Source organism: Pseudomonas sp. GD03903, assembly GCF_029840045.1.
Lineage (GTDB): Bacteria > Pseudomonadota > Gammaproteobacteria > Pseudomonadales > Pseudomonadaceae > Pseudomonas > Pseudomonas pseudonitroreducens.
Window position 1 is genome coordinate 57,672 of record NZ_JAOCBT010000025.1, and the last position, 42,074, is coordinate 99,745.

Sequence of the window (42,074 nt, forward strand, 5' to 3'; positions counted from 1 at the left end):
TTCTTACAATAACTTCAAATACTTACCTGGCTTCCGTCGTTATAGCCGCCACACCGGCCGATCGCTTCCAGGGAAGGACCGCAGCAGGGAATCCATCGATGAACCAGAAAGTCGTCGCCGACGAAAGCGCCTTCCGCCGCATCCTCGCGCGCAACATGGCACTGCCGTTGGGCATCTGTTTGCTGGGAGCGGTGCTGTTCATCGGCCTGATTCTCTACATGCTCGACGTGCTGGGCTGGGTCGAGCACACCGATCGGGTGATCTCCAGCGCCAACGAGATGCAGCGCCTGAGCGTCGACCAGGAGAGTGGCCTGCGCGGCTTCCTGATCACCGGCGATGCGCGCTTCCTCGAACCGCTGGAACAGGCGCGGCCACGCATCAACGCAGGGCTCAAGAGCCTGTCGGAGCTGGTCGCCGACAACCCGCCGCAGGTGGAGCGGGTTTCGCGCCTGACCTCGATGCAGGACGAGTGGATGACCTTCGCCCAGCAGATGATCGAGCTGCGCCGCCAGGGCCAGGACACCTCCGACGCCATCAAGGCCGGGCGCGGCAAGAGCATGATGGATGCGATCCGTGCGCAGTACGCCTCGCTGATCAACACCGAGCAGCAACTGCGCCATGACCGCAACCAGTTCGCCTCCAGCCTTTCCACCGGTGTGGTCATCCTCTACCTGGTCTTCAGCATCGTGGTCGGCACGTTGCTGGCGTATTTCGGCCGCCGGCAACTGGTCAGCCTGTCCGAGTCGTATGCCGAGTCCCTGCGTCGCCAGGTGCTGCATAACGAACAGCTGCAGCAGCAGGCGTGGCTGCGTGATGGTCAGAGCCGCCTGGGCGACCAGTTGATCGGCCAGCAATCGCTGCCGTTGCTGGGGCGCAGCCTGATGGAGTTCCTCGGTGAATTCGTCGGCTCGCCCATCGGAGCACTGTACGTGCGTGACGACCATGGCGGCCTGCTGCGCGGTGCCACCTTCGGCTTCGCCCGCCAAGTGGATGGCGTGGAGTACTTCGCCGCCGACGAAAGCCTGATCGCCCAGGCTGCCCGGCAACGCAAGCTGCGGGTGATGGAGGGCTTGCCGGCCGACTACCTGAAGGTCAACTCGGCGCTGGGCAACGGCTCGCCGGTGAGTGTGGCGCTGCTGCCGCTGCTCAACGAGGGTGGTGTGGTCGGGGTGCTGGAGCTGGGCTTCCTGCGGGTGCTGAGCGAGCGCGAGCAGGCGTTCCTCCAGGGCGTCGCCGAAACGCTTGGCAGCGCGGTCGCCGCCGCGCTGCATCGCCAGCGCCTGCAGGACCTGCTGGCGGAGACCCAGCAGCTCAACGAAGAGCTGCAGGTGCAGCAGGAAGAGCTGAAGACGGCGAACGAGGAGCTGGAAGAACAGTCACGGGTGCTCAAGGAGTCCCAGGCGCACCTGGAGGCCCAGCAGGCCGAGCTGGAGCAGACCAACGAACGCCTCGCCGAGCAGACCCAGGAACTGGCCGCCCAGCGTGATGACCTCGACACCAAGAACACCGAGCTGAACCAGGCGCGCCTGGACCTGCAGGGCCGCGCCGACGAACTGCAGCGGGCCAGCCGCTACAAGTCGGAGTTCCTCGCCAACATGTCCCACGAACTGCGGACGCCGCTCAACAGCTCGCTGATCCTGGCGCGCCTGCTGGCGGACAACGAACAGGGCAATCTCGATGAGGAACAGGTGAAGTTCGCCGAGTCGATCTACGGCGCCGGCAACGACCTGCTCAACCTGATCAACGATATCCTCGACATCTCCAAGGTGGAGGCCGGCAAGCTGGAGGTGCGCCCGGAAAATGCCAGCGTGCGGCGTCTGGTGGAGGCAGTGGAAAGCATGTTCCGCCCGCAGGCCGACGACAAGCGCCTGCGCTTCGTTGCCGAAGTTGCCGAAGACGCGCCGGCGCTGCTGTTCAGTGATCGCCAGCGAGTCGAGCAGATCCTCAAGAACCTGCTGTCCAATGCCCTCAAGTTCACCGATGCCGGCGAAGTTTCCCTGCACGTGAGTGCGGCGCCCGAGGGCCTGCGCTTCGACGTGCGCGATAGCGGTATCGGCATCGCCGAGGACCAGCTGCAGCGCATCTTCGAAGCCTTCCAGCAGGCCGATGGCGCCACCAATCGCCGTTACGGCGGTACCGGCCTGGGCCTGTCGATTTCCCGCGATCTGGCGCATCTGCTGGGCGGCAGCATCATCGTCAGCAGCGAGCCGGGCAAAGGCAGCGTCTTCAGTCTGCTGTTGCCGCTGAACTACCAGGCACCGGTCGAAGACACTGCGGTCAGCACGCCTGCGCCGATCGTCGCCAGCGCTGCTCCGGTTGCTCCGCCGGTGGTGCGGGCGCCAGCCGCCGCGACCTTCGCCGACGACCGCGAGCAGGCCAGTGTCGGCCAGCGCTGCGTGCTGGTGGTGGAGGACGAGCCGAAATTCGCCCGCATCCTCTACGACCTGGCCCGCGAACTGGGCTATCGCTGCCTGGTGGCCATGGGCGCCGAGGAAGGCCTGCGCCTGGCCGACGAGCACGCTCCCGACGCCATCCTGCTGGACATGCACCTGCCCGATGAGTCCGGCCTCGCCGTGCTGCAGCGCCTGAAGGCCAATCCGCGCACCCGCCATGTCCCGGTGCACGTGGTGTCGGTGGAGGACCGCAGCGAAGCGGCCCTGCATCTGGGGGCAATCGGCTATGCATTGAAACCAACCACCCGCGAGCAACTGCGCGAAGTCTTCGGCAAGCTGGAGGCCAAGCTGACCCAGGAGGTCAAGCGCATCCTCCTGGTGGAAGACGACCCGCTGCAGCGCGACAGTGTCTCGCGCCTGATCGGTGACGACGACATCGAGATCACGGCGGTGGAGCAGGGCGAGCAGGCCCTGGAGCTGCTGCGCCGGAACATCTACGACTGCATGATCATCGACCTCAAGCTGCCGGACATGCAGGGCAACGAGCTGCTGCGGCGCATGGGCGAGGAAGACATCTGCTCGTTCCCGCCGGTGATCGTCTACACCGGGCGCAACCTGACCCGCGACGAAGAGGCCGAGCTGCTCAAGTACTCGCGCTCGATCATCATCAAGGGCGCGCGTTCGCCGGAGCGCCTGCTGGACGAGGTGACGCTGTTCCTGCACAAGGTCGAGTCGCAGCTTTCCAGCGAGCGCCAGCGCATGCTGCGCACCTCGCGCAACCGCGACCGGGCCTTCGAGGAGCGACGCATCCTGCTGGTGGACGACGACGTGCGCAACATCTTTGCCCTCACCAGCGCCCTGGAGCACAAGGGCGCGCGGGTGGAAGTGGCGCGCAACGGCCGTGAGGCCATCGAGAAACTCGACGCGGTCGGCGACATTGATCTGGTGCTGATGGACGTGATGATGCCGGAGATGGATGGCTACGAGGCGACCCGCCTGATCCGCCAGGACGCGCGCTGGAAGAAGCTGCCGATCCTGGCGGTCACCGCCAAGGCGATGAAGGACGACCACGAGCTGTGCCTGCGCGCCGGCGCCAACGACTACCTGGCCAAGCCCATCGACCTGGACCGCCTGTTCTCCCTGATCCGTGTCTGGTTACCGAAGCTGGAGCGCATCTGACATGCCTGATCGCAGCCAGGATATCGAGCTGCGCCTCCTGATCGAGGCGATCTACCTGAAGTACAGCTACGACTTCCGCGACTACTCCGGCACCTCGCTGAAGCGTCGCGTATTGCATGCCACCAAACTGTTCGAGTGCCGCAGCATCTCCGCCTTGCAGGAGCGCATCCTGCACGACCCGCATGCCTTCCATGAGCTGCTGCAGTACCTCACCATCTCGGTGAGCGAGCTGTTTCGCGATCCCAGCTACTTCCTTGCGCTGCGCCAGGAAGTGGTGCCGGTGCTGCGTACCTACCCGTCGCTGCGTCTGTGGGTGGCGGGGTGCAGCACCGGTGAAGAGGTGCATTCGCTGGCCATTCTGCTGCACGAGGAAGGTCTGCTGGAGCGCACGCTGATCTATGCCACCGACATCAATCCGCGCTCGCTGGAACAGGCGCAGCGCGGCATCTATGCGGTCGACGATCTGGCCCAGGCCAGCGAGAACTACCGTGCCGCCGGCGGCAAGGGCTCGCTCTCGGACTATTACACGGCCGCCTACGACGGCGCGCTGTTCGACAAACTGCTGCGTGCCAACGTGACCTTCGCCGATCACAGCCTGGCCACCGACAGCGTGTTTTCCGAGACGCACCTGATCTCCTGCCGCAACGTGCTGATCTATTTCAACCGGCAGTTGCAGAACCGCGCCATCGGCCTGTTCCACGAATCGCTGTGCCACCGGGGCTTCCTCGGCCTGGGCAGCAAGGAAAGCCTCGATTTCACCGACTTCGCCGCGGAGTTCGAGGTGGTGAACCGCCGCGAACGGGTGTTTCGCAAGCGATGAGTACGCAGCGGGATGTGCAGGGAAAGGTGCAGGGAACGGTGCAGGCCGTGGTCATTGGTGCCTCGGCGGGTGGCGTGGATGCGCTGTTCCAGCTGTTCGGCGGGTTGCCGGCGGACTTCGGCCTGCCCATGGTGGCCGTGCTGCATCTGCCGGAAAACCACGAGAGCCAGCTGGTGGACCTGTTCGCCAGGCGCCTGGCGATCCCGGTGAAAGAGGCCCGCGACAAGGCGCCGGTGGAGGCGGGCACGCTGTACTTCGCCGCCGCCGGGTACCACCTGTCCATCGAGCAGGAGCGCACCTTTGCCCTGAGCCGCGAGGCGCCGAGGAACTTCTCCCGGCCCTCGATCGACATTCTGTTCGACTCGGCCTCCGACGCGTACCGCGAGGCCCTGGTCGGCATCCTGCTGACCGGCGCCAACCAGGATGGTGCCGAGGGCCTGGCGCGCATCCAGCGCCAGGGCGGGCTGAGTATCGTCCAGGACCCGGCCGAAGCCGCCGTGTCCACCATGCCGGAGGCGGCCATTGCACTCCACGCCCCGGACCACATTCTTCGGCTGCGTGAAATTCACGCGCTCCTGACCCGAATGGGCACCCAACATGTTGCGTAACCAGGGAAGCAAACTGCTGATCGTCGACGACCTGCCGGAGAACCTCCTGGCGCTGGAAGCGTTGATCAAGGGCGAGGGCCGCGAAGTGTTCAAGGCCTCCTCGGCGGACGAGGCGCTGTCGCTGCTGCTGGAACACGAGTTCGCCCTGGCCATCCTCGACGTGCAGATGCCGGGCATGGATGGTTTTGCCCTGGCCGAGCTGATGCGCGGCACCGAGCGCACCAAGAACATCCCCATCGTCTTCGTCACCGCCGCCGGGCGCGAGCTGAACTACGCCTTCAAGGGCTACGAGAGCGGCGCGGTGGACTTCCTCTACAAGCCGCTGGACAACCATGCGGTGCGCAGCAAGGTCAACGTCTTCGTCGACCTCTACCGCCAGCGGAAGGTGCTCGACCGCCAACTGGAGGCGCTGGAGCAGGCACGTACCGAGCAGGACGCGTTGCTCGCCGAGTTGCGCGAAACCCAGGTGGAGCTGCAGCGCGCGGTGAAGATGCGCGACGACTTCATGTCGATCGTTTCCCACGAGCTGCGCACGCCGCTCAATGGGCTGATGCTGGATACCCAACTGCGCCGGTTGCACCTGGCCAAGGGCAAGCTGGAGCACTTCGCCGAGGAGCGCCTTGGCGTGCTGTTCGAGCGTGACGAGCGCCAGCTCACCGGGCTGACCCGGCTGATCGAGGACATGCTCGACGTGTCGCGCATCCGCACCGGCAAGCTGTCCATTCGCCCGGAGGTGGCCAACCTCGCGGAAATCGCCCGGCGTGTCCTCGGCAATTTCTCGGTGCAGGCCCAGGCCGCGGGCTGCGAGGTGAGCCTCGAGGCGCCGGAGGTGGTGGAAGGGGTGTGGGACGCCTACCGCGTGGAACAGGTGATCAGCAACCTGGTCAGCAATGCCCTGCGCTACGGTCCCGGCCGGCCAGTGCAAGTGAGCGTTGCGTTGCAGCAGGGCCAGGCGCAGCTCTGCGTGCGCGACCATGGCGACGGTATTGGCGCCGACGAGCAGCGGCGCATCTTCCAGCAGTTCGAACGCGGCGCCGGCGCGGCCCGCGTCGCCGGGCTGGGATTGGGGCTGTATATCTCCGAGCAGATCGTCCAGGCACACGGCGGCCGCATCGAGGTGCGCAGTGAGCCGGGGCAGGGCGCGGAGTTCTGCATCTACCTGCCGCTGGAGTGAGTCGTTTCGGCTCTGACGTTTCCCTGTAGGAGCAACTGTCTTTCTCGGGAAGCCCGTGCCGATGCTTTCCCCTCACCCCAGCCCTCTCCCAGAGGGAGAGGGAGCCGTCCGTGCCGGCTGTTGCCGGCGTTTCATCCTGCACCGAACGGTCCCCTCTCCCCTTGGGAGAGGGCTAGGGTGAGGGATGGCCCAAGCGCAGAGGTATCTCGTAGGAGCGGACTCTGTCCGCGATGTCGAATCGGCAGCTTCGATGCCTGGCGCCGCGATGAAACGATCGCGGACAAAGCCCGCTACTACGTCCAGCCGGCTTTCCCATCGCGCGGGTTGCACCTTTTCCTCCTGCTGGCATGAACACTGCTTTCTTCCTGATGCCCGTCCGGCCTTCAAGGGTTGCGGCGGGCCCAGCCTCTGGCCGTGCTCCGTTTGGTAGCGCCCTGTGTGGGAAATGTCACCGGTTGCACCGGATTCGCGCGTACGACCAAAGGCTTGTTTTTATTGGGTTGCACCTGGTTGCACCTTGCGATTCGGCGGTATAACCTTTCGCCGATTTTCAGGCACACCTTCTAACAACAGGAAGCCCCATGGCCACCACCACCCTTGGCGTGAAGCTCGACGACGCCACCCGCGAGCGCCTCAAGCTGGCTGCCCAGCAACTCGACCGTACCCCGCACTGGCTGATCAAGCAGGCCATCTTCTCCTACCTGGAGCAGGTGGAAGGCGGTCTCACGCCGGCTGAACAGTCCGGTCTGGCCGCGGCTGCGGGCGAAGAGTCGCTGGATGCGCTGAACGAACAAGGGTTGCAGGTGTTCCTCGATTTCGCCGAAAGCATCCTCCCGCAATCCGTGCTGCGCGCGGCCATCACCGCCGCCTATCGCCGCCCGGAAACCGAAGCGCTGCCGATGCTGCTGGACTTGGCCCGCTTGCCGAAAGAGCAGGCCGGCGCCGCCAGCAAGATGGCCCTGGGTATCGCCGAGAAGCTGCGCAACCAGAAGAACGCCGGCGGCCGCCAGGGCCTGGTGCAGGGCCTGCTGCAGGAGTTCTCGCTGTCCTCCCAGGAAGGTGTGGCGCTGATGTGCCTGGCCGAGGCGCTGCTGCGCATCCCGGACAAGGCCACCCGTGACGCGCTGATCCGCGACAAGATCAGTAACGGCAACTGGAGCCAGCACCTCGGCCAGAGCCCGTCGATGTTCGTCAACGCCGCTTCCTGGGGCCTGCTGATCACCGGCAAGCTGGTCTCGACCCACACCGAAGCGGGCATGTCCTCGGCGCTCAACCGCATCATCGGCAAGTCCGGCGAGCCGCTGATCCGCAAGGGCGTGGACATGGCCATGCGCCTGATGGGCGAGCAGTTCGTCACCGGCGAGACCATCGCCGAAGCCCTGGCCAATGCGGCCAACATGGAATCCCGCGGCTTCCGCTACTCCTACGACATGCTCGGCGAAGCCGCGCTGACCGACGAGGACGCCAAGCGCTACCTGGCCTCCTACGAGCAGGCGATTCATGCCATCGGCAAGGCTTCCCACGGCCGCGGCATCTACGAAGGCCCGGGCATCTCGATCAAACTTTCCGCGCTGCACCCGCGCTACAGCCGCGCCCAGTACGACCGCGTGATGGACGAGCTGTACCCGACCGTGCTCGGCCTGGTGAAGATGGCCCGCGACTACGACATCGGCATCAACATCGACGCCGAGGAAGCCGACCGCCTGGAAATCTCCCTCGACCTGCTCGAGCGCCTGTGCTTCGAGCCGAGCCTCGCCGGCTGGAACGGCATCGGCTTCGTCATCCAGGCCTACCAGAAGCGCTGCCCATACGTGATCGACTACGTCATCGACCTGGCCAAGCGCAGCCGCCACCGCCTGATGATCCGCCTGGTGAAGGGCGCCTACTGGGACAGCGAGATCAAGCTGGCCCAGGTCAACGGCCTGGAAGGCTACCCGGTCTACACCCGCAAGCCTTACACCGACGTCTCCTACCTGGCCTGCGCGCGCAAGCTGCTGGCCGTGCCGGAAGCCATCTACCCGCAGTTCGCCACCCACAACGCCCACTCGCTGTCGGCCATCTACCAGCTCGCCGGGCAGAACTACTACCCGGGCCAGTACGAGTTCCAGTGCCTGCACGGCATGGGCGAGCCGCTGTACGAGCAGGTGGTGGGCAAGGTTGCCGACGGCAAGTTCAACCGCCCGTGCCGCATCTATGCACCGGTGGGCAGCCACGAAACCCTGCTGGCCTACCTGGTGCGCCGCCTGCTGGAAAACGGCGCCAACACCTCCTTCGTCAACCGCATTGCCGACCACAGCATCTCCCTGCAGGACCTGGTGCTGGACCCGGTCCTGCAGGTCGAGCAGATGGCCGCGCAGGAAGGCACCCTGGGCCTGCCGCACCCGCGCATTGCGCTGCCGCGCGACCTCTATGGCGATGCCCGGCTGAACTCCGCCGGCATCGACCTGGCCAACGAACACCGCCTGGGTTCGCTGTCCTCGGCGCTGCTGTCGAGCACCAACCAGGCCTATGTCGCCGAGCCAATGCTGGGCCTGGCCGATGCCGCGCCGGGCGAGGCGCAGCCGGTGCGCAACCCGGCCGACCTGCGCGATGTGGTCGGCCACGTGCGTGAGGCCAGCGAGGCCGACGTGAACAACGCCATCCTCGGCGCGCTGTCCAGTGCGCAGATCTGGCAATCGACCCAGCCGTCCGAGCGCGGTGCCATCCTGATGCGCGCCGCAGACCTGATGGAAGCCGAGATCCAGTCGCTGATGGGCGTGCTGGTGCGCGAATCGGGCAAGACCTTCGCCAACGCCATCGCCGAAGTGCGCGAGGCGGTGGACTTCCTGCGCTACTACGGCGCCCAGGCCAGCACCCACTTCGCCAACGACAGTCACCGCCCGCTGGGCCCGGTGGTGTGCATCAGCCCGTGGAACTTCCCGCTGGCGATCTTCAGCGGCCAGGTGGCCGCCGCCCTGGCCGCCGGCAACACCGTGCTGGCCAAGCCCGCCGAGCAGACCCCGCTGATCGCCGCGCAAGCCGTGCGCATCCTGCTGGAAGCCGGCGTACCCGCAGGGGCCGTGCAACTGCTGCCGGGCCGTGGCGAAACCGTCGGCGCCCGTCTGGTCGGTGACGAGCGCGTGCGTGGCGTGATGTTCACCGGTTCCACCGAGGTGGCCGGCATCCTCCAGCGCAACATCGCCGGGCGCCTCGACGCCCAGGGCCGCACCATCCCGCTGATCGCCGAAACCGGCGGCCTCAACGCGATGATCGTCGACTCCTCGGCGCTGGCCGAGCAGGTGGTGGTGGACGTGGTCAACTCCGCCTTCGACAGTGCCGGCCAGCGCTGCTCCGCGCTGCGCGTGCTGTGTGTCCAGGAAGACGCTGCCGACCGCGTGATACAGATGCTCAAGGGCGCCATGGCGGAGTACCGCGTCGGTGCGCCGGAGCGCCTGCACACCGATATCGGCCCGGTGATCGACGAGGAAGCCAAGGGCAACATCGACAAGCACATCCAGGTAATGCGCGACAAAGGCCGCAAGGTATTCCAGAGCGCCCGAGTGGATGCCGAGGAAATCAAGCGCGGCACCTTCGTCGTGCCGACCCTGATCGAGCTGGAGAGCTTCAGCGAGCTCAAGCGCGAAATCTTCGGCCCGGTGCTGCACGTGGTGCGTTACCAGCGTGCCGAACTGGACCAGTTGCTCGCGCAGATCAACGAATCCGGCTACGGCCTGACCCTCGGCGTGCATACCCGCATCGACGAGACCATCGCCCAGGTCGTTGGTACTGCCCATGTCGGCAACCTCTACGTCAACCGCAACGTGGTCGGCGCCGTGGTCGGCGTGCAGCCGTTCGGTGGTGAAGGCCTGTCCGGCACCGGTCCCAAGGCCGGCGGCCCGCTGTACCTGTACCGCCTGCTCTCGACCCGTCCGCAGGAGGCGGTGGCCAACCAGCTCAAGGGCGACGGCGCGCAAGCACTGCCGCGTCCGAAGGATGCCGAGAAGGCCGTGGAAGCACTCGCCCAGTGGGCGCAGAAGGACACCGTCCTGGCAGCGCAGCTGGCCGGCTACGTCGCGCTGTCGCAGAGCTTCACCCAGCAGTTGCTGACCGGCCCGACCGGCGAGCGCAACAGCTACACCCTGTTGCCGCGTGAGCACGTGCTGTGCCTGGCCGAAGACCGCGCCGACCTGCTCGCGCAGCTGGCCGCCGTGCTCGCGGTAGGCAGCCGTGCGCTGGTTGCCGAGTCCAACGCGGCGGTGGTGAAGGAACTGCCGAAGGAAGTCGCCCAGCGCATCGAGCTGGTCGCCGACTGGAGCAGCACCGACAAAGTGTTCGACGCGATCCTGCACCACGGCGATTCCGATCAGCTGCGTGCAGTCTGCGAGCTGGCCAGCCAGCGCAAGGGCGCCATCGTCGGCGTCACCGGGCTGAACCGCGGGGAAACCGATATCCCGCTGGAGCGCCTGCTGATCGAGCGTGCCCTGAGCGTCAACACCGCTGCCGCCGGCGGCAACGCCAGCCTGATGACCATCGGCTGACGTCGATGCCGCAAGCGCCTGTCCGGGCGCTTGCGGCAAGCATTCGGCCGCTCCTGCGGCCATCCGGCCTGCCAGCCTTCGGGTGGGGCTACCCGCTCCCGGCAGGCCGTTCCCCTCGCGCGTTCTGCGCAATCCGTTTCGGGCACCACGCCCGGCACAACGGCGGAGCTACCCGCTCCGCCGCTTCCCCTTCCTCCAGGTTCAGGCCGGCGCCGCGGTACGGGTCAGCTGCTCCAGCAGTTCCAGGTCGGTACTCATGCCCGAGGTCTCGCGGATGCGCGCGAGGATCTGCTTCTTCAGCGCGATGAATTCCGCAGCCATCTTCATGTCCTGATTGCGCTCGGCGGGCAGCGGCACCTCGTAGACGCTGTCGATGCGTCCGGGGCGCGGGGCCATCAGCACCACGCGGCCGCCCAGGTAGATGGCCTCGTCGACGTCATGGGTGACGAACAGAATGGTGCTGTTCTCCAGCCGGTGCACGTGGCGGATCAGGTCGTGCATCACCTCGCGGGTCTGCGCGTCCAGCGCGCCGAAGGGCTCGTCCATCAGCAGGATCTGCGGCTTGGGCATCAGCGCGCGGGCTATCGCCACGCGCTGCTGCATGCCGCCGGAAAGCTGGCTGGGGTAGGCCTGGGCGAAGGCCGACAGGCCCATCAGGTTGAGCAGCGCATCGGCGCGGCCGCTGGCGACCTCCACGTCGGCGTCGCCGCGCACGGTGTCGGAGACCACCTTGAGCCGCCGGCAGAACTTGATGTTGTCCATTACCCGCAGCCACGGGTAGAGGCTGTAGTGCTGGAAGACCATGGCGCGGTCGATGCCGGGGCCGTCCACGGCGCGGCCGTCGACGAGGATTTCGCCGCCACTGTGGCGCTCCAGCCCGCCGATGCTGCGCAGCAGGGTGGACTTGCCGCAGCCCGAGGCGCCGACGAAGGTGACGAACTCGTTGGCGCGGATGTCCAGGCTCACGTCCTGCAGCGCCTGCACCTGGCGGCCCTGGCTGCTGAAGACCTTGTCGACGTGGCGAATGGCGATCTTGTTCTGGCTCATCAGGCTTACCTCTTCATCCAGGGAAAGGCCACTCGGCCGAGCCAGCGGAACGCCTGGTCGGTGAGCAGGCCGATGACGCCGATCAGCAGGATGCCGGCGAAGATCTTGTCGGTCTGCATGTAGCGCTGCGCCTTGAGGATGGCGTAGCCGAGGCCCGAGTTGGCGGCCACCAGTTCGGCTACCACCAGGTAGGTCCAGGCCCAGCCGCAGGTGATGCGCAGGGTGTCCAGCAGCGCCGGGCGCGCCGAGGGCAGCACCACCAGCTTGATGATTTCCGCGCGGTTGGCGCCCATGGTCTGCGCCGCCTCGATCTGCGCCATGGGTACGCGGCGCACGTCCTCGGCGACCATCAGCACCATCTGGAAGAAGGTGCCGATGAAGATGATCAGCACCTTGGAGCCTTCGTCGATGCCGACCCAGAGCATCACCAGGGGGATGAATGCCACCGCCGGCATGTAGCGGATGAAGTCGGTGAGCGGTTCGAGGAACGCCTGCACCGGGCGATAGGTGCCGATGTACAGGCCGATGGGCAGGGCGATGACTGCCGAGGCGAGGAAGCCGCCCATGACCCGATAGACGCTGATGGCGATATCGCCGACCAGGCCTTCGTCGCTCCACCAGTGGCCCAGGCGTGCGAGTACGGCGTCGGGGCTGGGGAAGAACATCGGGTTGGTCAGCCCCAAGGCGCCGCAGGCCCACCAGAGCACCACGGGCAGCAGCAGGCCTGCGCCGGCCAGTGCCCAGAAGGCGCCGCGCGGCAGGTCGCCGCGAATCACCCACCAGCGCTGGCGGGCAGGTTGCGTCACTGGGCGCGGCAGGGGTTGGTGGGCGGTCATGGCGTCACCTCCTCATCAGGGAACAGCGGTAGCTCGCAGGGTTGCCAGCCACCGGCGGGCGGTGTGGCGCCGAGGCTGTTGATCCAGCTGGCGTCGCGCAGCAGCTCGGGGTGGTCGGGGCCGGCCGTGGCGGGCAGCAGCGCGGCGCCGATGCGCGCGGGCAGGGTGGAGAGTTCGATCTTCCAGGGCGTTTCGCCACCGTGGTGGCGCCCGAAGGACAGCTCGAAATCCAGCAACTCCGGGTGGTCACCGTCCAACAGGGCGGCCAGTGAGTCGGCCATCGGCAATGCCTGGCGACGTCCGGCGGCGAACAGGAAGCAGTCACCGGCCAGCAGCAGGCAACCCTGCCTGCCGTCGGCGGCGCTCAACCACACGCCGCGATTGCGCCCGATGGATTCCGGCAGGCGCTCCCAGACTTCGTGGTAACTGCCATCCAGGCCGTCTTCCAGCACTTTCTCGCTGTTTACGAAGTGCATGCGGCCGATGTCCTCGCCGCCATTGGGCGGCTGGAAGTCGATTGCCCGGTGCCATTGGCAAATGTCGCCGGTGATCTCGGTGATGCCGGCGAATCCCGCCTGGGCGGCCAGTTCGCCGGGAGTCTGTGGCGCCGGCAGGGGAATGCGCAGGTCGGCGAACAGGCGCCCGGTCTGCAGCCAGTAGACGCGGGTGCTGGTGTCGTGGGTGCCGCCGGTGGTGGTCAGCAGGGTGCGTTGCCAGACGCCGAGGTAAGCGGGTGGCACAGCGGGAATGTTATTCAGGCGGGACATGCGGACTCCTCCCATTCGGCGAGTACGGCCTGGCTGCCTTGCACGCGACCGAACAGGCCGCCTTCCACCTCGACCATCGCCAGGGCGGCGGCATGCAGTTCGGCGCTGGGCGAGCCGCAGGCATCGCTCACCAGAGTACAGGCATAGCCCAGTTCCACCGCCGCGCGCAGGGTGGAGGAAACGCACACTTCGGTGGTCACCCCGCACAGCACCAGGTGGCCGATGCCGCGGCTGCGCAGTAGCAGGTCCAGGTCGGTGTAGGCGAAGGCGCTGTAGCCGGGCTTGTCCACCACCGGTTCGCCGGGCAGCGGGCACAGTTCGTCAATCAGGTCGTGGCCGTACTCGCCGCGCACCAGCAGGCGGCCCAGCGGGCCCAGGTGGCCGATCGGCGCACCGGCGAATTCGGCGCGGTGGCGCTTGCTGGCGTGCAGGTCGCTGAGGTCGGCGCGATGGCCTTCGCGGGTATGCACCACCAGCAGACCAAGACTGCGGGCGCTGTCCAGCAGCCGGGAGATGGCCGGAATCGGCGCGCGCAGGCGGTCGATGTCCAGCCCGGCTTGGTCGGCGTAGCCGCCGGGGGCGCAGAAGTCGCGCTGCATGTCGATGACGATCAGCGCAGTGCTCACAGGCGGAACTCCTTGCGCACGGCCTGGGCGATGCCGCCGACGATGTCGCGGGCCATGCGCAGGCCCTTGTCGGCGCTGGAGCCGCGCGCCGAGGAGAGCACGCCAGACGGCGGCACCCACTCGGTGCGGCTGGGGTACATGTCGTAGGGCGGGAAGTCGGCGGGGCCGTCGTCGGGGATCAGGTCCAGGCGCACGAGGTTGGGCAGGTAGTGCAGCATCAGCGAGGTTTCGATCACCGCCGCGTGCTCCAGGGCGAAGCCGGGGAAGCCGTCGGGGAAAACCTCGCTGAGCGTGGACTCACTGCAGAAGTCCCAATGCTCCAGGCGCATCACTTCCAGCGGGCTGGTCGAGCCCCGTTCGTGCAAGGAGAGCTCGCGCAGGGCGAGCTGGATGCCTTCGGTGACGAACCACTGGTTTTCGTAATGGCCGTCCACCAGTACCAGGCGGGTCACGCCGTGGCGGGCGAACTCGCGCACGGCGTCGCGCACCAGCGCAATCAGCGTATGCCCGTCGAGGCTGGTGGTGCCGCAGAAATGCTGGCCGCCGCCGCACTTGGGCTGCGACTTGTAGCCATAGGAGAGCGCGGGCGCGACCAGCCCGTCGACCTGCCGGGCGACGTCCTCGCACAGCGCGCTGGCCAGCAGCGCGTCGGTGCCCAGCGGCAGGTGCGGGCCGTGCTGCTCGGTGGCGCCGCAGGGCAGGAAGACCACGGGGGATTGCTCGCGCACCCGGCGCGCGTACTCGACCCAGCTGAGCTGGTCCATCCGGACAGTCATGATTCGGCCTCGCAGAGAGTGGGGGAAGGTTCGGGAGAAGGGCGCGCGGCGATCAGTGCCGCGGCCAGTACCAACGAGCCGCCGAGCCATTCGCGCAGGCCCAGCTCGCGCTCGCCGATCCAGGCGGCAGTGAGCACCGCCACCAGCAGTTCGATCACCACCAGCACTGCGGCGCGGCTCGCCTCGACATGGCTGAAACCGTATTGCGCCGCGCCCATGGCGGCCAGCCAGAACAGTCCGAAGCCCGCCAGTTGCAGCCACTGGTGTGCATTGACGGCCGGTAGAGGTGTGCTCTGCAGCCAGCAGAACAGGCCGCCCAGCACGGCGCTGCCGATGAAGCCGACTACCGCCTTGCTGGTCAGCGGCACCTGCTCGGCGGCGCGGGTGGCGAGGTTGTTCAGGGCGAAGGCAAAGCCGGCGGAGAGCGCCAGCCAGTCGCTGGCGCCCAGCGGGCGGAAGTTCTCGCGGCTGACACCCAGGGTCAGCGCGATGCCTCCCATGGCCAGTAGTAGCGCGCCGAGGCGTGGCGGGGTGAGGCGTTCGCCGAACAGCACGCGGCCGCCGATCAGGCCCCACACCGGTGCCAGGTAGAACAGCAGCATTGCCCGCACCACATCGCCCTCGGACAACGCGCCCACCAGCCCCGCGGTGGCCCAGCCACCGAACACGCCGATCGCCAGCAGCGCGCCACGCTGCGGCCACCACTGGCGGCGCTGGCGCAGTACCAGCGGAACGGCGACGAGGCTGAGCAGCCCGTAGGTGCAGAGCACCACCGGCATGCCGGACAGGCCCTGGCCGGCGAAGTGCGCCAGGGGTATCCAGCCCAGGCCCCAGAGGCTGGCGCCGAGCAGCAGGACGACTTCCGCGCGCATCACGCGCCCATCCAGGCGCCGCCATTGGCGCCGAGTATCTGTCCGTGGAAGAAACTGGCCTCGGGCGAGACGAGGAACAGCACGGCCGCTGCGATTTCCTCGGGCTTGCCCAGGCGCCCGGCGGGGATGGCGGTTTCGCGGGCGATCATCGCCTCGCTCATGTGTTCTACCGAGACCATCGGCGTGTCCACCGGCCCCGGCGCCACGCCGTTGATGCGGATGTGCGGGGCGAACTCGCGGGCCAGCGCCTTGGTCAGGCCGATCACCCCGGCCTTGGCCGCGCAATAGGCGGCGTAATGCTCGCGGCCGAGCTGGCCAAGTTCCGAGGCGATATTGACCACACAGCCATCCCCGCGCGCCTGCATGTGCGCCAGGGCGTGGCGGCAGCAGCGATAGACCGCCGTGAGGTCGACGCCGAGCAGTGCGGCCCAGTCGTCCTCGCTGGTGTCGAGAAAAGGTTTCTCCAGGATGATCCCGGCGTTGTTCACCAGGATGTGCAGGTCGCCCTCGGCAAGCACGTGGGCGAACAGGTCCTCGACCTGCTGCGGCACGGAAACGTCTGCCTGAGCCGCGTAGGCCCTTCCGCCCGAGGCGGCGATGCGTGCCACCAGCGCGGTGGCGGCTTCGGGTTGATCGAGGTGGTTGATCCATACCGTCGCACCGGCTCCCGCCAGCGCCAGGGCGGTGGCGCGGCCGATACCCTGGGTGGCGCCGGTGACCAGCGCGGTCTGTCCTTCGAGCGGTTTCATCAGTGCATGACCTCGCCATGGCTGACCGACAGCGCCTGACCGGTGAGGGCGGTGGCCAGCGGGCTGCCGAGGAACAGGAAGGTGCCGGCCAGGTCAGCCGGCGTCAGCAGTTCGGGCACTGCCTGGGCGGCGAGTATCTGCGCCAGTTCCTCGGTTTCGCTGCGCCCATTGGCGGCAGCCATCACCGCGAGCGAGCGCATGGCCGCCTCGGTGGCGATCCAGCCGGGGCACACGGCGTTGACGCGGATACGCCGTGGCCCGAGCTCCCACGCCAGCGAGCGGGTCAGGCCGATCACCGCGTGCTTGCTGGCGACATAGGCGGAAAAGCCCGGCACGCCCTTCAGGCCCCAGATCGAGGCCTGGTTGATCACGCTGCTGCCCGCCTTGAGGCTCGGCAGCAGGGCGCGGGTCAGGCGCAGCATCGAGGCGACGTTGTTGTCCAGCAGCGCCTGCCAGCGGCTGTCCGCTTCGCCATCCGGGTCGTCCAGCGGCGTGGCGTACTCGACGCCGGCGTTGTTGATCAACACGTCCAGCGGTGCGCCTTCGCGGAGTGCGACAAATCCAGCGATGGCCGCGCTGTTGCCCAGGTCCAGGGCGTGGCTGCGCACATCGCTCAGCGCGGCCAGCTCGTCGGCGACTGCCGCCAGGGCTGCGGCGTTGCGATCCAGCAGTTCCAGTGTCGCGCCCTGTTCGGCGAATGCCCGCGCCAGGCCCTTGCCGATACCGCTTCCGGTACCGGTGATGAGCACACGTTTGCCCCGGTAGTCGATCATGCTCAGACCGCCGTCAGGAAGGAGACGCCCACGGCGCCGTAGAAGCCGTCGGCGCGGTCCTTGCCTTCGGGCGCCACCTCGCCGTAATGGTCGTCGACCACGCGGCGCAAGCGGTGCCGATGGAAGCCCTTGAACAGCAGGTGCATCGGCAGGACCTGGGCGTAGCCGTCGCCATACAGCTCGTGGTGCAGTGTGCGCAGGCGGTACCAGGGCGCCACGGGCTTCTCGTGGTGGGCATTGTGGTAGGCGAAGTTGAGCAGCAGCAGGTCGAGCACCGGCCAGCGCACCGAGACCACGTTGGAGTAGGTGTTCATCTGCTCGTAGGTGCGGTCGCGGGACTTGTCGTCGGGGATCTTGCTGCCGTCCTCCAGTACCGCGAAGGCGTCGTAGGTGTGCTGGTAGGCGTCGGTGAAGCGCAGCACGATGATCATCAGCGTCCAGGCGACGAAGTACAGCACCAGCGCCTTGAACGACACTGCTGCAACCAGGCCGAACAGCACGCCGCGCACCAGCAGGGTCAGCGCCACCCGGCGGCGGTTGGCGCGGTGGCGCGGGTTGTCGGTGATGAAGGGCAGCAGGATCACGTAGTAATGCATGATCAGCTCCACCGCCGGCACGTAGGCCCATTCCGCGGCCAGTACCAGGCGGCGCGCCCAGCGCGGGCAGCGGGCGAGGAAGGCCTTGGTGTCGAAGGTGATCACGTCGGCGCGGTCGACGTGGTGGCGCATGTGCTTGCGGCGCAGGTCCTGGAAGCCGGCGTAGCAACTGCCACAGAGCCAGCTGCAGGCCTCGCCGGCCCAGGTGTTGTGCGCCGGTTTGGCGAAGATGGTGCCGTGGGCGAATTCGTGGATCAGGTAGGCCGCGACGATCATCGCGTGGCCCAGCAACAGGGTGCCGGCGGCGTTGAGCAGCCAGCTGTCGGCGAACAGCAGGGCGAAGCCGGCGGCATAGCCGCCAAAGGCATAGGCCAGTGCCAGGCTGTTGGGCAGTCGGCCATCGGCGTAGCGGTACAGGGACGCGGACATGGATACCTCCGTGAGCGCTCCCGCCGTCCCGGCGAGAGCGTCGGATGGGTGCCTTACTGGGCGAGGGCCTGGACGAATTGCGCGTCGAAGGTCTGGGCGAGGTCGGGGATCGCCGGGATCTGGCTGTTGTCCTTGAGCAGTTGGGCGATCACCGCGCCACTGCCGAAGAAGGAGCTGGTGGCGTCGGACTTCTCGAAGTTCTTGCCCATCTCCGCCAGCGGGATGTTGTAGACCCCGGCCATCTGCTCCTTGGCCTCGGCGGCGCTGACGCCCAGCACCTTGCCGATGATTTCGGCGGATTCGTCCGGGTGCGCCTTCATGTAGGCGAGGCCGTCGGCGTAGCCCTGGATCATCGCGCTGATCGCTTTCTGGCGTTTGCCGATCACCGCCTGGTTGAACACCAGCACGTCGGTGATCAGGCCCGGTGCGTCTTTGGACGAATAGACGACGTGGAACTTGTCGCCGGGCATGCCAAGGATCTGCGAGACATTGGGTTCGTAGGTCACGCCCACCGGCAGGCTGCCCGAGGCCATGGCGCCGGGGATGCCTTCAGGCGTCATGTTCACCGGGCTGACGTCCTTGTCGCTCAGGCCGTGGCTCTTGAGCGCGTAGGCGAGCAGGAAGTCGGAGGGCGACAGCGGGTTGAAGCCGATCTTCTTGCCCTTGAAGTCGGCGACCGATTTGATCGACTTGTCCGCGACGATGGCGTCGCCGCCGTTGGAGAAGTCGATGGGCATCACCACGCGGTACGGCTGGCCCTTGGCGACGCCGCCGACCACCTGGTCGTAGGTGAGCATGCCGCCATCCAGCGCGCCGCCGGTCATGGCGGTGGGGATCAGGGCGGGGTCGTTGAAGAACTGCAGCTCCACCTTGAGGCCGTGGGGCTTGTAGAGGTCGAGCTTGTCGGCGACGTAGAAGGGCGCGTAGCCGGCCCAGACGACGGTGCCGATCTTGAGCTTCTCGGCGGCTTGCAGAGTCAGCGGCACGACCCCGGCGGCAGCAACCAGACAGGCACCGAGCAGGGTCTTGCGCAGGGAACGCAGGGAAAGCGGCATGGTCATGGCATTGCTCCTAACGGTTGGAAATCGGCACGGGATGACATCACGTCTCCCGGGCTTTTCTCCCGCCGTGTAGCCCTGTCCCTAGGGCCGGAAAACTCTCGGACCAGACATCCCCTCACGGAGACCGGAACCCTAGTTCGCCTGTGGTGCAACTCCAGTGTGTGCCTTGCTGCGTTCGCTCACCCGGTGGCTACCTTGCCGTGGGCGATGCATCCCGTTGCAGGGGACAGAGCAATTGAAATGCCAGTTTTCGTGAAGCGGAAAAACCACTGGGGATTTCAATTGCTTAGCTGAAATCCCCAGTGGCAGGCAGGTGCCAGCCCTGATCGCGCTGGCACCAAGTCGATGCGCCTTGCCTTCTATTGAGGCATCAGGCGGTGCGCATGGTGGCGCGGCGCAGCGAGGCGGCCGCGGTGGCGACGAACAGGCCGGCGGCCAGCGCCAGTGCCACGGGCACGCCTTGTGGGCCGAGGTCCATCAGGCTGCCGCTGAGCAGGGGGCCAAGCAGGCTGCCGACGCCCCAGAGCATGCCGGCGGCGGCGTTGGCGGTAACCAGGTCGCGGCCGCGGAAGCGCTGGCCGATCAGCACCAGCGCCAGGGTGTAGACGCCACCGGCCACCGCGCCGAGCACCATCAGCGCCGGCCACAGCAGCGATGGCTGGCCGATCAGCCAGGGCAGGGCGAGGCCGATCAGCATGGCTGCCACGCCGCACAGCAGGTGCAGGCTGGAGCGGTCGAGGCGGTCGGAGAGCCAGCCCAGCGGCATCTGGAAGAGCATGTCGCCGAGCAGGATCACCGTCGCCATGAACGCGGCGATGCCCACCGCGTAGCCGTGGCTGGAGGCGTACACGGGGAAGAGCGACAGCACCACGCTGTCGAAGAAGGAGAAGAACAGCACGCCCATGCACAGCGCCGGCGCTACCCGCAGGAAGCCGGCGAGGGAGAAGCTGCGCGGCTCCTCGACGTGCTCGTGGATACCATCCTCGGGCATGGCGAAGGCCACGGTGGCCAGGGCGACCAGATGCCCGGCGCTGACCAGCAGCACCACCCACGGCGTCTGCGCGCCGAGCAGCGCCACCAGGGTCGGGCCGAGCAGCTGGAAGGCGGTGAAGCTGGTGGCGTACAGCGCAACGATGGTGCCGCGGTTGTGCTCGCCGCACAGCTCGTTGACCCAGGCCTCGCCGAGGATGATCGCGATGCCCATGCCGACCCCCAGCGCCAGGCGCGCGGCGGCCAGCGCCCAGAGGGAATGGCTGCTGAATTCGATGGCGACGGTGCTGGCGGTGCACAGCACGAAGCACAGCAGATACAGGCGGCGCCGACTCATCAGCTGGCAGGCACGGTCGACCAGGGTGGCGGCGAGGATCATGCCGGCCGCCGGTACGGCGGAGAGAATGCCGATCTGCAACGCGCTGGCGCCGTTGTCCAGCAGGCGCAGCGCCACCAGCGGCAGGGTGGCGCCCAGGCTCAGGCCGACGATGGAAACGGCGAACAGCAGCACCGCCAGCAGGGGCTTGTTGAGGGTGGTCGGGGTATTCATGGAAACCTTCTCTTGCCCGGGCGCTCAAGCGGCTGGGCATGCCAATGCAAACGAGCCCGCCGGGATCCACCGGTGGGCGCAGTCGAAATGCGGAATGACCGGCGCGAAGGCGCGCGGCGTCCGGCTCAGAGGCCGACGGGCGGGGAGAAGGTGAAGGCGAAGAGCACGCTGCGACGCAGGTTCAGCACGGCATCGACCTTGCGCACGCGCGGAGGCTCCCGCAGGAGGGCGAGCGAAGAATCGGCGAAGCGGCAGAACGGGGTCATGGTACGGGTGCAGCGCAGGAGGTAGGAAAACGCGCACTCTAGAGAGTGCGCGTCAGAGCGTCAATCTCGGCCCGCCGCGCGGTCAGCCATGCGCTTCGTCACCAGGAAACCTTTGCGTAGGATGGTGTGGAGCGCAGCGATACCCATCAAGGCTGTGTGCCGGCAGCATGGGTATCGCTGCGCTCCACCCATCCTACAAGGGTGCAGCCGTGATCAGCGACCGTAAACCGGGCTGCCTGCCGACACCTCCTGCGGCCTGCTGAGCACATCGCGCCCTGGCAGGAAGGTGCCGAATACGCGCTCCTTGCCCAACGCTTCGGGGAAGCCGCTTTCACGCCGATACGCCACGCGGCCATTGATCAAGGTGGCGTCTACCGCATCGTCGTTACGCTTCACCAGCCGCGTCAGCCCGATGACCTCCATGGGCGCCTCGCTGACTTCATCCAGCTCGTCGGTCAGCCCGGCCGGGTTGACCACCACCAGGTCAGCACGGTCGCCGACGCGGATGTAGCCGGCGTCGATCCCGGCGAAATCCGCCAGCTCGCCGGTCAGGCGGTGCACCGCACGGCCGGTATCCATGAAGCTGCGCCCGGCCAGTTCGGCATCGCGCACGTACTTGAGCATGCGCAGCGGGAAGTTGTACTGCGCGTGGGACGCCAGGTGTGCGCCGGAATCGGCGAAGCCCGGCTGGGTCCAGGGGCTGGCCAGCAGCTTGCCCATGATCTCCGGGCGGTGGTTGCCGTAGCAGGTGGTCCACTTGAGGTCATTGCGGTACTGGCCGGCCAGCTCGAAGAAGGCGTCCACCGGGTCCAGACCGCGCTCGCGGCCGATGTCCTCGAAATTGCGCCCGACCATCGAGGCGTCGGGGCACTCGCGCACCCAGCAGTCGGACAGGTTGCGGTGCCACAGGCCGAGGCTGAGGGTGGCCTTGATGTCCTTCTTGAAGCGCTCGCGGAAGGCCGGGTCCTGGATGCGCGTGTAGAGCTCTTCCGGGTCCTTGATGTCGCGCAGCACTTCGCCGGCGCCGAACTCCTCGAAGCCGTTCATGTTCAGCCCCTCGATGCGCACCACGAAAGGCGCCGGCAGGGTCTGCCAGCGGTAGCGGCCGCGCAGCAGGCGGTTGGCGACCCAGCCCGAGGCACGGGTGATGCGGTGCATGAACGGCTGCGACTTGAGATCCAGCGCGGTGAGCATCGAGCACTTCAGCGGCCGGCGGAACCAACCGTGGGCCTGGTAGAGGAAGGCGAACACGTTGATCTTGGTGACCGCGTTGGGCGCGCCCTGCATCAGCGCGTTGCGCCGGCGCAGCACGGCGAACAGTCGGGAGAACTCCTTCCAGCTGGCGAAGGTGGAAGGCAGCGGGCTGGACCAGGCGCGGTCGCCATCCATCTTGTCCAGGCGCGTGGTCATCACCGAAAGGCCGAAGCAACCGGCATCCAGCGCCTGCTCCAGCAGCTCTTCCATGCGTTGCAGCTCAGCCTCGCTGGGCTTGGCGCCGCTGATGGCACGCTCCAGGCCCATCACCGTGACGCGCAGCTCGGAGTGGCCGAGGAACGAGCAGAGGTTCGGCCCCAGCGGCTGCTGGTCGTAGAAGGCGCGATAGCCCTTGGCGTCCTTCCAGGTGCGCTTGTCGCGCAGGATCGGCAGCACCTGCTCGCGCGGCACGGCTTCCACGCGGGTGAACAGGTCGGAACAGTCCTCGGCCTCGCCCAGCACCATGCTGATGGAGCAGGAGCCAACGGACACGGTGGTCACGCCGTGGCGCACCGATTCCTTCAGCGCCGGGGCGGCGATGGCTTCGGCGTCGTAGTGCGAGTGGATCTCCAGGAAGCCCGGGGTGACCCAGCGGCCGCTGGCGTCGATGACTTCTGCGCAGCCGCTTTCGTCCAGCGGGCTGACGCTCAGGGTGTCGATACGTCCATTCTTGATGCCAACGTGGCGCAGGCTGCCGGGGGCGTCGCTGCCGTCGAAGTAGAGGCCGTTCTTGATGATGATGTCGTAGCTCACAGGAGACTCCAGGGCGACAGCAGGAGGACGCCGCTGACCAGCAGCAGGCAGTGGATGGCAAGGCGGAAGTGGCGTTCCTCAAAGCGCTGGTGCAGGCGCTCGCCGAGCCACACACCGAGCAGCAGCAGGGGGGCGTAGGCGAGCACCTGGGGCAGCGCCGGGCGCAGGCGGCCGTCGAAAAGGAAAGCCAGGGTCAGCAGGCCGTTGAGGGTGAACCAGACGCAGACCAGGGTCGCGCGCAGGCGGGTCTTGTCCAGCGATCGAGTCGCCAGGGCATAGACCAGCAGAGGCCCGCCCGAGGCGAACAGGCCGTGGCAGATGCCTGCGGCGCCAGTGGCCAGGCGTACCACCCAGTTCGGTGTCTGTGCGCGTGTCGGCGCACCAGCGCGCAGCCGCCACAGTTCACGCCCGGCGAACCACAGGATCAGCACGCCGAGGCCGCGCTTCAGGGGGAGTGGGTCCAGGTGCGGCAACAGCAGGTAGCCGATCAGCATGCCGACCAGCATGCCCGGCAGCACGGTGCGCAGCAGCAGGTGGGTATCGATCAGGCGATGGTGGCGCCAGCACAGGTAGCCGGTCATGCCGATGTTCAGCGGCACCAGCACCGGCAGCAGCGTCTCGATGGGCAGCAGCAGCGCGCCGAGCGACAGGGCGATCACCACGCTGCCGAAGCCGGTGATGGCTTCCAGGGTGTAGGCCAGCAGGATGAACCCGCCGAGGGCGATAGCGGGGGCGTTCACCGGCCTGCTCCGTGCACTGCCGCGACACCACTGTCACGCGGCTCGCGGCGGGCCCACCATTGCGCCAGGAGCAAGCCGGAGAACAGCTGCCAGCAACCCCAGAAGGCCGCGATCAGCAGCATGCCGCCGGCCTGCGGGAAGAAGGTGAGGATCAGCGCCATGCCCAGTGCGGAATTGTGGATGCCGCTTTCCAGGGTCACGGCGCGCACGTCGGCGTCCGGCAGCTTCCACAGTCGTGCGCAGGTGTAACCGAGCAGCAGCGCGGTGCCGTTGAGCAGCAGTACCAGCCAGAAGAACAGGTGGAAGTAGGCGATGAACTGCTGGAAGTTCTTGGCGAAGGCCATGCCGACGAAGCCCAGCATCACCAGCAGCGACAATTGCCGCATGGGTTTTTCCAGGCGCCGCGCCAGCTGTGGTTTGTGCTTGCCCAGGGCCATGCCCAGCAGCATCGGCAGGATCAGCACCAGCACCACCACGCCCACCAGTTCCAGCGGGTCGATGTGGATCTGCGTGAGGCGGTCGCGGGTCGCCGGGTTGAGGCCGGCGTAGAGGGCGAAGTTCAGCGGCGTGAAGAGGCCGGCGCTGAGGCCTGACACCGCCGTGACGCTGGCCGACACGGCAACGTTGCCGCGGGCCATCCAGGTCATGATGTTGGAGAAGGTGCCGCTGGGGCAGGTGGCGACCAGGAGCATGCCCAGCGCCAGTTCCGGGTCGATGGGCAAGAGGATGGTCAGCAGGCAGGTGGCGGCCGGCAGCAGCAGGAATTGCACCAGCATGCCGATCACCGGCGCCTTGGGCTGGCGCAGGATACGGGTGAAGTCGTCGCGGCGCAGTTCCAGCGAGACGCCGAACATCATCAGGGCGATGATGGCGTTCAGCGCGATCATCGAGCAGCCGGAGAATTCGAGATGGACTTCAGGCATTACCGTTCCCCCACAGCGTGAAGGTGGGGAATGACGAACGGAATGCAGCCGGCGGCACGGGCGCGGCTCCGGTGGGATTGGGCATGCAAGGCGACTCTTGTTTGTATTTATCGTTGTAATTGGCAAGCATAGGGCAGCGTTACCGCCCGGTAACGGCTCAATCGGGACCTTCGCCGGTTAATTCGGGACCATGCCGCACACTATTACCGTCCATTACGCCCAGGGCATCCTGCAGGCCGCCCAGCGCCTGGGGCTGCCGGTGCCTGCCGATCTGCAGGCGGCGAGCCTCGAACCGCGCATTCCCTTGCAGCGCCAGGACGCATTCTGGGAAAGCATCTGTGCCGCCTCGGGTGATCCGTTGCTGGGCCTGCGCCTGGGCAGTGCCCTGCAGGTCGGGCACCTGGACATGGTCGGCGCGCTGCTGATGAGCTGCGACCACTACGGCGAGGCGCTGGATGCCTTGCTCGAGTACTACCCGATCATCGCCGAAGGCAGCGAATTCCAGCGCGAGCAGGATGACTCGCAGGTGCGCCTGGTCTATCGGCCAAGCTATGCCGTGCGCCGTGAGGAACGTGTGGAGGCCGCCCTGGCCAGCCTGGTGCACCTGACCCGCTGGATCACTGGCGATCGCGTCAAGCCAAGGCAGGTGGCCCTGAGCCACGCTGCAAGGGGGGAACCTGCGCGTTACCGGGAGCTGCTCGGGTGCCCGGTCATCTTCGAGAGCGACGGCAATGCCCTGACGTTTGCCGTGGCTGATCTCGACGTGCCGCTGATCCAGGCCAACGCCGTGATGCGTGAGCACCTGCGCGCGCTGGCCGATGCGCAGCTGGAACGCCTGGGCGCGCAGAGCCTGGCTGCGCGTGTGCAGCAGTTGCTGCGGCAGAACCCACGCTGGGGCAAGGAGAAGGTCGCCGAGCAACTGGAGCTCAGCGGGCGCCACCTCAACCGCAAGCTGGCGGACGAAGGCAGCAGTTTCAAGCTGCTGCGCGAGCAGGTACTGCACGGCATGGCCGAACAGCTGCTGCGCGAATCCACGCGGCTGGGCGAGGTCGCCGAGCGCCTCGGGTTCTCTGACGAGAGCGCGTTTGCCAAGGCTTTCCGCCGCTGGAGCGGGATGACGCCAGGTCAGTTCCGCCAGGGCAACTGAAGCCTTTACTGGCGGTGACTGACTGCGGCGAGCGCCTGGCTTGCGGGCAGGTCGACGCGCGGAGGAACGACACGCTCGGGAACGTTACGCTGGTGCTCGATAACGCCGGTACCGGGCAATTTCGCCACGAAGAACTGATCTACGCCGAAGAACAGCAGGACCAGGGCGATGGCGCCGATCCAGCAGAGCACGTCGTAGTCCAGCGGCCAGCCACGGTGCTGGCGCTGTGAGCGGAGGGGAGGCTGGCTTTTCTTCATGGCGGTCACCGCGATCGGGTTGAGGGTCGCGAAGCCAGGGGAGTGCCTGGATTCGCTAAGCATTTTCCGATTGGCGGTGCTGCCGGTGATTCAGGGAGCTCTGTAGGACGAGTAGGAATTCCCTCTGTCTGAAAGTTCGCCGTAGCGCAGGACGTATGAGGTTCGACGTGATGCGCCGATGGACGTTACGCCGTCGCTGCGCAGGCGCCGCGTACTACCGCGAACGGTTGTACGCCCCGCGCGGCCGAAGGCTTCACGCCCCCGGTAGCGCCTTGTCCTTCGGCCAGAGCAGCCACAGCTGGCCATCCTGCTTCATGTGCCCGGCCAGCTCGCCGGCGGCGTCGCCGGTTCCCCAGAACAGGTCTGCGCGCACTTCGCCGACGATGGCGCCACCGGTGTCCTGGGCAGCCACCGGGCGAACCACCGGTGCGCCGTCCGGGCGGGTGGTGGAAAGCCACATCAGGCTGCCCAGCGGGATCACCTTGCGGTCGATGGCCACGCTATAGCCTGGCGTCAGCGGCACGTTCAGCGAACCGCGCGGGCCTTCGTTGCTGTCTGGGCGCTGGCTGAAGAACACGTAGCTGGGGTTGCTCGCCAGCAACTCGTCGACGCGCTGCGGGTGGGCGCGGGCCCAGTCGCGGATGCGCGCCATGCTGACTTCTTCCTTGCTCAGCTCGCCCTGTTCCACCAGCCAGCGGCCCACCGGCTTGTACGGGCGGCCATTCTGCTCGGCGTAGCCCAGGCGCAGTTGGCGGCCGGAGGCCAGCTGTACCCGGCCGGAACCCTGGATCTGCAGGAACTGCAGGTCCATCTGATCGGGCAGCCAGGCCAGAATCGGCGCATTCACGCCGTCGCGGCGGATGCCGGCGGCATCGGCGTAGGGCACCAGAGTATTGCCTTCGAGCTTGCCGCGCAGGCGCTTGCCCTTGAGTTCCGGGTAGACGCTGTCCAGCGCGACGGTGATCAGGTCCTTCGGCACGCCGTAGACCGGTACGGTGTGCTGGGCGTCGCGCTGCTGGCTGCCACGGTAGACCGGCTCGTAGTAACCGGTGATCAGGCCGTTCCTGCTGCCCTCGGCGGATCGCAGCTGGTAGGGCTGCAGGTGGGCCTGCATGAACTGGCGGATTGCCGGGGCGGAGGCGGGCACGCTGGCGGAGTCGGCGCAGGTCGTGGCCCAGGTGTCATCCTTCTTCAGGCGTACCGCGCAGGCCGAGCGCCAGGCGCTGAAGCCTTGCACTACGTCGCTGTCGGCAGTCTGCGGCATGTCCGTCCAGGCGGCCTTGGAATAGGTGGGCGCCTGGGCCTCTTCGGGCTTTTTGCCGAACAGGCCGCAGCCCGAGAGCAGCGTGGCGAAACACAGGGTGGCAAGGAGAGGGCGGGTCCAGTGGCGGGGCAAATCGGTCACGGGCGAGTCCTGGCAGGCAAACGAAAGCCCGCTAGCTTGGGCAGACGCGGGGCGTGCGTCAAACGCATCGGTCGGATTTACACGCCTTGCAACGAATCCGCGGGCGGACCGGTAGAATGACGCTCTGATTCGACAGACGAGTGGTTAGAGCGTGGAGGCAAGGCAGGGTTTCGTCCTGACCCGACATTGGCGGGATACGCCCGAAGGCACCGAGGTGGGCTTCTGGCTGGCCACCGATGAGGGGCCCCGGCATGTGCTGTTGCCGCCGCAGAGCTCGGTGGCCTTCGTGCCGGCCGTACAGCGTGCGCGTGCCGAGAAGCTCCTGGCTGGCGAGCGCGGCGCGGAACTGCGCCCGCTGGGCCTGCGCGACTTCCAGCAGCGCCCGGTGCTGGGCTTGTACTGCCAGCAGCACCGCCAACTGATGAACCTCGAGAAAAAGCTGCGTGAAGCGGGTGTCGAAGTGTTCGAGGCAGATATCCGTCCGCCCGAACGCTACCTGATGGAACGCTTCATCACCGCGCCGGTGGCCTTCAACGGTGAGCCAGGCGAGGGCGGCAGTATCCTCACGACGCAACTGCGGCCCGCGCCGGAGTACCGGCCAAGGCTGAAACTGGCCTCGCTGGACATCGAGACCAACATCCGTGGCGACCTCTATTCCATCGCCCTGGAAGGCTGCGGCCAGCGCCAGGTGTACATGCTCGGCCCCGCCAACGGCATCGACGGCGAACGCGATTTCGAACTGGAGTACTGCGACAGCCGCGCCGCGCTGCTGGAGCGCCTGAACCAGTGGCTGGCCGAGCACGATCCGGACGCCATCATCGGCTGGAACCTGGTGCAGTTCGACCTGCGCGTGTTGCAGGAGCACGCCAAACGCCTGGAAATACCCTTGCGCCTGGGTCGTGGCGGCGACGAAATGGGCTGGCGGCAGCATGCCTCGTCCAATCACTTCTTCGCCGCGGCGGCTGGCCGGCTGATCATCGACGGCATCGAGGCCTTGCGTTCGGCGTTCTGGAGTTTCCCCTCGTTCAGCCTGGAAAGCGTCGCGCAGCAACTGCTGGGCGAGGGCAAGGCCATCGACAACCCCTACGACCGCATGGCCGAGATCGACCGTCGCTTCGCCGAGGACAAGCCGGCGCTGGCGAAATACAACCTCAAGGACTGCGAGCTGGTCACGCGCATCTTCGAGAAGACCCGCATCCTCGACTTCCTGCTCGAACGCGCCAGCGTCACCGGGCTGCCGGCCGACCGCAGTGGTGGTTCGGTGGCAGCCTTCACCCACCTGTACCTGCCGCCGATGCACCGGCTGGGCTATGTCGCGCCGAACCTTGGCGGCAGGGCGCCGGAGGCCAGCCCGGGCGGTTTCGTCATGGATTCGCGGCCGGGACTCTACGAATCGGTGCTGGTGCTGGACTACAAGAGCCTGTACCCGTCGATCATCCGTACCTTCCTGATTGACCCCGTAGGGCTGGTGGAAGGCTTGAGCGAGCCGTCCGACGAGGCCTCGATCCCCGGCTTCCGCGGCGGCCGATTTTCCCGCACGCAGCATTGCCTGCCGGCCATCGTCGAGCGCGTCTGGCAGGGCCGCGACGCCGCCAAACGCGACGGCAATGCGCCACTGTCGCAGGCGCTGAAGATCATCATGAATGCCTTCTATGGCGTGCTCGGCTCCAGTGGCTGCCGCTTCTTCGACCCGCGCCTGGCCTCGTCCATCACCATGCGCGGCCACGAGATCATGCGCCGTACCCGTGAGCTGATCGAAGGGCAGGGTCATCGGGTGATCTACGGTGACACCGACTCCACCTTCGTCTGGCTCGGCCGTGCCCATGACGAGGACGCCGCCGCCACGATCGGCAAGGCACTGGTGCGCCACGTCAACCAGTGGTGGGTCGAGCACCTGCGGGCGGAGTACGGGTTGGAAAGCGCGCTGGAAATCCAGTTCGAACGGCACTTCCGGCGCTTCCTGATGCCGACCATCCGCGGCGCGGAGGAGGGCAGCAAGAAGCGCTATGCCGGGTTGGTACGGCGTGACGATGGCAGCGACGAGATGGTCTTCAAGGGGCTGGAAACCGTGCGTACCGACTGGTCGCCGCTGGCCCAGCAGTTCCAGCAGGAACTCTACCTGCGCATCTTCCAGCGGCAGCCATACCGGGACTATGTGCGTGACTACGTTCGGCGCACCCTGGCGGGTGAGCAGGATGACCTGCTGGTGTTCCGCAAGCGCCTGCGCCGGCAACTGGGCGATTACCAGCGCAACGTGCCGCCCCATGTGCGCGCGGCACGCATCGCCGACGATTACAACGAGCGCCAGGGTCGCCCGCGCCAGTATCAGCGCGGTGGCTGGATCAGCTACGTCATCACGGTCAATGGCCCGGAACCGCTGGAGACGCTCAGCTCGCCGATCGACTACGACCACTATGTTAGTCGCCAGCTGCAGCCGATCGCCGACGCCATCCTGCCCTTCGTCGAGGATGACTTCAGTGCGCTGGTAGACCGGCAATTGGGGCTGTTCTGAAACGAAAAAGGCCGGCGAATGCCGGCCTTTCCTGTTCCTGCGGGCGCATCAGTCGCCGCGGTATTCGCAACCGCTGGTGCAGGTCTCGTGCACGCGAACCTTGGACAGTTCCGGTAGCAGCGGCTTGAGCTGTTGCCAGATCCAGCGGCAGAGGTTCTCGCTGGTGGGGTTTTCCAGGCCGGGGATATCGTTCAGGTAGTTGTGGTCGAGCTGGTCGTAGATCGGCTTGAAGATCTGCTTGATCTCGGCGAAGTCACGAATCCAGCCGGTATGCGGATCGACCTCGCCCTCGATGTAGATGGCGGCCCGGAAGGAGTGGCCATGCAGGCGGCCGCACTGGTGCCCGGCGGGGACGTGGGGCAGGCGGTGGGCGGATTCGAAGGTGAATTCCTTGAACAGTTCCAAAGTAGCGTGCTCTGTGACGATTGCCGGCCCGGGAACGGGCCGGCCGGAAAATGGGCGCACAGTCTATCACCATCACACCCGTCGAGCGGCTCGACCCGGCCAGCGGCTGGCTCGGTCGGGAAGCCCTCTGGCAGCGCCGGTTTGCTGGCATTGCGCGCACCAGGTGGATGCTCTCGGGCCTTGCACAAGCCGTGCATACCACCCGGAAACCCGACCCGGACAGCTGGTTTGTCGAGTTCCTCAGAATAGTCGCGCGGTCTGTCAGGGCATTCTGATCCTTCGCAAAAGGGCAAGAAATTAACCTTCCCGCCTCTGAAAAATTTCCCTGGTGAGGTTGGTTTCAATGGCAAGTCAAACAGTCAGTCTTGTTGCCGTATCCGAGAACGCAGCCAAGAAGATTGCGCTCAGGTCTGGCGGCAAGATCAAGGTACAAGCAGGCACCAAGTACCTACTGCAGACAGAGAACAGCCAGGTTGCCCCGGAAAACATCACGGTCAAGCGTATCGGCAAGGACCTGCTGGTTTCCTTCGAAGGCAGCGACAAACCCGACGTGACTCTCCAGGGCTTCTTCGCTGACGGCATGGCCAGCCACCTCTACGGCGTCTCCGAAGATGGCCAGTTGCATGCGTACTTGCGCACCGACGGCGAGGGCTTCTACGGCCCGCTGCTGATGGCCGACGGCGAGTCGGCGCCGATTGCCCTGGGTGGCGACGGCGTGGCCTACAGCGCCCCCCTGGTCGGCGAGACCGATGACAGCTCCGGCTTCACCCTCTGGCCCTTGCTGCTCGGCCTGGCAGGGGTCGGCGCCGCCGCCGCGATCATTCATCACAACCGGGATGACGGGCACAAGACGCACACCAGCCCCGCGCCGACCGATATCAAGGTCATGGACGATGTCGGCCCGATCCAGGGACAGCTGTCTAATGGCGACATCACGGATGATGCGCACCCGGCGATTTCCGGCAACGGCGTGCCCGGCGCGATCATCCATTTGTTCGACAATGGCCAGGAAATCGGTTCTACCACGGTAGCGCCCGATGGCACCTGGACCTTGACGCCAGAGCTTGCCGACGGCGAGCACAGTTTCGATGCAACCCAGGTAGTCCCTGGGCAGAAGCCCAGCGCTTCGGTCGAAGTGATCGACCTTATTGTCGACACCCTTGCCCCGGCCAAACCAACCATCGAGCAAGTGCTCGACGCGGTAGGCAGCATCCAGGGCCCTATCGCCAATGGCGGCGTGACCGATGATCCGGCTCCGACCCTGTCCGGCAAGGCCGAAGCAGGTTCGACCGTCACCCTCTACGACAACGGTGAGGAAATGGGCTCCGTGGTGGCGGACGGCAATGGCCAGTGGAGCTACACCCCGGCCACGCCGCTCAGCGAGGGTGAGCACTTGTTCACTGTCGACGCGACCGACAAGGCCGGCAACACCAGCGAGCCGTCCGACGTCTTCAGCATCATCACCGACTACACCGCTCCGGTAGCGACCCTGACCATCGATGTGGTCGCCGGCGACGACATCGTCAACCTGTTCGAATCAAAGGCTCAGCAGCTCATCAGCGGCAAGGCCGGTGGCGAGTTCCTGCCCGGCGACCTGGTGACCTTCACCTTGAATGGCACGACCTACAGTGCGGCAGTCAATGCATCGGGTGATTGGAAAGTGGCGGTGGCCGGCGCCGACCTGGCGGAAGACAGCAGCATCCACGCCACCCTGGTGGCCCACGATGCCGCCGGCAACAGCACCAGCGTCGTTGCGGATCACGCCTACAGCGTGGACCTCGATCCTCCCCTGGCAACGCTGGCGATCGATGTGGTGGCCGGCGATGACGTGGTCAACCTGTTCGAATCGCAGGTTCCGCAGCTCATCAGCGGCAAAGTGGATGGCGAGTTCATGCCCGGGGATCTGGTGACCTTTACCCTGAACGGCACGGCCTACAGCGCAGCAGTCAACGCCTCGGGGGAATGGAAAGTCACGGTGGCCGGTGCCGATCTGGCCAGGGACACTAGTATCCAGGCTACCCTGGTCGCCCATGATGCTGCCGGCAACAGCGCCAGTGTCGTGGCTGATCACCCCTACAGCGTGGACCTCGACCCGCCCGTGGCGACGCTGACCATTGACGTGGTTGCGGGCGACGACATCCTCAACCTGGCTGAGTCAAAAACCAGCCAGATCATCAGCGGCAAGGCCGGTGGTGAATTCCTTGCCGGCGACATCGTCAGCTTCACTCTCAACGGGCATGCCTATAGCGCCGCCGTCAGTGGCTCAGGTGACTGGAGTGTTTCCGTTGCCGGTTCGGACCTGGCCAAGGAAACCGGTATTCACGCCACCCTGGTGGCCCGCGATGCCGCCGGTAACAGCGCCAGCGTGGTGGCCGATCACGCCTACATGGTCGCCGTCGATCCCGGCACCACCACCCTGACCATCGACACCGTTGCCGGCGACGACATCGTCAACCTGGTCGAATCGCAAGCCAGCCAGCCTATCAGCGGCAAGGTCGTGGGTACCTACCTGGCCGGTGACCAGGTGACGTTCAACCTCAATGGCCACGCTTACAGCGCCGCCGTAGGTGCAGATGGCAAGTGGAGTGTCGCCGTGCCGGGCAGCGACCTGGTGGGCGACAGCGCCCACCAGATCAACGCCACCGTCATCGGTCACGACCTCGCCGGCAACGCCAACACTGCCACTGTCAGTCATGCCTACTCGGTAGACGTTACCCCCCCGGTAGCGACGCTGAGCATCGACAGCGTGACCAGCGATAACACCATCAATTCATCCGAGGCAGCCGGCAACGTCACGATCAGCGGCAAAGTCAGTGGGGAGTTCACCGCGAACGATCAGGTGAGCTTCCAGCTCGACGGCACCACCTACAGCACTACGGTAACAGCTAATGGTGACTGGAGCGTCTCCGTTCCGGGCAGCAAGCTGGTTGCCGAGAGTGGCCACAAGATCGACGCCAGCCTGGTCGCACATGATGCGGCGGGCAACGTAGCCACCATCAGTGCATCCCACCCGTATCTGGTGCAGCTCAACAGTGTGTCCATCACCAGCATGAGCAAGGATTCGGGTATCGACCTGGATCATGTCTCCGACTTCATCACCGCTGATGGTTCAGCAGGGCGCGGCGTCTACGGAACCTTGACCCAGGTGCTGACAGGTGAGCAGAAGGTGCAGATATCCACCGATGCCGGTGCCACCTGGAAGGACGCCCTGACCTCTGGCTTGAACTGGGTCGCAGCGGACACCAGTTCGCACACTTCCAGCTGGACCATCCAGGCTCGTATCGCGGAAAACGGCGTGGCCCAGGGCGATATGGCGAGTAAAGCGGTGACCTTCCTCGGTGTTGCTGGTGGCGCCCCGAGCATCACCAGCATCCCGGATGCCGATACCCTCTACACCACAGCGAAGACTGCCGATGGCAGCGACGTGCACGTTTCCCTGGCCGGCACCAATGCCAAGGCCGGGGACACCTTGCACATCGTCTGGGGTGATACTTCTTATGATCAGGTGCTGACTGCCGCTGACATCACCTCGGGAGCTGTATTGGCCAAAGTGCCGGCGCAGCAGACCACGACCCAGGGTGGCCAGTGGGACTTCGCAGTCACCGCGCAGATAGTCACCGTGGAAGGGCAAATCAGTGCCCCGAGTTCGGCAGTTCAGATCCATGGCGAGGGCTGGACCACGCTGGCGATCGACGACCTGAATCGTGATCTCATCACGATGGGGGGGCAATCGGTCTACCAGGGTGGCGGCGTTACCATCACTTCGGACACGACCTTGCACCATCGCGTGCAAGGCGGCACGGGCAATGCGGGTCTGGTACTGGATAACTCGTCGGTCGGGAATACTTCCCACTATGCGCAGATCAGCTTCACTCAAGCGGTGGAGAGCTTCTCCGTAAATATCAGTGCGCTGCAAAACAAGTATGGTGGCTCGCGTGTGGTGGTCTATGACACGCAGGGCGAGGTGTTGTCCGACAGCCACGCGCTGTCCGATGGGACGGGGGGAACCTCCGAGTCCACGCTTTATAGCTATGCAGCCCCACTCGGTCGCGATATCGGCATGGTGATGATCTATGGCGATGGCACTGATGGGGGAGGAGGCGCAGGTGGCATCGTCCTGGATACTCTCCAGTTCAAACAGACCCAACACGCCCCTGGCTTCAACGACACCTTCACCAATGAAGTCGGTATGACCGGTACCTTCCATAGCGAGGAAGGCCATTTTACCGTGGCGCCGACTGGTACGGTCTCCATCCGCAGTGCTGACGAGCACAACCTGGACGGGGCCTACATGTACATTGGCTCAGGAACCAGTGCGATCGGGGACTCTTCCGCCAGCTTCATCTTCGATCAGGCGGTGCAGTCCATCTCCTACAGCCTGTGGGGCCTTGAAACCCAGCAGAGCATTCCGGGCAACTATTCGAAGCTCGAGGTGTACGACACCAATGGTGCACTGATATTCACCCGTAACGTAGTCAACAATGGTGGCTCCACCTACAACTACGAGCAGGTGTCCTACACCGCGCCTGAAGGTCTCGGCATCGGCAAGGCAATTGTCTACCAGGATCAGAACGCCTGCCTGCTGGATAACTTCACCAGCGTGTTGGCACCCAGTGCGCCATCGGGCCAGAAACTGATCGATCACGACTGGGAGACTTACTTCGATGAAGTCAGTGTCACCAAGGGGGTGATTTGGCAAGGCCAATCCTTTGCGACAGGCGCCTTCAGTGGCGGTACCACGTTGGAGGGTTATCACAGCGATGCAGGTGGTTTTATCGTCAATGGGAGCGCTGCCAAGGAAGCTGCTGCCAGCAACCTCTGGGCGAACGCCACCAGTGGCTCCATGTATGTTGCAGATGCCGCGACGGCAGTCGTGACCTTCGATTCTGCGCGCTCCAAAGTTGAGCTCGGCGTCACGGGTATTGAAATTACGGCGGGTAATCATGCCGTTCTCAATATCTACGATACCGGCGGAAACCTGCTGGAGACGATCCGCATGTCAAACCCCAGCGGGACCTACGACATTCAATCGTTTTCCTACGATGCGCATAGCAACATGATCGGCAGCATCGAAATCATCGGTGATAGCGGCGGCACACATATCACCAGTATTTCGTCCTCGGTCACCCAGGTAACGGCGGATAGCGACGTCATTTCGATGGCGGTCGATCCGATGACCTACTTCGCCCAGGAATCAGCCCATATCTTCGGCAGCGCCGGGCTGGACACCCTGAAGCTGACCGGCGCAAACCAGGTCCTGGACCTGACCCAGCTCACGGGTGACAACGGTCAGGCCAAGATCAGCAGTATCGAGAAGTTCGACATCACCGGCACAGGCAACAACACGCTGAAGCTCTCGCTCAATGATGTGCTGCATCTGGGTGAGACGGACATGTTCCGCAAGGATGGCAAGGTGCAGGTGATGGTAGACGGCGATGCCGGCGACAAGGTGGAACTGCATGGTCTGCACGACCATGGAAGCTTCTCTGGGACCTGGCAGAGTACTGGCACTGCGGACATCGGTGGCGTGACTTACCACGTGTACAACTACAGCCAGCTGGACGCCGAAGTGCTGATCAAGGAAGCCATGACCGCCAGCATCGTCTGATGCACGTCATGAGCAGAATCGAGATATCCGTCTCTTCCCCCTCTGCGGAAATCGGGCCGTCGGACGAGCCACCCGGATGACCGGCCGGCCACCTCCGCCTTTACCAATTGACTGCTCCGCCCAGATCGGCGGAACTCACCAGAGAACTGTTCAAATGACTTCGATTACTTCCCCAAAGGGCGTTGCGAAAGCCAACCGCCAATGGCCCCTGGCGTTGGTGACCCTTGCTGTACTGACCAGCTTGCATGCGCCGCTTTCCGGCGCGACCGAAACCAACCAGAGCATCTACGGCGAGACCTACCAGAAGGTTGAAAGCGTCGCTCCCGAACAAGCGCAGATCGTCATGTACCGCGGCCAGGACGCCGGCAAGGAAGCCGCGCATATCTACCTCGACGGCCACCTGCAAAGCGCTCTGATGCCTGGCGGTTACACCGTGTTCTGCACCCCGGCGGGTGAACATTCGCTGGAGTCCTTCATCGGCGATGCGCCGCTGTACGTTGGCAAGCGCAAGCAGGCAACCTACGCCAAGCTGGGTGGTGGGCAGACCTATGTGCTGGAGGCCCCGGTGGCTGCTCATCAGAGCATTCCCATCGTACACACTGGTAAGGACGCCCAGCAGAGCCTGCAAGGCCTGCGTCGGCAAGTCCACGTCATCAGCCGCGCACCTTCCGTGGTGCCGTGCCAGACCGAAACCAAGCTGAGCCTGCGCAGCGACGTGCTGTTCCACTTCGCCAAGGGCGGCTACAACGACCTGACCGCCGAAGGCCGCAGCCAACTGGGCCAGGTAGTACAGGAAATCCAGCAGCAGCCCGGGCGCATCAGTGGCATCGAAGTGATCGGCCACGCCGACCCGATCGGCAAGGCCCAGGCCAACCAGACCCTGTCGCAGCAACGCGCCGAGACTGTGCGCCGTGTGCTGCTCGAGCAGGGCGTGCAGAGCCAACTGGTGCACGCCAGCGGCCGTGGCAGCTCCGAGCCGGTGGTGCAGTGCAACAGTGGTTCGCGCAGCGAGAAGATCGCCTGCAACGCGCCGAACCGCCGCGTGGAACTGGTGATCCAGGGTACTCAGAACGGTGATTGAGAATGGCCCGGTGAGACGGTTCGGATAATTTGTTTTCCGAGCTGTCTCCGGGGGAAAGGTAACGCTCTCGATTTGCCAGGATTTCGCTGTCTGGAATTCAACGAAGTGGCAAGTTTGATTTAACAGGCTGAGTGTTTTGACTGTTTAATGGCGCGCCACGCTGAATCTTTCCGTATATGCAGGACTTCTTTTTCTTCTATTTTCCAAATAAGGATGAAGGCTTGGGTTTTGAATTAAATCAGAAAAGCTTACATCTTTGTCGGAGCGTTCCGATATTCCTGGGTTGGGCATGAAATTAAATTGATCACCTCGTACGTTTTCCCTACAGAGGTGGTGTTTAAATGGCAAGTGAAACTATTGGTCTAATCGCCGTTACCGAACATGCAGCCAAGAAGATTGCGCTCAGAACTGGCGGAAAGATCAAGGCACAAGCCGGTACCCAGTACCTTCTGCAAGTGGAAAACACTCAGGTCGCTCCGGAGAATGTCACCGTCAAGCGAGTTGGCAAGGATTTGCTGGTCTCTTTCGAAGGCAGTGACAAGCCCGACCTGACCCTTCAGGACTTCTTCGCCGAAGGCATGGACAGCCAGCTGTTTGGCGTTGCTGAAGACAACCAGCTCCATGCGTATGTGCGCACCGATGGTGAGGGTTTCTACGGCCAACTGATGCTGGCCGACGGCGAGATGGCTCCCATTGCCCTGGGTGGCCCCGCGCTGGGCACGGCGCCGCTGGTATCTGACATCGAGGATAGCAAGGGCTTCCTGCTGTGGCCGCTCCTGGCGGGGGCAGCAGTGATTGGCGCGGTGGCCGCCAGCCAGAAGCATGATGATCATCACCGGGTGCATGTGCCGGCCGACCCCAGCATCGACCGGGTAATCAATAACAACGACCCGGCTCAACCGCTCGACGTCGCCAAGGACGGTTTAACCAATGATTCCACCCCCGTCATCGTTGGCAGCTCGGAAGCGAACACTATCGTTCATGTCTATGACCATGGCGTCGAGCTAGGCAGCACGACGGCTGCCGCCGATGGCAGCTGGTCGTTCGAGGTCCCGGCGGACAAGGCGCTGGCGGATGGCAGCCATGATTTTACCGCCATTGCCGAGACGCCTGCCGGTACCCGCAGCGGCCCCTCCAACGACTATCCCATCCACGTCGACAGCCTGCCGCCGAGCGCCCAACTGACCATCGACGTGGTCGCCGGCGACGACATCCTCAACCTGGCCGAGTCGCAAACCAGCCAAACCGTTAGCGGCAAGGCTACGGGAGAGTTCCTGGCCGGCGACATCGTCAGCTTCACTCTCAATGGGCATGTCTACAGCGCCGCTGTCAGCGCTTCCGGCGATTGGAGTGTGGAGGTGGCAGGCGCCGACCTGGCAGCCGAGACCACCATCCACGCCACCCTGGTGGCCCATGATGCCGCCGGTAACAGCGCCAGTGTCGTGGCCGATCACCCCTACAGTGTGGACCTCGATCCCCCCGTGGCGACGCTGGCGATCGACGTCGTCGCTGGCGATGACATCCTCAACCTGGCCGAGTCAAAAACCAGCCATATCATCAGTGGGAAGGCTACTGGGGAATTCCTGGCCGGCGACCTGGTGACCTTCAGCCTCAATGGCACCGAGTACAGCGCGGCGGTCAATGCTGTCGGCGACTGGAGTGTTTCCGTTGCCGGTTCGGACCTGGCGGCCGAGACAACAATTCACGCCACCCTGGTAGCCCACGATGCCGCCGGCAACAGCGCCAGTGTCGTGGCTGATCACCCCTACAGTGTGGACCTCGATCCCCCCGTGGCGACGCTGACCATTGAAGTGGTGGCTGGCGACGATGTCGTCAACCTCGACGAATCCAAGGTAAACCAGACCATCAGCGGCAAGGCCTCCGGCGAGTTCCTGGCCGGCGACCTGGTGACCTTCAGCCTCAATGGCACCGAGTACAGCGCGGCGGTCAATGCTTCCGGCGATTGGAATGTGGAGGTGGCAGGCGCCGACCTGGCAGCCGAGACCACTATCCACGCCACCCTGGTGGCCCACGATGAGGCCGGTAATAGCGCCAGTGTCGTGGCTGATCACCCCTACAGCGTGGACCTCGATCCCCCCGTGGCGACGCTGACCATTGACGTGGTCGCGGGAGACGACATCCTCAACCTGGCCGAGTCAAAAATCAGCCAGACCATCAGCGGCAAGGCCGGTGGTGAATTCCTTGCCGGCGACATCGTCAGCTTCACTCTCAATGGGCATGCCTATAGCGCCGCCGTCAGTGGCTCGGGTGAGTGGAGTGTTTCCGTTGCCGGCTCTGACCTGGCCAAGGAAACCACCATCCACGCCACCCTGGTGGCCCACGATGTCGCCGGCAACAGCGCCAGTGTCGTGGCCGATCACCCCTACAGCGTGGACCTCGATCCCCCTGTGGCGACGCTGACCATTGACGTGGTCGCGGGAGACGACATCCTCAATCTGGCCGAGTCAAAAACCAGCCAGATCATCAGTGGCAAGGCCGGCGGTGAATTCCTGGCCGGCGACATCGTCAGCTTCACTCTCAACGGGCATGCCTATAGCGCCGCCGTCAGTGGCTCGGGTGACTGGAGTGTTTCCGTTGCCGGTTCGGACCTGGCCAAGGAAACCACTATCCACGCCACCCTGGTGGCCCATGACGTCGCCGGCAACAGCGCCAATGCCGTGGCCGATCACCCCTACAGCGTGGACCTCGATCCCCCCGTGGCGACGCTGACCATTGACGTGGTCGCGGGAGACGACATCCTCAATCTGGCCGAGTCAAAAACCAGCCAGACCATCAGCGGCAAGGCCGGCGGTGAATTCCTGGCCGGCGACTTGGTGACCTTCAGGCTCAATGGCACCGAGTACAGCGCGGCGGTCAATGCCTCGGGTGCCTGGAGTGTTTCCGTTGCCGGCTCGGACCTGGCGAAGGAAACCACAATCCACGCCACCCTGGTGGCTCACGATGCCGCCGGCAACAGCACCAATGTCGTGGCCGATCACCCCTACAGCGTGGACCTCGATCCCCCTGTAGCGACGCTGACCATCAACGTGGTCGCCGGTGACGACATCGTCAACCTCGACGAATCCAAGGTAAACCAGACCATCAGCGGCAAGGCCACTGGCGAGTTCAAGGCCGGCGACATCGTCAGCTTCAAACTCGACGGCACCACCTACAGCGCCGCTGTAGCGGCCAATGGTGACTGGAGCGTCGCGGTTCCGGGCAGCAAGCTGGTGGCTGAAACCAGCCACAAGATCGATGCCACCCTGGTCGCGCACGACGCTGCCGGCAACGTCGGCAACGCCACCGCCAGCCATGCCTACAGCGTGATCACCGACCCAGGCACTACCACCCTGACCATCGACATCGTCGCCGGCGACGACATCGTCAACCTGGCCGAGTCGAAGACCAACCAGACCATCAGCGGCAAGGTTGTGGGCACCTACCTGGCGGGTGACAAGGTCACCTTCACCCTCAACGGCCACGCCTACAGCGCCAGTGTGGCGACCGACGGCAAATGGAGTGTCAGCGTTCCGGGCAGCGATCTGGTGGGTGACAGCGCCCGCTCGATCAACGCCACCGTCATCGGCCACGACACCGCCGGCAATGCCAGTACTGCCAGCGCCAGCCATCCGTACAGCGTAGAAATCACACCACCGACGGCGACGCTGACGATCAACGTGGTTGCCGGTGATGATGTCGTCAACCTCAACGAGTCCCTGCAGAACCACACCATCACCGGGGGATCGAGCGGAGCGCGAGCCGGCGATATCGTCAGCATCGTGACCGACGGCACCACCTACAGCACCACCGTCAACGCCTCGGGCAACTGGAGCATCGCCGGCGTACCAGGCTCGAAACTGGTGGCCGATGCCGACCACGTCATCGACGGCAGGATCATTGCCAGTGACGCCGCGGGCAACACCAGCGAAGCGACCGCCACTCATGCCTACGCAGTGCATACCGCGGTGCCGGATATCTATCTGTACATCGACAAGATCACCGGCGACGACATCATCGACGCCAGTGAAGCGGCCACCAGCCAGCCCATCACCGGCACCACCACCGGGACCAACCCCGGTGATGTGCTCAAGCTCACCCTCAACGGCGTGGTCTACAGCACCACCGTCAATGCTTCCGGTGCCTGGAGCGTCACGGTGCCAGGTTCCGAGCTGGTGGCAGACGCAAACCACCGCGTCGCCGCTGAGGTGAAGAGCACCGACCAATGGGGCAACAGTGCCACCACCACGGCCAGCCATAACTACGTGGTAGAAATCCTCTCCACCAAGCCGACCATCGACGAGATCTTCGATGATGTAGGCCTCATCACCGGCCCGATCGCCAGAGGCGGCATCACCGACGACTCGAAGCCGGACCTCTCGGGCACTGCCGACGCCAACTCCACCGTGGCCATCTATGACAACGGCGGCAAGATCGGCAGCACCACCGCTGACGGCAACGGCCAATGGACCTTCACCCCGACCACGCCGCTCAGCGAAGGCAAGCACGACTTCACCGTCGATGCGACCAACGCCGCTGGCAGCACCAGCGACAAGTCCGACGTCTTCACCATCATCACCGACTACGCCCCGCCGGTGGCGACCCTGAGCATCGACGTGATCGCCGGCAACGACCTGATCAACTACGCCAAGTCGCAGACCGAGCAAACCGTCAGCGGCAAGGCCGGTGGTGAGTTCACCAGCGGTGACGTAGTCAGCTTCAGCCTCAATGGCCACGCCTACAGCGCCGCCGTCAACGCCTCGGGCACCTGGAGCGTCGCAGTCGCCGGCGGCGACCTGGCCGCGGCCGACAACATCCAGGCCACCCTGGTGGCCCACAATGCGGCCGGCAACAGTACCAATGTGGTCGCCAACCACGGCTACAACGTGGACCTGGTTTCCACCACCCCGGTGATCACCTCGGTCTACGACGCCGTCGGCGACAAACAGGGCAACCTGGTTCC

At 65.5% G+C, this 42,074-nt stretch carries 28 protein-coding genes and 1 riboswitch; of the genes, 10 read left to right on the top strand and 18 right to left on the bottom strand.

Annotated features, from left to right (window positions below):
* Positions 1 to 98: 98 nt before the first annotated feature.
* The 5 genes from N5C91_RS27695 (at position 99) to putA (ending at position 10,691) form a co-directional block, all read left to right on the top strand.
* Positions 99 to 3,572, top strand: a complete 3,474-nt coding sequence (locus N5C91_RS27695; RefSeq protein WP_279833459.1) for a response regulator — start codon at positions 99 to 101, stop codon at positions 3,570 to 3,572.
* Between the two features lies 1 nt (position 3,573).
* Entirely contained in the window at positions 3,574 to 4,392 is an 819-nt protein-coding gene (locus tag N5C91_RS27700; protein WP_236173308.1) for a CheR family methyltransferase, read from the top strand.
* The gene (locus N5C91_RS27705) at positions 4,389 to 5,000 is read left to right on the top strand and encodes a chemotaxis protein CheB (protein WP_279833461.1); all 612 of its coding nucleotides are present in this window, start codon (positions 4,389 to 4,391) and stop codon (positions 4,998 to 5,000) included. Before N5C91_RS27700 ends, N5C91_RS27705 begins: the two co-directional genes overlap by 4 nt.
* On the top strand, positions 4,990 to 6,174 hold the full coding sequence (locus N5C91_RS27710) for a hybrid sensor histidine kinase/response regulator (protein ID WP_236200876.1): 1,185 nt from the start codon (positions 4,990 to 4,992) through the stop codon (positions 6,172 to 6,174). The genes N5C91_RS27705 and N5C91_RS27710 overlap by 11 nt, the downstream gene beginning before the upstream one ends.
* Positions 6,175 to 6,755: 581 nt before the next feature.
* Positions 6,756 to 10,691, top strand: a complete 3,936-nt coding sequence (gene putA, locus N5C91_RS27715) for a trifunctional transcriptional regulator/proline dehydrogenase/L-glutamate gamma-semialdehyde dehydrogenase (protein WP_279833464.1) — start codon at positions 6,756 to 6,758, stop codon at positions 10,689 to 10,691.
* 201 nt (positions 10,692 to 10,892) lie between these two features.
* Here the strand turns inward: putA and N5C91_RS27720 are convergent, their stop codons facing one another.
* From N5C91_RS27720 to N5C91_RS27790, 15 genes are all read right to left on the bottom strand, one after another.
* Positions 10,893 to 11,738, bottom strand: a complete 846-nt coding sequence (locus N5C91_RS27720) for an ABC transporter ATP-binding protein (protein ID WP_279833466.1) — start codon at positions 11,736 to 11,738, stop codon at positions 10,893 to 10,895.
* A gap of 5 nt (positions 11,739 to 11,743) precedes the next feature.
* Positions 11,744 to 12,574 carry an ABC transporter permease gene (locus tag N5C91_RS27725; protein ID WP_279833468.1) on the bottom strand — a complete coding sequence of 277 codons (831 nt, stop codon included), beginning with the start codon at positions 12,572 to 12,574 and terminating at the stop codon, positions 11,744 to 11,746.
* On the bottom strand, positions 12,571 to 13,341 hold the full coding sequence (locus tag N5C91_RS27730) for a hypothetical protein (RefSeq protein ID WP_279833471.1): 771 nt from the start codon (positions 13,339 to 13,341) through the stop codon (positions 12,571 to 12,573). Before N5C91_RS27730 ends, N5C91_RS27725 begins: the two co-directional genes overlap by 4 nt.
* On the bottom strand, positions 13,329 to 13,967 hold the full coding sequence (locus tag N5C91_RS27735; protein WP_279833473.1) for a cysteine hydrolase: 639 nt from the start codon (positions 13,965 to 13,967) through the stop codon (positions 13,329 to 13,331). The genes N5C91_RS27730 and N5C91_RS27735 overlap by 13 nt, the downstream gene beginning before the upstream one ends.
* On the bottom strand, positions 13,964 to 14,743 hold the full coding sequence (locus N5C91_RS27740; RefSeq protein ID WP_279833474.1) for a creatininase: 780 nt from the start codon (positions 14,741 to 14,743) through the stop codon (positions 13,964 to 13,966). The genes N5C91_RS27735 and N5C91_RS27740 overlap by 4 nt, the downstream gene beginning before the upstream one ends.
* Complete coding sequence (locus N5C91_RS27745; RefSeq protein ID WP_279833476.1) at positions 14,740 to 15,615, bottom strand: DMT family transporter; 876 nt, start codon at positions 15,613 to 15,615, stop codon at positions 14,740 to 14,742. Before N5C91_RS27745 ends, N5C91_RS27740 begins: the two co-directional genes overlap by 4 nt.
* Positions 15,615 to 16,364 carry a 3-oxoacyl-ACP reductase FabG gene (gene fabG / locus N5C91_RS27750; protein ID WP_279833478.1) on the bottom strand — a complete coding sequence of 250 codons (750 nt, stop codon included), beginning with the start codon at positions 16,362 to 16,364 and terminating at the stop codon, positions 15,615 to 15,617. Before fabG ends, N5C91_RS27745 begins: the two co-directional genes overlap by 1 nt.
* The gene (locus N5C91_RS27755; RefSeq protein ID WP_279833480.1) at positions 16,364 to 17,137 is read right to left on the bottom strand and encodes an SDR family NAD(P)-dependent oxidoreductase; all 774 of its coding nucleotides are present in this window, start codon (positions 17,135 to 17,137) and stop codon (positions 16,364 to 16,366) included. The genes fabG and N5C91_RS27755 overlap by 1 nt, the downstream gene beginning before the upstream one ends.
* Before the next feature lie 2 nt (positions 17,138 to 17,139).
* A complete protein-coding gene (locus N5C91_RS27760; RefSeq protein ID WP_279833482.1) occupies positions 17,140 to 18,162 on the bottom strand; it encodes a fatty acid desaturase in 1,023 nt (340 codons plus the stop codon).
* A 53-nt stretch (positions 18,163 to 18,215) separates the two neighbouring features.
* The gene (locus N5C91_RS27765) at positions 18,216 to 19,223 is read right to left on the bottom strand and encodes an ABC transporter substrate-binding protein (protein ID WP_240964926.1); all 1,008 of its coding nucleotides are present in this window, start codon (positions 19,221 to 19,223) and stop codon (positions 18,216 to 18,218) included.
* Positions 19,224 to 19,267: 44 nt separating this feature from the next.
* Positions 19,268 to 19,370, bottom strand: a riboswitch (guanidine-I (ykkC/yxkD leader).
* A 223-nt stretch (positions 19,371 to 19,593) separates the two neighbouring features.
* Positions 19,594 to 20,763 carry an MFS transporter gene (locus N5C91_RS27770; protein WP_279833486.1) on the bottom strand — a complete coding sequence of 390 codons (1,170 nt, stop codon included), beginning with the start codon at positions 20,761 to 20,763 and terminating at the stop codon, positions 19,594 to 19,596.
* A gap of 125 nt (positions 20,764 to 20,888) precedes the next feature.
* Positions 20,889 to 21,029, bottom strand: coding sequence for a hypothetical protein (locus N5C91_RS27775; RefSeq protein WP_236173294.1), 141 nt, complete (start codon positions 21,027 to 21,029; stop codon positions 20,889 to 20,891).
* A 213-nt stretch (positions 21,030 to 21,242) separates the two neighbouring features.
* Positions 21,243 to 23,036, bottom strand: coding sequence for an amidohydrolase family protein (locus tag N5C91_RS27780; protein WP_279833489.1), 1,794 nt, complete (start codon positions 23,034 to 23,036; stop codon positions 21,243 to 21,245).
* Positions 23,033 to 23,776, bottom strand: coding sequence for a sulfite exporter TauE/SafE family protein (locus N5C91_RS27785; RefSeq protein ID WP_236173292.1), 744 nt, complete (start codon positions 23,774 to 23,776; stop codon positions 23,033 to 23,035). Before N5C91_RS27785 ends, N5C91_RS27780 begins: the two co-directional genes overlap by 4 nt.
* Positions 23,773 to 24,699 (bottom strand): bile acid:sodium symporter family protein, encoded by a 927-nt coding sequence (locus tag N5C91_RS27790; RefSeq protein ID WP_279833491.1) that lies wholly within the window; start codon positions 24,697 to 24,699, stop codon positions 23,773 to 23,775. The genes N5C91_RS27785 and N5C91_RS27790 overlap by 4 nt, the downstream gene beginning before the upstream one ends.
* A 190-nt stretch (positions 24,700 to 24,889) precedes the next feature.
* Between N5C91_RS27790 and N5C91_RS27795 the strand changes: the two genes are divergently transcribed.
* A complete protein-coding gene (locus tag N5C91_RS27795; RefSeq protein ID WP_279833494.1) occupies positions 24,890 to 25,846 on the top strand; it encodes an AraC family transcriptional regulator in 957 nt (318 codons plus the stop codon).
* A 5-nt stretch (positions 25,847 to 25,851) separates the two neighbouring features.
* Here the strand turns inward: N5C91_RS27795 and N5C91_RS27800 are convergent, their stop codons facing one another.
* Together N5C91_RS27800 and N5C91_RS27805 are read right to left on the bottom strand one after the other, a co-directional pair.
* Positions 25,852 to 26,103, bottom strand: coding sequence for a hypothetical protein (locus N5C91_RS27800; protein WP_279833496.1), 252 nt, complete (start codon positions 26,101 to 26,103; stop codon positions 25,852 to 25,854).
* 253 nt (positions 26,104 to 26,356) lie between these two features.
* Positions 26,357 to 27,508, bottom strand: coding sequence for a murein transglycosylase A (locus tag N5C91_RS27805; RefSeq protein ID WP_279833498.1), 1,152 nt, complete (start codon positions 27,506 to 27,508; stop codon positions 26,357 to 26,359).
* Between the two features lie 151 nt (positions 27,509 to 27,659).
* Between N5C91_RS27805 and N5C91_RS27810 the strand changes: the two genes are divergently transcribed.
* Positions 27,660 to 30,020, top strand: a complete 2,361-nt coding sequence (locus tag N5C91_RS27810) for a DNA polymerase II (protein ID WP_279833501.1) — start codon at positions 27,660 to 27,662, stop codon at positions 30,018 to 30,020.
* A gap of 48 nt (positions 30,021 to 30,068) precedes the next feature.
* On the opposite strand, the gene queD is transcribed toward N5C91_RS27810, so the two are convergent.
* Positions 30,069 to 30,425, bottom strand: coding sequence for a 6-carboxytetrahydropterin synthase QueD (queD, locus tag N5C91_RS27815; protein ID WP_017516521.1), 357 nt, complete (start codon positions 30,423 to 30,425; stop codon positions 30,069 to 30,071).
* 343 nt (positions 30,426 to 30,768) lie between these two features.
* Between queD and N5C91_RS27820 the strand changes: the two genes are divergently transcribed.
* The 3 genes from N5C91_RS27820 to N5C91_RS27830 all read left to right on the top strand — a co-directional run.
* A complete protein-coding gene (locus N5C91_RS27820; protein ID WP_279833506.1) occupies positions 30,769 to 36,033 on the top strand; it encodes an Ig-like domain-containing protein in 5,265 nt (1,754 codons plus the stop codon).
* 154 nt (positions 36,034 to 36,187) lie between these two features.
* Positions 36,188 to 37,114 carry an OmpA family protein gene (locus tag N5C91_RS27825; RefSeq protein WP_279833507.1) on the top strand — a complete coding sequence of 309 codons (927 nt, stop codon included), beginning with the start codon at positions 36,188 to 36,190 and terminating at the stop codon, positions 37,112 to 37,114.
* A gap of 341 nt (positions 37,115 to 37,455) precedes the next feature.
* Positions 37,456 to 42,074 (top strand): Ig-like domain-containing protein (locus N5C91_RS27830; RefSeq protein WP_279833508.1); only part of this gene is annotated, 4,619 nt, incomplete at its 3' end.

Excerpts from the sequence above, each read along its gene's own strand:
- N5C91_RS27695 (WP_279833459.1), top strand. The coding sequence starts at position 99 with ATGAACCAGAAAGTCGTCGCCGACGAAAGCGCCTTCCGCCGCATCCTC.
- N5C91_RS27700 (WP_236173308.1), top strand. The coding sequence starts at position 3,574 with ATGCCTGATCGCAGCCAGGATATCGAGCTGCGCCTCCTGATCGAGGCG.
- N5C91_RS27705 (WP_279833461.1), top strand. The coding sequence starts at position 4,389 with ATGAGTACGCAGCGGGATGTGCAGGGAAAGGTGCAGGGAACGGTGCAG.
- N5C91_RS27710 (WP_236200876.1), top strand. The coding sequence starts at position 4,990 with ATGTTGCGTAACCAGGGAAGCAAACTGCTGATCGTCGACGACCTGCCG.
- putA (WP_279833464.1), top strand. The coding sequence starts at position 6,756 with ATGGCCACCACCACCCTTGGCGTGAAGCTCGACGACGCCACCCGCGAG.
- N5C91_RS27720 (WP_279833466.1), bottom strand. The coding sequence starts at position 11,738 with ATGAGCCAGAACAAGATCGCCATTCGCCACGTCGACAAGGTCTTCAGC.
- N5C91_RS27725 (WP_279833468.1), bottom strand. The coding sequence starts at position 12,574 with ATGACCGCCCACCAACCCCTGCCGCGCCCAGTGACGCAACCTGCCCGC.
- N5C91_RS27730 (WP_279833471.1), bottom strand. The coding sequence starts at position 13,341 with ATGTCCCGCCTGAATAACATTCCCGCTGTGCCACCCGCTTACCTCGGC.
- N5C91_RS27740 (WP_279833474.1), bottom strand. The coding sequence starts at position 14,743 with ATGACTGTCCGGATGGACCAGCTCAGCTGGGTCGAGTACGCGCGCCGG.
- N5C91_RS27745 (WP_279833476.1), bottom strand. The coding sequence starts at position 15,615 with ATGCGCGCGGAAGTCGTCCTGCTGCTCGGCGCCAGCCTCTGGGGCCTG.
- fabG (WP_279833478.1), bottom strand. The coding sequence starts at position 16,364 with ATGAAACCGCTCGAAGGACAGACCGCGCTGGTCACCGGCGCCACCCAG.
- N5C91_RS27755 (WP_279833480.1), bottom strand. The coding sequence starts at position 17,137 with ATGATCGACTACCGGGGCAAACGTGTGCTCATCACCGGTACCGGAAGC.
- N5C91_RS27760 (WP_279833482.1), bottom strand. The coding sequence starts at position 18,162 with ATGTCCGCGTCCCTGTACCGCTACGCCGATGGCCGACTGCCCAACAGC.
- N5C91_RS27765 (WP_240964926.1), bottom strand. The coding sequence starts at position 19,223 with ATGACCATGCCGCTTTCCCTGCGTTCCCTGCGCAAGACCCTGCTCGGT.
- N5C91_RS27770 (WP_279833486.1), bottom strand. The coding sequence starts at position 20,763 with ATGAATACCCCGACCACCCTCAACAAGCCCCTGCTGGCGGTGCTGCTG.
- N5C91_RS27775 (WP_236173294.1), bottom strand. The coding sequence starts at position 21,029 with ATGACCCCGTTCTGCCGCTTCGCCGATTCTTCGCTCGCCCTCCTGCGG.
- N5C91_RS27790 (WP_279833491.1), bottom strand. The coding sequence starts at position 24,699 with ATGCCTGAAGTCCATCTCGAATTCTCCGGCTGCTCGATGATCGCGCTG.
- N5C91_RS27795 (WP_279833494.1), top strand. The coding sequence starts at position 24,890 with ATGCCGCACACTATTACCGTCCATTACGCCCAGGGCATCCTGCAGGCC.
- N5C91_RS27800 (WP_279833496.1), bottom strand. The coding sequence starts at position 26,103 with ATGAAGAAAAGCCAGCCTCCCCTCCGCTCACAGCGCCAGCACCGTGGC.
- N5C91_RS27820 (WP_279833506.1), top strand. The coding sequence starts at position 30,769 with ATGGCAAGTCAAACAGTCAGTCTTGTTGCCGTATCCGAGAACGCAGCC.
- N5C91_RS27825 (WP_279833507.1), top strand. The coding sequence starts at position 36,188 with ATGACTTCGATTACTTCCCCAAAGGGCGTTGCGAAAGCCAACCGCCAA.